Genomic DNA, 50903 nt, shown 5'->3' with positions numbered 1-50903 from the left:
TAACTGCCCGCACCATTGGCTCTCGACCTCGGGGCGTCAGCAAGGCATTCTTATGGCTGTTCATCTGGTCTCTCCGTGGAACACTGAAGCTTCGCAACCTCAGCTTCCCCGGTTCAGACCAGATGGACAACCTCCTGAAAGCTCACATCTAATCGTCACACGTGCCTTTTCTTGACCTGAACCAGATGCTTCAGCGGGCCGCGATGGCCCGGCGCTGTGGAGCGGGTTCCGCGTCCCGCTACCCGTGACGAGCCGTGACGCTGGTTGCGCGCGACGCCATGTCCAACGCGTGACTTTCCACGGCCGAAGCGCCGGGAACCAGCCGTATCGGCGAGTTTCGTGCGTGATTCATCCGCGCTCGATACAGCCGGTTCAACATGACGCGAGGATACCGCGACCCTTTGCAGGGCGGCGCGCAGTCCATCCGGCATTTCGAACAGGCTTTGTTCCGGCGCCGGCAGGGTGATGGCAGCATTCTCCAGCGGCAGCGTCGATAATTGAGGCCAGTGCGCGTCCCGCGGCACACCATGCCCAGGTCGCTTGGCATGATCGAACGGTTCGGCAAAGGCGAGCGGCTCGCCGCCGAGCCAGTTGAAATCCGCGAGCGCGGGAACCGGCAGCATATCGGCGCCGGCAAACGCGAAATTCGGGATTTTTGGCCAGTGTGAAATCGCGACGTCTTCGGTCGGCGGGTGCAACAGCCATTGCTGTGGCTCGGTCGGCGTGGCCGGCCGGTCCGGCGTTGCGGGCACCACATGGACGATGTGATAGCCGCGCGCCTTCAGCTCATTGAGGATTCTCGGCAAGGCGGCGACGGTGCGCGCCTGGATGTCGTGCAGCAGCAGGATGCCTTTTCCCTTGGCCTCGATCCGGTTGATCGCCAGATCGTATTCGCGCGCGGGGGAAATGTGCCGCCAGTCATCGGCGGGAAAATCCGCGCTCCATATCTGCAGACCCTGCGAGCGTGCATAGTCCTCGACAGCGTCGGCGCGCAGCAGGCCGGGAATGCGCAGGAACGGAGCAAGCGCCGCGTCATCGCCAAGGGCTGCTTTCACCGATGCGATGCCGTCGTCGATTTCCTTCTGGGCGCGCTCGATCGGCATCCGGTTCATGCTGAGCGGATGATTCTGGGTATGGGTGCCGATGGTGTGGCCGGCGTCGCGCAGCTTGCGCACACCTTCCGGTGAGGCCTGCGCCATCCGGCCGATGGTGAAGAAGGTCGCCTTCACGCATTGCGAGGCGAGGATTTCCAGAATCTGGTTGCTGTTGCGCGGCAGCGGGCCGTCATCGAACGTCAGCACCACTTCGTGATCGGCCAGCGGCAGCGTCTCCCGGTACTGCATGGTGCCGAGCAGGCGATGCTCGCGGGGATCGACCACCAGAGTGCGCGAGGTGCCGATCGCATCGGGATGGCCCGGACACTCCTCCGCCAGCGCCGCCGTTGGCGCGCTGATGCAGGCCAGCAGCCCCAAAGAAAACAAGGAAGAAAATAGCAGGGATAATCCGGATAATGCCGCCTGTTGCCGTGTCCGAAGACGAACAAAACCCCTGCCAATCATAGAACCCATACCGTCACGCATTTCCATAGGCCGATAATTACATAATGCGGCATGAACACCGCCTTAATTGTCGGATTTTTATATCATTTCGTCGTCAATGGACCCTGTCGGGTTCGACGGCCGGGGAGGCCGGCGGCGGTGCTGGTACCAGATGCACCACGTGATAGCCATTGTCCCTGAGATGGCGCAAAAACGCCGGCAGCATGGCTGCGGTTTGGGCCTTGGTGTCATGGAACAGGATGATGCCTTTGCGGGCCATTTCCAGCCTGTCGGTGATCAGCTTTAATTCCTGCTGCGGCGTCATACGATTCCAGTCGCTGGCCCAGAAATCCGCGCCGAACACCACGATGCCGCGCGATTGCAGGAGATCGAGGGTCGCGGGCGTCGATTCAAAACCGGGAAAACGAAAAAACGGCGTGCTCGGCGTGGTGGTCGCCACCCCGTGCAGCGCCTTTTCGTCCGCCGAGATGCCGCGATCGATTTCCCCGACCGCCTCATTCGGCTTGATGTGCTTGAGGTTGCGATGCGACCAGGTGTGATGACCGATGCTGTGGCCCTCGGCGGCAATCCTTCGCACCAATTCCGGGTGCTCCGAGGCCGACTTTCCGATCAGGAAGAAGGTCGCCTGGACACATTCATGGGCCAATGCGGCCAGCACCCGCGTGGTCGTGGGTGGCCAGGGACCATCATCGAAGGTCAGGACGACTTCGTGATCGGCCAGCGGCAGGGTCTGCGGAAAGCTTTTCAGTCCGACCCGGGGTGTGGTAGCGGCATCGACCTTGAGAAGGCGTGACGTGCCAAGCGCGTCCTTGCGCGGACAATCTGCGGCCTGCGCCGCCGCGATACCTACCATCATGATGGCGAGGCCCGTCGTCGGCCCCCAGTGCCTTCCGGTCCGCGCGCCGGTTCGCGTATTTCTCATCGCGTCAAGTTTTGTCGTTGCGCCAAGTGCTGCCTATTGGGTAATGCGTGACGCGACAACTCTGACGACTTCAGCAATCCTGTCAAATCGGCGAGGCGCGGCATGGCGGAAGATATTGATGTTGCCCAGCCCGTGGTTCTCGATCCCGTGCCGATGCGCGATGACGAGGGCGTCATCCGTGATGAATTCGTTGCCGAGATCACGCGTGCCATCCATGCCGCCAACGCGCCGTTGCTGGGCGCGATTGTCGGAGAGCTCCATGAAGCCGATCTCGGCGATCTGATCGCGGCACTCGAGGCGGACGACCGCGTCAGGCTGGTGGAACTGACCGGCGCGGATTTCGACTTTGCCGCGCTGAACGAGGTCGATGACAGCGTCCGCGAGGAAATCCTCGAAGAGCTTGAACCCGAGACCGTCGCCGAGGGCGTTCGCGAACTGGAATCCGACGACGCCGTCGAATTGCTCGAGGGACTGGACGAGGAGGATCAGGAAGAGATTCTCGACAGGCTGCCGCCCTCCGAGCGCGATGCGCTGGAGCGCGGCCTGGATTATCCTGAAAATTCCGCCGGCCGGCGGATGCAAACCGAATTCATCGCGGTGCCGCCGGAATGGAACGCCGGTCAGGTGATCGATTACATGAACGACACCCCGGACTTGCCGGAGCGGTTCTACGAAATCTACGCCGTTGACAAAGCGCAGCATCTACAAGGTGCAGTGCCGCTGGATGCGCTGCTGCGCGCGCGCCGCCAAGTGCCGCTGGCCGATCTGATCGACGAAGATCGCCGCCGCGTTTCCGTGACCGACGATCAGGAAGAGGTGGCGCGGCTGTTCGGCAAGTACAATCTGGTCGCCGCTCCCGTGGTGGATAACACCAACCGATTGGTCGGCGTCATCACCATCGACGACGTCGTCGACGTGATCGAGGAGGAGGCGGACGAGGACCTCAAGGCGCTCGGCGGTGTCACCAGCGACGAAGAACTGTCCGACAATGTCTGGACCATCGCCCGGGCCCGCTTCAACTGGCTCTTGGTCAATCTGGCCACCGCCTTTCTGGCATCCTCGGTGCTGGGGCTGTTCGAGGGACAGCTCGAAAAAATGGTGGCGCTGGCGGTGCTGGCGCCGATCGTCGCGAGCCAGGGCGGCAACGCCGCGACACAGACCATGACGGTCGCGGTGCGGGCGCTCGCGACCCGCGAGCTCGGTTCGAACAACGCGTTTCGCGTGGTCCTGCGCGAGGCTCTCGTTGGCCTCGTCAACGGGCTCGCCTTCGCCGTGATCACCGGCATCGCTGCGGTGGCCTGGTTCAAGATTCCCGGGCTCGGCGTCGTGATCGGGCTTGCGATCGTGGTCAATCTGTTCGCCGGTGCGCTCGGCGGCATTCTGATTCCGATGGTGCTGGAGCGGGCGCACGCCGATCCCGCGGTGGCTTCCGGCACCTTTGTCACGACGGTGACCGACGTGGTCGGCTTCTTCTCGTTTCTCGGGATCGCAACGATGTGGTTCGGGTTGCAATAAGAACCGCCATTTTTATCGTTAATCGGACCTTAACGTGCGTCGCCGATAATTTGTCCGCGTGATTCTGGAATCGCGCTCTGGAATTGCGCTCTGGAATTGGGTCGGACATGCAGCGCCTTCGGCTGAAAGCGGACGGACGGATCGTCGAATTGCGGGATGGGGCGGAGTTTCCGCTCGCGCCCGAGATGCCTGTAGACGCACCCGTCACTCCGCCCGTGGAAGCAACGGCCGCGCCGGCGGTGCGCGATCTTCGCCGTCGTGCCCGCCTGACACAGCTCGAATTCGCCGCCCGGCTTGGCGTTCCGGTCGAGACCATCCGAAACTGGGAGCAGGGCAAGCGGATGCCGCGCGGGCCTGCGCGCGCGCTGCTGGCCGTGATCGCCCATGCGCCGGAGACCGTGTTCTCCGCTCTGGCCAAAGCCTGATTCCGCAGACCTGATCGCGCGTGTCCGTTGTTGGCAGCGTCACACCGGCGGGACATAATAAGCCTCATCCGCTTGAGTTCCCGCGATGCAATTCGTCGAGGCCAATGGCGCTAAAATTCCCGCGATCGGGTTAGGTACCTGGGAGCTGCGCGGGCGCACTTGTGCGCGTCTGGTCGAGCAGGCGCTGCGGCTCGGCTATCGCCACATCGACACCGCGCAAATCTATGAAAACGAGCGCGAGGTCGGCGACGGCCTGCGTGCCTCCAAGGTCAAGCGCGACGAGATATTCGTGACCACCAAAGTCTGGACCACGCATTTCGCGCCCAACGATCTCGAGCGATCCACCAGGGAGAGCCTGACGAAGCTGCGGCTCACCGAGGTCGATCTGCTGCTGCTGCACTGGCCCAATCCGCAGGTGCCGCTGGCCGAGACGCTGGGTGCGCTGGCGCATGTCAGGAAGCTCGGCATGGCCAGGCACATCGGCGTTTCGAATTTCACCGTGGCGCTGATTGAAGAAGCCGTCGCGGCCTGCCCGGAGCCGTTGGCGTGCGATCAGGTCGAATATCATCCCTATCTCGACCAGACCAAGGTGCGAGAGGCCTGCGCGCGCCAGGGGATGGCTGTTGTCGCCTATAGTCCGATCGCCAAGGGTCGTATCAAGAACGACCAGACGCTGGCGCGGATCGGACAAGGGCACGGCAAGAGCGCCGCGCAGGTGTGCCTGCGCTGGCTGATCCAGCAGAACGTTTCGGCGATCCCGCGGACCTCGCGGATCGAACGGTTGTCGGAAAATATCGACATCTTCGACTTCGTGCTGTCGGACGAGGAGATGATCGAGATTTCAGGAATGGCGAATGCCAAGGGCCGGCTCACCGATTTTGGCTTCGCGCCGAAATGGGATTGAGATAGCGCCGGTTCGCGTCAAATCTCTCCCATCGCCCGCCAGGCACTCGAGACAAATTGCCGGCGCCAGGTGACGATCACCACAGCAGCCGTGGTTGCGAACAGAACCCAGGGACTGACGAACCAGCCGAGATAGCCGAGCGCAAAGAAAAACCCGCGCTGGCCGCGATTGAAATGCCGGCCCGCGGCTTCGAACAGTCTCGTCGTGCGGATCACATGCTGTTCGGCTTCCGGCGTATCACGCTTGGTGGCCGGCGGCATCGAACCCATCAGGATCGCGACATAGTTGAACAGCCGGTAGGCCCAGGCGAATTTGAAGAACGCGTAGATGAAGATCAGGATCAGCCCGACGCATTTGAGCTCCCAGAGGGCGGGCGAGGGGCTGAGATCGATCGGCAGCGCGGCAAGCACGCCAAGCGCCTCGCTGGTCGATCGCAGCAGCGCCAGCCCGCCGCCGACCGCGAGCAGGCTGGTGGATGCGAAGAATGCGGTGCCGTTTTGCAGCGACGCCATGATCTGCATGTCGACCATGCGGGCCTCGCGGTCGAGCATGCGCCTGATCCATACTTCGCGGTAGATGTGCATGCGGGCGGAGAGGCTGTCGCGCCCATAGGCCGAATGCTCCAGCGTGACGGCATACACCGTCCATTCCAGAATGAAGAATCCGACCGCCAGAATATCGGTCCAATAGCCGCTCATGCTTTATCCCCGCTGCTATCAGATGCTGCCATGCATGGACCATGGCGGCAACCAGTGCCGCGCGCTGATAGTGCCGCATAGCCGAAGTTCGTGATATCTTGCGATAGCACCTCACGCATTTTGGCGACACCGGTTCACCAAGAGGCATACCAAGGCAGGATCACAACCCAATGATGGATTTTCGTGCATGACATTGACGCTCGTGATCGGCAACAAGAACTATTCGTCCTGGTCGATGCGGCCGTGGCTGGCGTTGCGTGCCAACGACATCGCCTTCGACGAGGTTTTCATTCCGCTTTACACTGGTGACGCCGACAAGCAGCGCATTTTGGGTTTCACGCGCTCCGGCAAGGTGCCGGCGCTGATCGACGGTGACATCACGGTATGGGATTCGCTGGCCATTATCGAATACCTCGCCGAACGATTTCCGGAGAAGCGGCTGTGGCCGCAGGATCGCGCTGAGCGGGCGCATGCACGTTCGATTTCGGCGGAGATGCATTCGGGCTTTATGGCGCTTCGCAATGAATGCGGCATGAACCTGCATCGGCCGGTGGGCGCGATCCAATTGTCAGCGGATGCGCGCGCCAATATCGCGCGCATTCAGCAGATCTGGATCGAGTGTCGCCAGCGCTACGGCGCGTCCGGGCCGTTCCTGTTTGGGGCCTTTGGCGGCGCGGATGCGATGTTCGCGCCGGTCGTGCATCGCTTCCGGACCTATGCGATCGAGGTCGAGCCGGGCGCGCGGGACTACATGGCGACGATGATGTCACTGCCGGCTTTTGCGGAATGGACTAAAGCGGGCCTGGCTGAGACCATCGTCATTGACAGATTTGAGACGACCTAAGTGCCGGTAGCCGGGCTTTGCGTGCAATCGCGGCTTGACGGAGGCGGGCGAAAGCGGTCTGAATCTGGAACCGGCATTGCGAATTGGCAAAAAGGGTTTGGCTATGGGCATTCTTGATTCACTGGAAAATTCACCCGAGTTCAAGAGCGCGCTTGGCCAGCTTGGCAGCGCTGTACTGCCGGCGGTGCTGAGCGAACTGTTCGGCAATGGAGGCCAGGGTGGGCTGACCGCGATCGTGGCCAAGCTGCAGCAGGCTGGCCTCGGCGACCAGGTTAAATCCTGGATCGGAAGCGGCGCGAATTTGCCGATCACGGCCGACCAATTGCATCAGGTGCTCGGCAACGACACCGTCAGGCAATTAGCTGCGAAGTACAATATCCCGGTCGATCAGATCTCCGAAATTCTGGCCAAGCAGATTCCCACCGCGGTGGATCACGCCAGCCCGGACGGCAAGCTGCCGCATACCGCCTGAAATCTGCTTCGTTCAGTTCCGCATGACCGGCGGCCTCCATTGGAAGGGGCCGGACGGCCGGGAAACCCTCCTGCCAGCGTCCGCCGCAGGCGAGGGGGATTTTCGCATTTGGGCCCATATTCGGGTCTGAAATGATCCCGTTTTGAGCTCGTTCGGGACGGTTCCACGGGACGGCCGATCGGTCGGCTTCAAAGCTCCCGAAACAACCATTTATCGTACTGAAAAACCTGCAAATTCCTCGTATTTGCCATGTGCTTATGGCGTGGCTCGAAGGCGCCGCTTTGTGCTAGGAAATAGCATGTTTTCCAGCCGGTCGTTGCAGCGGGACATGCGGGCGCGGCCGGCGCTTGTTGCGTGATGGAGAAGGGCGTTGAAGCACAAATACAACGTTGGAGCGTCGGTCTATTTTACGGCCAGCAATGTCGCACGTCCGGGTGCAAGCGGGACCTATGAAGTGATCCGGCAACTGCCGACCGATGGTGACGACTGTCAGTACCGGATCAAGCATTCGGCCGAAGCTTTCGAGCGGGTGGCCAAGGAAAGTCAGCTCGCAATTTCTTAAAACTTGTTCGGGTCTCCGAATAGGAGCGGCTTGCATTGCGCCTGCCGTGAAAAGGCCCCGTTCGCGGAAGCATTCTGCGTCGAGTTGCGAAAGAGTCGGCATCCACTTTCGCCGAATGCGCTGTATGCTGCGCCAGAGCGTTTTTCGAGCGAAGTCGGTACCGTTTCGCGTCAAGAAAACGCGTCAAAACAAAAATTAGAGCCCCGTTCTGATTCGATCAGAACCGATCAGGCTCTAAGGGACAATGCGCATGAACTGGGCCTGGGCACCATCGCTGGATCAAATCTGGCGTTCACCGACCTTTCCGATGTGGCTGACCTTGGCCGCGGCAGGATTCTTCGGGATTATCGTCCTCATCACGCTGTTGCGCGCGGAGAAGTCCGTCGCCAACGGCGCGCTGACGGTGATCACGTTGCTGGCTATTGCTGTCGCCGTCGCCGCCACCATTCGCGGATTTGGACCGGGCGGGCAGGTCGGCTCCGCAGAGTCTTCTTCGCCGCAGGCGATGAACGTGACGCTGCCGGCGCTGGCCTGTGTCGACGATCTGGCCGGCGACGCCGTTCTGGCCGCCTGCGAGAAGGCGCTGTTCGGTTCTGCGGAATCCTCGGCGGCGGCCGTGTCCTATGCAGCCTCCCAGATCAGCCGGCTGACCGCCTTGGGCGACGTCGCCACGGCCAACAAAAACCTGACGCCGGAATTGCAGGCGTTGCGCCACGCGGTCGAGCACGACCGATATGGCTTGATGGCGTACGCGCTGGTGGCGCGGGATCATTGCACGCCGTCGGATTGCGCCGCTTTCCGCGCGCTGACAGACAGCCACCAGATCGCGGCCAACATGGACGAGCGGGTCTATGACGGCCTGATCTCGCGTTATGCATCGACGTGGAATGCGCCGCCCGTCCCGGCACCGGTCGCAGCACTTATTCCGGGGGTGCCCACGGGTAGACCGACCAATGCCGAGTTTCCGACCGCGGCCTCGACCCCGCCGGTCAGTATCATGACGCCGGAGCCGGTAGCGCCGGCGGCGAGACCGTCAGCGCCGAAACAACCGGTCGCGACGGCCGCAGCGCCGGTGCCGTTATCGCCGCCGCCGGGCGCGCCGACACCCACGCTCGCCGCGGCCAAGAAGCCGCCGGCGCCTAAGCCGCCACGCGCCGCAGCACCGGCGTCTGCGCCGGTTTCAATTGCTCCTCCACAGGCTCCCGCCGCGTCGAATGATTGATCCTTCCAAAAGCCGGCGCTGATCGCTAAACCTCCGACCATGTCGCTTCATCTCATCAAGCTTGCCGTCGGCTGCGAGTCCGTCAAGGAACTCAAAGGCTGGGTCGCCGAGCGTATGCAGACCGCCAAGAAAAAGGGCCTGCCGCGCCATCACATTCACATCACCCGGATGACGCCCAAACGCGTCGACGAGTTGCTCGGCGGAGGTTCGCTGTACTGGGTTATCAAGGGCGAAATCGCGGCCCGCGAAAAACTCATCGCGATCGAGCCGTTTCGCGATAGCGACGGTATCGGGCGCTGTCGGCTGGTGATGCAGCCCAAGGTCATCGCGGTTTCGCCACGGCCGATGCGGGCCTTCCAGGGCTGGCGCTATTTCACGGAAGATTCAGTGCCACCGGATCTCGGCAAGGCGGCGGCAGCGAGTGTCGCGGCGATGCCTGAGCCAATGCGCCGCGAGCTACGCGATCTTGGACTGCTCTAAACTTACAGCGACGTCACCGTGACAATCCGCAGCCGGCTCCATTCGGAAGCCGGCAGGTCGGTGGTGCGCCCGGATTCTGCATTGCGATCGACGATGTCGAGCAGCCCCGGTTCGACGCCCATTTCGCGCAGATAAATCCGGAACAACTCGCCAAATCGCGCCGTCAGCCCTTCGCGGCGTTCGTCGGACACGTTGGGCGCCAGGCGGTTGCGGATCGACATGCCGCTCAGGACCATCTGCGTGCCGGCGGGCAGGCTTCGGTGCACACCGCCGGCCAGCATCAATACGCAGGCCGTTTCGCAGCGCGCATCCAGCACATCCACCTTCGCGTCGAGCGGGCCGCCCGGACGCTTGAGCGCGAAGCATTCCGCTTCCGTTTTTCCCTTGCAGGTTTCGACCTTGGTCGATCCCGCCGTGGTGTCGAAGCCGCGGTCGCGCAGGATGCGACCCAGGCTGGTGGCGACATTGAGATTGGACTCTCCCCACGCGTGGATGACGACCGGAAGCTTGCGTCCGGCCTGCCGGTCGAGGATCGCGATCAGCCGCTTATGCGTGTCCCACTGGATGACGCCTTCGGCGGCAATCCATTCCGAGCATCCGGGCCCGCATGAGCCGGATGAGCCATGCGCGACATAAAAGATCATCGCATCGGGCAACTGACCGAAACCGCCGACGGGCGGCCGCTGCGCCGTCTGCGCGGCGGCAAATCCGCTGGCGAAGAGGCCCATCAGCCCGGTGAAGATAATGGCGCGGACGCCCAACAGGCCCATGCTGAAAGCTCCCGGAAAATCCTTGAGCGATATCTATCCGCAGTTGTGCGACAGGAAAACTACGCTGGCCGGTCAGCCAAGCGAGGAGGCCGCGCTAAACCCCGATATTATCGATCAGCCGGGTCTTTCCGATTTTGGCCGCGACCAGGATCCGCATCGGCCCGTCCTTGAACGAGGCGATCGGCGCCAGCGTCTCGGCGTGCCGGACCTCAAAATAATCCAGTGCAAAACCAGCGCTCACGATCATCTCGGCGCCGCCGGCCATCGCCGCTTCGGCGTCGTCGCCGGCCCGCAGGCGTGCGGCGCTTTGCTTCATCGCGCGGTAGAGGACGGTCGCAGAACTGCGCTCCTCGGGCGTCAAATAGACGTTGCGCGAGGACATTGCGAGGCCATCGCGCTCGCGCACGGTTCGAGATCCCACCACCTTGACGCCGAGGTCGAGATCGCCGGCCATCTGCGTCACCACGCGCAGTTGCTGAAAATCCTTTTCGCCGAAGATCGCGAAATCCGGCCGGCACTGCGTAAACAGCTTGCCGACGACGGTAGCAACGCCGCCGAAGAAGTGCGGGCGGAAGCGATCCTCCAGATTGGCGGTGGCGGGTCCTTCGGTCAGAATCCGGGTCGCAAAGCCCACCGGATACATCGTCTTGACGTCGGGATTCCAGATCAGGTCGACGTCCTCCGCCGCCAGTTTGGCGACATCGGCCTTCCACGTTCGCGGATAGGAGCCGAAATCCTCCGTCGGCGCGAACTGGGTCGGATTAACGAAGATCGAGACGATGACCCTTTTGGCGCGACGTTTCGCCAGCCGAACCAACGACACATGGCCGTCATGGAGTGCACCCATGGTTGGCACCAAAGCGGTGGTGGCTTTTCGAGCGCGAAGGCCCTCGATAGCGCGGCGTAACGCGGGGACCGTGCGGACGATCATGGGGCTTGGCGACATCGGGGCTCGATCTGTGAGGTCAGGAAATCGGCGGCAACTTGCTTCGCAGCCAATTCGACGGCGGAGAAATCGACCTTATCAAAGCCGGTGGCCTGCCGCCAAGTTAGGCAACAGCCGGATAAGACAGGGCAGCCCTGCTGGTCGTCCACGCCGAGCGGCCAAACTCAAACACACGCGCATGCACGCCGCATCACGCCTGCGATTCATGATTAAGGCAGACGGTTCGTGATTTGCGCGCGGTGTTGCGCATTTAACTTGACCGCGGTCGCACGTAATTTGAAGATATCAACAGGGGTTAAAAATGTTGGTGCAGGCTAGTCAAGGCCAATCAGGCTCGGCTCATGTCGTTGTGCTGGGCAATGAGAAGGGCGGTTCGGGTAAATCCACTACCGCTCTGCACATCGCCGTCGCCCTGATGAAAGCCGGCCAGCGCGTCGCCACCATCGATCTCGATTGCCGCCAGCAAAGCTTCACGCATTACATCGACAACCGCCGTGCCTGGGCGCGCCGCACCGGGCTCGATCTCGAGCTTCCCGTGCATTCCTGCATCAAGCTCGGCGACACCATGCAGATCGCCGACAACGAGACGTCCGAATTCCAGCAATTCATGTCCGCCGTGACCGCGGTCGAACGGACGTTCGATTTTATCGTGATCGATACTCCCGGTTCCGACAGCTACCTGATGCGGCTGGCGCATTCGATGGCCGATACGCTGGTGACGCCGATCAACGACAGCTTCCTCGATTTCGATGTGCTCGGAACCGTCGATCCCGCGACCTATTCGGTCACCGGCGAGAGCCACTATGCCGAGATGGTGCGCGACACCAGGCGCAAGCGCCGCCAGGTCGACGGCGTCTCTACCGACTGGATCGTGGTGCGCAACCGGTTGTCGATGCTGGGATCGCGCAACAAGCAATTGGTCGCCGATGGCCTTAAAGAATTGTCGTTCCGGCTCGGCTTCCGTTCGATCGACGGCTTTGCCGAGCGCGTGGTGTACCGTGAATTCTTCCCCCGCGGTCTCACCGCGCTTGACGATCTCGACGAAGCGACACTCGGCACCCGGCCCAGCATGGGCCATGTGACGGCCCGCGAGGAAGTCACGAGCCTGCTACGCCAGCTCAAGCTGCCGCTCGACGAACGCGGCCGCCGCCGCGCGGCCAACCGCGCCGAATGGTTCAGCCAGGTCGACAAGCCGCTTGAAGTCCACGACATCCTGGGGGCCTGAAGCTGGCGCGGGATTGACCCGCTTGTCGGCGTCGATCGCCCGGGGGAAGGTTTCCTTCATATTAGCAACCGAGCAGCGGAACGATGGCGCCGGTAGGCCGTTTTTTACCAGCCTGTTCTTTTACCGGGCCTTTACCTAGGTTTTGAACCGCTTCTTGAGACGCGGCGTCCCAGTTTGGACGCCGCCCGGATCATTGTGCACCTGCACAATATCTGGGTGCATCGCACAACGATCAGGCGGCGAAGTCACAATATTTGGTCTTCCCGTCACGACGCTGTGTATTAAGATATCATGACTGCCAGAGTCTCGATGAAGCCGGACGGCGCACGCCGTTAAGCCGAGGACAAAAATGAAACGTGGAATTGCTGTTCTGCTTTCGCTTTCCGCACTTGTTACCGTCGCCTATTTCACGGCGAGCAAGTGGGCTATCCGGCACGAGATGATCACGTTCAATGATCCGGCGCGCGGTAATCGCGAAGTCGCTGTCGATCTGGCCGTGCGGCGCGACAAGGAATTCCAGGCGAACGCCGGCATGCTCAAGCTGCCGGTGGTGATCCTCAACCACGGCAACACCGTCAAATTCACCGAGTACTCTTTCCTCGCCAACGTCTTTGCCGCGCGCGGTTATATTGTGGTCAGCATTCAGCATGATCTGGCGACTGACGCGCCGATGGTGACAAAAGTCGGTGAGCTCTATGTCGGCCGCCAGCCGCAGTACGAGCGTGACATCGCCAACATCCGCTTTGCGGTTGATGAAATGCGGCAGGTCCAGCCGAATGCGGACTACGAACATCTGACCATGGTGGGACACTCCATGGGCGCCGACGTCTCGCTGTACTTTGCCAAAATGTACCCCGATCAAGTCAAGAAGATCGTGACGCTCGACAATCTGCGCGTGCCCTTCATGACCGACGGCAAGTTCAAGATTCTTTCGTTCCGCTCGAAGGATCCCGTCTTCAAGGCTGATCCCGGCGTCGTTCCCGACGACGCGACTTGCGAGAAGGCTGGCATTACTGTTGTACAGACCTCTTTCCAGCACAACGACATGCGCGATACCGGACCCGACGAGGCCAAGGCATCGATCCAGCAAATGGTCGATAAATTCCTTGATGACGAGAGTCCGCTGCGGCCAGTCGATACAAAGGTGCTGCCGCCGATCATGACGGACGCCGGACCGGTCGCGCCCTATGCGCCGGTCGCTCAGAACTGACCCTGCGCACGCATTGACCCCTCGGGGATCGCAGCCCACATAAGGCTCGCAGTCATTTGCGAGCTTTCATGTCCGGCGAGCCGACCAAACCGAAATCATCCGTCGAAACATCCGCAGGCCGCAACGCGGCGGCCGGCAAAGCTGGCTCATTGCCGCAGGAGATGCCGTCGGCCGCGGAGGACATCGCTGCCTTCGTCGCAAAAGCTCGCGCGATGTCGCCGCATGCCGCGGGCGCCAAGGGGCGGCTGGTGTTCGCGCTCGACGCCACCATGAGCCGGCAACCGACATGGGACATGGCCTGCGCGCTGCAGGCCGACATGTTTCGCGAGGCCGCGGCATTGGGCAGCCTCGATATCCGCCTTGTCTATTATCGCGGCCTCAGTGAGTGCCGTGCCACCGGCTGGATATCAGACAGCGCGGAACTGGCTAGGCTGATGGGCAAGATCACGTGCCAGGGCGGCAATACCCAGATCGGCAAGGTGCTGTCGGAAGCGCGGCGCGAGGCGGTGGCTTCCGCGGTGCGCGCGGTGGTGTTCGTCGGCGATGCCATGGAAGAAAATGTCGACGCACTCTGCGCCAAGGCAGGCGAACTTGGTCTTCTCAAGGTGCCGGTGTTCATGTTTCAGGAAGGCCATGACGTCGCGGCCGAGCAGGCGTTCCGGGAAATCGCGCGCCTGACCGGGGGTGCATGGTGCAGGTTCGATCCCGGCGCCGCAGCGCAATTGCGCGAGCTGTTGCGTGCCGCGGCAGCCTATGCGGCCGGTGGCCGCGCGGCGTTGCAGCAACTGTCGAAAACCGCAAGCGGTGCAGCCAAATTGCTTGGCCAGATGAAGTGATCCAAAGCCGATGACAAGCGTGGACGGCGGCTTGCCGTCGCGGCGAGGCTTTGGCGTGACGTTGATTTTTGGGGCAGGGAGGATCGGCATGTTTTTTACCGCCGACATCGCTATATTGCGACCATGGCTACCTTGATCGCCGGCGTCGTCGCCGTTTTCGTACTTTATTCGCTGTTGCAGATGTTTCGTGCGGCCAATCCGGCGGTGCTGGCGCGCGCGGTCAAGATTGTCGGCGGCGTTGTCGCGCTCGCGGTTGCGGCCTTTACCGGCATCAGGGGCGAATTGGCCGTTGCGGTTCCGCTCGGCATTTTCGGCGCCGGCCTGTTGGGCTGGTCGCCGTTCGGGACGACGGCTTTCAGCAATATCTCGGGGATGTTCGGAGGCCTGGGCGGAGCGCGCTCGTCAGGACAAAAGTCGCGGGTCCGCTCCCAGTTTTTCGACATGAGCCTCGATCACGATAGCGGCGAGCTCACAGGCCAGATCGTGGCCGGGCCGCATGCCGGGCACTCCCTCGGCGAGTTCGAACTGCCGCAGTTGCTGGCGATGATTCCAGAACTCGATGCCGAAAGCGTGCCGCTACTTGAAAGCTATCTGGACCGCAGGTTTCCCGCCTGGCGTCAGAACGCGCAGAGCGATGCGACAGGGGGGCAGAGCCGCGCGGCGTCGAGCGGCAAAATGACGAACGAGGAGGCCTATCAGATCCTTGGCCTGCAACCGGGCGCGGGGCGCGCCGAGATCGGCCGGGCGCATCGCGCCCTGATGAAGAAATTGCATCCCGACCAAGGGGGGTCGACGTACCTCGCCGCCCGTGTAAACGAGGCCAAGGATACTTTGCTTCGTACGCATCACAGCTAACTCCGGAAACGCTATCAAACGCTACAAATCCGAGAGTTGCTTCTGCTTCATTCTCCGATTGACGCCCGTTGCCGCCCGCCGTTGTCCGGCGTGGTCGATCTTTCACTTCATAGTTTGTAGCGGGTAAATCTTGACGAGAAGTTTGCAAATCGCGTGAGGCTTGCGCGCAGGCGGCAACATGACGCGGCTAAAGCAGGTTCCATGGGGCCGCAACCCCGGGCGCGAGGAGGCGCGGGGGGTGGTCGTCAGGCTGCGTTATGCGGCGCTGGTAATGCTGCCGGTCAGTTGCGGACGGTGATGCAGGAGATGTCGCTGTGCTTCAACGTCCGGCACACCGCTTCGGCCTGATCGCGATCGAGGCCGGCGAAGCGGGCCCGGAACAGCTTTCTTTCGCCCTTGGCGACGACGGGCTCGGTGAACGGGTCGGCTTTGTTGAGCAGGCCGTGGGCCTGACTGCGTGCGGCCTCGATGCGCTGACGGGCTTCGCTTTCGCTTTCCAGCGCGCCGACCTGAATGATCCATCCGGTGTGGGTGGCTTCGGGCTTGATGGCGCCGTTCTGCTGAATGGTCTGGGGCTGCTGCGAAGCGCGCGGAGCCGGGTCGGCGTAGGCCATCGCCTGGGTGGGGGGCGCGGACGGAACGCTAGAAGCCGGCAGTACGCCGAGCACGCCGTTTCCGGTGCCGTGGTTCGCCGGTTGCGGCGGCATGCTGGATTCAGGCTTGCTGATCTCGGCCTTGTTGATTTCAGCCTTGTTGATCTCAGCCTTGGCCATCACCGCGCTCGAGGTCTCCGGTACGTCCTGGCGCGCCGAGATCGTATTGGTGACGGGGGTTGAGGGCTGTGCGGAGCCTGCCGACGCCAGCTTGACCTGTCCGGCCTTGATCTGGACGGTCTTTACTTTAACGGGCTTCATCGGTTCGGACGAACCGGGGATCGCCGCGATCGACTGGGTTTGAATGACGCCATTGGTCAGCGGCGCGGGTTCGGACCTGGCATCGGATTTGGCGTCAAATCGGGTGTCGGATTTGGCCGGTGGCGGCATTGCCGCGGTGGCGGCTGCCACGACGTTTCGCAGGGTGGGAGTGGTCGAGCGGACCGGCGGCGGTGCGGCGGGTTCGACCGGCACGGCCTGGACAGCGCCCTGAACCTGAACCGTCGCCGGCTGGGTCGCGGCTTCAACTTCCGCCACATCGGCGTTGGCTTCGGAAGGATTGCGCTCGGTGATCGCGGCAACGGTCCGCTTGGTCGAGGCCTTTTCGAGGTTTTCCGCAAGCAGGCCACGCATGATGGCGTCGCGCGAACCGCCGCTGCGGCCGCCCATCACCACGCCGACCAGATGGCGGTTACCCCGGCGCATCGAGGTCACGAGATTGAAGCCGGACGCGCGGGTGTAGCCGGTCTTGATGCCGTCCACGCCCTCGACGGTGCCGAGCAGGTGATTGTGGTTGGCGATCGAATGGCCGTGATAGTTGAATGCGGTGGTCGAGAAATAGCGGTAATAGCGCGGGAAGCGGTCCTGGATGGCGCGGCCGAGGGTCGATTGATCGCGCGCCGTGGTCACCTGATCGTCGTCGGGCAGGCCGGAGGCGTTGCGGTAGGTCGTCCGGCTCATGCCGAGGGCGCGGGCCTTGCGGGTCATCAGCTTGGCGAAATCATCTTCATCGCCGGCAATGGCTTCGGCGATTACGACGGCGGCGTCGTTGGCGGAACGCGTCACCAGTCCCTTGATGGCGTCTTCGACGCGGATGGTCTGGCCGGGGCGCAGTCCGAGTTTGGTCGGAGCCTGCTCGGAGGCGTGTTCGGACACGTCCATTTCGGTGTCGAGCTTCATCTTGCCGGAGTCGAGGCGCTCGAACAGCAGATAAAGCGTCATGATCTTGGTCAACGACGCCGGATGGCGGCTTCCGTCGGGATTGTTGGAAGTCAGCGTTGCGCCGGAATTGCCGTCGACGATGATGGAGGAGAATTGCGGGCTGTAGCTTTCCTGCGCTTCGCTGTGATGGCGCGCATGATGCCGGTAATGCCGGTAGTGGCGCGCGTCGGCGGCATCGGTGGTGAAGGCGAGCGCGGTAGTGACCGTTACGAACCCGAACGCGCAAACCCGCAAGCGCGAGGAAGCCAAGGTTGTGCGAAGCATGAACTTCCCCGTCCCAATTTCTGTCTTGATCACCGGTTCGTGAGGCCAAATTATGCCCAACGGTCGCTGATGTTTGCCTGCTCAGACGCCTGGTCGCCGCATAAGTTACTGCCCGACCGGCCGATCAGTCCGCTATTCTAGCTAAGACGCTGTACACAAACAGTTTTCGGATAGCCGCCCGGAACCGGGCAGGCCAGGAATCAGGTTAGGTGGCCGGAGTTTCCAAAAGATTAAGAAAGGCTTGCGTAACACCCCGGGATTCGATGCAAAAAGTGGCAGGAATTTGTGCGTCGCACAAAATAATTGACTTTATTGTGCATTGCACTATATTGGGGAAGGTCAGGGGGCCGGGACCTCCCGGCAGATCAACGAGACATCAGTCTGGGAAAGGACTCCTTTACATGGTCAAAATTGAAGACATTCAGCAGTACGGCAAAGAGCATTTCGACACGGTCGTTGCTTCCGCGACGACCCTGCAGACCGGCTTTCAGGCGATCGCCAGCGCCTATGGCGACTACACCAAGAAATCCTTTGAAGACACCAAGTCCTTCGCCGAGAAGCTGTCGGGCGTGAAGTCGCTGGACAAGGCGATCGAAGTGCAGACCGAATACGCGAAGTCCGCTTATGAGACTTTCGTGGCCGAGTCGCAGAAGATCGCCGGCCTTTACAGCGATCTCGCCAAGCAGACCTTCAAGCCGATCGAAGGCATCGTCGCGAAGTTCACCCCGGCCGCGCACTAAGCTGTTTTGACGCGTTTTCCTTACCCGACCGGGAAAACGCTCTGACGGGAACCTGCTATTCCGAAATTCAAAGCCCGGCGCTCATCCGCCGGGCTTTTTCTTGTTCTAAGAGCGCCCGGCTATCAGCGCTTTGTCAAATCCACCGGGATTGACTAACCTCCTGGGGTCGCCGGGCCGGGAATCGGGTCCGTCGCAAGTGCTTTTGACCGGTATCTGCGCGCTTGCGGCGAACCGAAGCTAGACCCATATTCCTGTCATCGATCCAGTCGATGGGTCAGGCCGTTCGGGCGCGGCGATCTGGAAGGTCTGCGGGATGCTTCGATGGCGACGTCGGAGAAAGACACCCGGCGGCAGCTCCAGTTTCAAGTCCAGTTTCAAGTCCAGTTTTCCTGGGGATTCCGAACGCCTGTGCCATGTTGCCATTAACTTTCAAACCTGATCCGTCCGTGCCATCAGCCGCCGCATCTGCCCCGCGAATGGGCAACGAAGAGAATCCTGCCGGCGGGACCGGCGGTCCGGCCACATCCGTCATCGCCAAGGTCAAACCCAAGACCAAGAAACCGAATCTCTATCGTGTGCTGATATTGAATGACGACTACACCCCGATGGAATTCGTCGTTCACGTTCTAGAGAAATTCTTTCAGAAGGACGTCGAAGCCGCGACCAAAATCATGCTTCATGTCCATCATCATGGCATCGGGGAGTGCGGCGTATTCACCTACGAAATCGCCGAGACCAAGGTGACGCAGGTGATGGATTTTGCACGCAAGCACCAGCATCCCCTGCAATGCGTGATGGAAAAGAAGTGACGTCGCGCGCGACCCACCAGAATCGGAACGGGTTTTGCATCGATCCAGTGTGGATGACGGCTGCCCGCCGGCAGAACTTAACGAGTTGCGGGAACCGGTCTTTCACCACGATCGGACGTACCTATATGACAGACGAAATGACAAAGGTTGTTGTTGCCTGACCGGCCAACGGCGATCATGATGGCCGGGGGCCACAGAGGACGCGAATGCCTACTTTTTCCCAGAGCCTTGAACAATCCCTGCACCGAGCGCTGGCGATTGCAAACGAGCGTCACCACCAATATGCGACGCTTGAACATCTGCTGTTGTCGCTGATCGACGACTCCGATGCAGCCGCTGTCATGCGCGCCTGCAGCGTCGATCTCGACAAGCTGCGCACCAGTCTCGTCAACTATCTCGAGACCGAGTTCGAAAACCTGGTGACGGATGGCGCCGATGACGCCAAGCCGACCGCGGGCTTTCAGCGCGTGATCCAGCGTGCCGTGATTCACGTCCAGTCATCCGGCCGTGAGGAAGTCACGGGCGCCAATGTGCTGATCGCGATTTTCGCTGAGCGCGAAAGCCACGCCGCCTATTTCCTGCAGGAGCAGGACATGACCCGTTACGACGCGGTCAACTACATCAGCCATGGCATTGCCAAGCGGCCCGGGGTGTCGGAAGCGCGCCCGGTGCGCGGTGTCGACGAAGAAACCGAGACCAAGGGCAATGAGGATTCCAAGAAGAAGGGCGAGGCGCTCGATACTTACTGCGTCAACCTCAACAAGAAGGCGCGTGACGGCAAGATCGATCCGGTGATCGGACGGAACGCAGAGATCAATCGCGCCATCCAGGTGCTGTGCCGCCGCCAGAAGAACAACCCGTTGTTTGTTGGCGAGGCCGGCGTCGGCAAGACCGCAATTGCGGAAGGACTCGCCAAGCGCATCGTCGACAGCGAAGTGCCGGAAGTGCTGGCCGCGGCGACCGTGTTCTCGCTGGACATGGGTACGCTGCTCGCCGGAACGCGCTATCGCGGCGACTTCGAGGAGCGGCTGAAGCAGGTGCTCAAGGAGCTGGAGGCGCATCCGAACGCCATCCTGTTCATCGACGAAATCCACACCGTGATCGGCGCCGGCGCCACCTCCGGCGGCGCGATGGATGCATCCAATCTGCTCAAGCCGGCGCTCGCATCGGGCACCATCCGCTGCATGGGCTCGACCACCTACAAGGAATACCGCCAGCACTTCGAGAAGGACCGCGCACTGGTGCGCCGGTTCCAGAAGATCGATGTCAACGAGCCGACGGTGGAGGATGCGATTGCGATCCTCAAGGGCCTCAAGCCGTATTTCGAGGACTATCACCGGCTGAAATACACCAACGAGGCCATCGAGGCCGCGGTGCAATTGTCGTCGCGCTACATCCATGACCGCAAGCTGCCGGACAAGGCGATCGACGTGATCGACGAGTCCGGTGCTGCGCAGATGCTGGTGGCCGAGAACAAGCGCAAGAAGACCATCGGCATCAAGGAAATCGAAACCACCATCGCGACCATGGCGCGGATTCCGCCCAAGAGCGTCTCGAAGGACGATGCCGAGGTGTTGAAGCATCTTGAACAAACCTTGAAACGTGTTGTGTTCGGTCAGGACAAGGCGATCGACGCGCTCTCGGCCTCGATCAAGCTGGCGCGTGCCGGCTTGCGCGAACCGGAGAAGCCGATCGGCTCATATCTGTTCTCGGGTCCGACCGGCGTCGGTAAGACCGAAGTCGCCAAGCAGCTTGCGGCGTCGTTGGGCGTCGAACTGATCCGTTTCGACATGTCCGAATATATGGAGCGGCATACCGTGTCGCGCCTGATCGGCGCGCCTCCAGGCTATGTCGGCTTCGACCAGGGCGGCCTGCTCACCGATGGCGTTGATCAGCATCCGCATTGCGTGGTGTTGCTCGACGAAATCGAGAAGGCGCATCCGGACCTGTACAATGTGTTGCTGCAGATCATGGATCACGGCCGGCTGACCGACCATAATGGCAAGCAGGTCAACTTCCGCAACGTGATCCTGATCATGACCACGAATGCGGGCGCGGCAGATCTGGCGCGCCAGGCCTTCGGCTTCACGCGCAACAAGCGGGAAGGCGATGACCATGAGGCGATCAATCGCCAGTTCGCACCGGAGTTCCGCAACCGGCTCGACGCGATCGTTTCGTTCGCGCATCTCAATGCCGATGTGATCGGCATGGTGGTCGAGAAGTTCGTGCTTCAGCTCGAGGCGCAGCTCGCCGACCGTGACGTCACCATCGAACTGTCGGAGCCGGCCAAGGCGTGGCTGGTCCAGCATGGCTATGATGAGCAGATGGGTGCGCGGCCGATGGCCCGGGTGATCCAGGAGCACATCAAGAAGCCGCTGGCGGATGAAGTGCTGTTCGGCAAGCTCAAGGGTGGCGGCCATGTCCGCGTCGTGCTGGTCAAGGATGAAGCCAGTGCCGACGCCGAAGCCGAGAAGATCGGTTTCGAATTTGTCGAAGGGCCGGTGACGCCGAAGCCGGAAAAACTTCCCGGCGCGCGCAAGCGCACGGTGCCGCGCAAGCCGAAGCCGAATGGTCCCAATGGCGGCGGTGGCTCAAAGGGCCCGGCCTCGAAAGGGCCTCTGGTCAAGGCGTGAGCCGCTGATCGCAGCAATAAGCCAATAAGAAAGCCGGCGTGTCGCAAGACCGCCGGCTTTTTTGTTGGCAGCGGCCCATCCTGCGGTATCAATGCATAAATTGGCACGGGGAGGGTGACGGACATGATCATCGAAAATCAGGCCATGGTGACCGATGCGGTCCTTGAAGCGGTCGCCCGTACCGAGGATCCGCGCCTGCGTGAGATATTGCAGGCGCTGGTGCGGCATCTGCATGGATTTGCGCGCGAGGTTCGCCTCACTGAGCGCGAGTTCCAGCAGGCGGCCGGGCTCATCGTGGCGATGGGCCAGAAGACGACGGCCTCACACAATGAGGTGGTGTTGATGGCGGGATCGCTGGGTATCTCCCCGCTGGTTTGCCTGCTCAACAACGGCAATAACGGCCAGACCGAAACCCAGGCCAACATGCTCGGTCCGTTCTGGCGCGACGATCAGCCCTTGAGCGCCAATGGCGATACGCTGGTGCGCTCGCCGACGCCGGGGCCGGAGCTTGTCGTTTACGGTTTTCTCAGGGATCGCGACGGGCGTCCGGTCGCGGGGGCTGAAATCGATGTCTGGCATTCGTCGCCGGAAGGGCTCTATGAGAACCAGGATCCGACCCAGGCCGAGATGAATTTGCGCGGGCGTTTTATTTCCGATGATTCCGGGCGCTTTCATTTTCGCAGTGTGAAGCCCGCGGGGTATCCCATTCCGATTGATGGCCCAGTCGGCGAACTGGTGCGGGCCACCCGCCGCCATAACTACCGGCCCGCGCATCTGCACTTCATGGTCTTCAAGCCCGGCTTCAAGACCCTGGTCTCGCAGATTTATTCGCCGGATGATCCGCACATCGATTCCGACGTGCAATTCGGCGTCACGCGCGCGCTGATCGGCGGTTACGTGCGCCATGACGAACCGTCGTCCGAATTGGGTTTTGCCGCGCCGTGGTATTCACTCGATCAGCATCTCACGTTGGAGCCTGGCGAGGCGCAGCGTCCGGTGGCGCCGATCCGCGGCAAGGTGACATCAGCTTGAACCGGACGTTCCGTCGGATCGACAAACGCCAGAACGTTCCATCGTCCAGGTGAAAGCTGACATGTTACCCAGGTTCTCCGGTGCTGCTTCCATCGCAGCCGCTTGCTTCGTTGCAATGCTTTCCAGCTCCTTTGCTGCACCGCTCAAACCCACGCCGGAGGAGCGCTACATCGCGACCCGTGACGCCGCGATCAAGAAGCTTCAGCCGATATTCGACGGCAACAACTACGAAGCCGCCAGCAAGGCAGAGGCTGTCGTCGTCGCCGATCTGACGACTCAGATGACGGCTATCCTGGGGGAACGCACTTACAAGGGATTTGGTCCAGCCAAACTCAACCTCGATACGCTATCCAAGGGCGACGAGGGATTCGGCATGCTCGATGGGCTCCGCTTCGAGGCCGAGACCGGCAAGAACGGCGAGAAGCCCGGCACCAAGGATGCCGCCGGCGAATACGTCCAGCCCAAGGCCTATATCATCGTTACGACGCCGACGATGTTTGAGCGCTGGCTGCACGGCCACAAGGATTGGTACGACAAGGGCGTCAAGAATGTGCCGCAACAGATCGGCGTGGCGCTCAAGGATGGCAGCTTCTATACCCAGGCGATTTCGACCGGCGCCGCGGTGGTCAATTTCGGCAATTTGCCGATCGCCACACCGCAGGATGCGGTGCTGGCCTACGCGATGCTGGCGGGACGAACCCAGGACGCAACGCCCGAGGCGGCGGATGAAGCGTTCGTTTCCGCTGTCACCGCGGACAGGGTTTATATCGTTTATGGATCGATAGAACCTCCGGTCAAGATCGACGCCTGTCTCGCCATCCTGGCCGATTACAATAAACGGTCGGAGCAGGCCTACGCTGATTTTCAATCCAAGAAAATCGACAAGAAGGCTTACGACAGGCTCGGCGATCTTCGTCAGCGCGGCGACGATGAATATATGCGCTGCTTCACACAGCGCGCGCCACAGCAGCCATCCTTTATCGAAGCGACAAAGCAAGCGCAGGCTTTGCTGGCTGCGGCGATGGAAAAATAGCGCCTAGTCGAACGGCGAAACTGCGGGCCGTCCGGTCTTGGTCTGCCTGACTCGTCTCACCTCCATCGGTGAGCCATCGGACTCATATTGCAGATCGTACTTCTGGCCGTTTTTATCGGTCGCGCTGCAGGAGACGCTGGACACCAGCCTCGTTGCGAAATTTCCGACCTGTTTGCACATCCCGGCGGAGAGTTCGATCTCCGCCACCGGCAGCCCATCCACCTTCGGCCGGTCCTTGGATTTCAGCAGCATGCGATCGATCGGCAGTTCGTAGAGATTGTCCTGGGGTCTGCGGCCGTTATCGCCTGAGAAGGTGATGATGTGGCTGTTGTCGGCGGGGTCGTCGAGCGCGATGACAAAATTGGCGCGGCCCTCCTCGGTTTGAAAGAAGGCCATCGCCCGGCATCCGAAATCGCGGCCCGCGACTTTCAGGATCGTGCATTTCCCCGACATCACGGCGAGAACGATGGTGACCGGTTCCGGAGGTTTCGACTCCTCGGCGCGCGCAACAAATGAAGCCGCAAGAATGGCAATAGTACAGGCCGACCCTAACAGGCGCATCTTCATGCTCGATCGAAAAGACATAAAAGCGTACCCGTAATATCAACGGTTGGAATGCCCGAAACCACCTGCTTCCTTAAATCAGTACCTGACTCCCCGAAAGCAGTGAAGCGCAATAGAGGGGTAAAAATGGCGGGGTCCCGGGGGTTTCAAAAAGCATGCCAGCGCCAAGATTGCGCCGGCTTTTGCGGGACGCTACGATTTGGTCTGACGATGGCGCGGCTGTGAGCCGGGAGAGCAATGCATCATGGCTGAAACCATCAATCTTGGTCCCCTCCAGCTCCGATTTTTCTACAGCAAGGACGAGACGGCCGGCAGTCTCGACATGTTCGAGATGACCGTGCAGCCCAACGGGCGGATGCCTATCCCGCATTATCATGAAAGCTGGGATGAGACCATTTACGGACTGACCGGCAAGACGACCTGGCGTGTTGACGGCCGGGATGTTGACCTCGACCCCGGCGAAACCGTGTTCATCAAGCGCGGTATTGTGCATGGCTTCAACAACCGGACGCAAGCGCCGGCGTCGTGCCTTTGCGTGTTGAGCCCCGGCGTATTGGGCCCGCAATATTTCAAGGATATGGCGGGGCTGCTGTCGGCCCCGACGCCTGACCCCGCGAAAATGAAAGAAACCATGCTGCGCTACGGGCTGATACCGGTGCCACCTTCGCAGGCCTGAATGGCACAGGCTTATTCTACTTAAAGGCGCGCACTATCGCATCAAGCCCGCCAGCCGCGGCAATGTCAGGCTGATAGCAGGGATGCAGATGATCAGCAGCAGTCCGGCAAACAGCGCCAGCATATACGGCACATAGGTGCGAAAGTGTTCTCCGACGCCGAGTTTGGCGAAGCGCAGCGCCATCAATAGCCCGACGCCCATCGGCGGCAGGAACAGGCCGATGCCGACGGCGGCGGTTTGCACGATGTTGAAATGGATCGGGTCGATCCCCATCGCCTCCGCGATCGGAAACACCACCGGGATCAGCACGACCGCGGCGGGCAGGCCTTCCAGCACCATGCCGAACAGGCAGCTCATCGCAGCCGTTCCGATCAGAAACAGCCAGGGATGGCCCTTCAGCGGTTCAAGCACCTGGCCCAGCAATTGCGGCACGCCGCTGACGCCCATCAGATATTGATAGACCGAGGCGACCGCGAGCAGGAACACCACGGCCGCGGTGAGGATCGCGCTGTCGTAGGCGATCTGGCCCATCTCGCGCCACGAGACGTTGCGGTAATAGAGCTTGGCGGCGAGGAAGGCATAGCCCGCGACCACCGCACCGGCTTCGGTCGCGGTGATGATGCCAAGGATGAAGCCGGCGAGGATCACAAACGGCACCACCATCGGCACCGCGGCGTGCAACAACGCATGGCCGAGGCGGTTGAGGCTCGGCCGGGAATCGACCGGCCAGTCGTTCTGGCGGGCGCGGACATACACCACGGCCATCAGGCACAGCATGATCACCACGGCCGGGACGAACCCCGCGACGAACAGCGTCACCGCCGAAGTGTTGGTAACCTGTGCGATCACGATCATGAAGATCGCCGGCGGCACCAGCATGCCCATCGCGGTGCCGGCCGCGATCAGCGAGGCGGAATCGCGCGGATCGTAGCCGGCTTTGGTCAGCGGCGGCATCAGCGCGGAGCCGAGCGCGGAGACCTCAGCCATTTTCGATCCGCAAATGTCCGAGAAGAAGTACGCCACCACGATCACGGACATGCCGAGTCCGCCCTTGACCCAGCCGATCAGGGCGCGCGCCAGCTCCACCAGCGCGTGGCTCATGCCGCAGCGTTCCATCAGATTGCCCGCAAACACAAAGGCGGGGATCGCGAGCAGCACCCAGCTTTGCGAGCCCGACACCAGCGCGGAGGAAAGCTGCTGCATCGGGTAACCGCCGATCCACAGGCCCGCGATCCCGGCCACGCCGAGCGCGAACACGATCGGCATCGAGAGCAAGATCAATACGGCAAAGACGATGGCGACTGTCGCAAGCAGCATGAAGGGTCCGTCTCAGTGCTGGGGATCGCCTTGCGGCAGCGGGGAGATCATCGTTGCGAAACCGTAGATGACGATCAAAATGCCGCCGACCACCGAGGACGCGTAGAGCCAGGCGAGATTGATCTCGAGCCCGGGCGTGGTGATGGTGCGGTTGAGCAGGCAGAGCTTGAAGCCGTACCACGCCGTGAGCGCGCCGACGCCCATGATCAGCGCGTGATTGAAGCGGTGGATCCAGAGCTGCGCGGTCTGCGGCAGGCGATGCACGAATACGGCGAGCGCGAAATGCGAACGCGACTGGATGCCGATCGCCGCACCGATCAGCGTCAGCCACGCCAGCGAGAACTCGCCGACTTCCTCGACCCAGGTAAAGGATATCGGGTCGACATCGAGCCAGTCGGTGATGGCGCCGACGAAATAGCGCAGGATCACGCCGACCAGCAAATTGACGATGGCAATGATGATCAGCGCCGTGACCGCAAATTTCGGGACGGCTGAGAGGGTACGCAGCATGCGCCAGGGAATTCCGGACAGGGATGGTTGGGGGTGGAGAAGTTAAAGAAACGGGGCCGAAGCTGTGAGCTTCGGCCTCGCTGTTGATTGTCAGGCCTTGAAGCCCTCGATCTCGTCCCACAATGCGCCGTACTGGCCCTTATAGGCCGGCCAGATCTTCTGCTGCGCCACCTTGCGGAAGGCATCGACATCGGATTCGACTACGGTCATGCCGAGCGGCTCCAGCAACAGCTTGGCCTCTTTGAAATTATCGACCGACTCCGTCGCCTGCCGGGTCTTTTCCTGCGCGGTGCGGGAGAGCTCCATCACCAGCTTCTGCTGATCGGATGTGAGCCCGTTCCAGATTTCGAGATTCATCACCGCGTTGGTCGGACCGTAATTGTGATAAGTGAGGGACGCGTATTTCGACACCTCGTAGATCTTCAGCGCTTTCATGTTGACCACCGGAAGATCGCCGCCGTCGATCACGCCCTGCTTGGCGGCGGTGACGACCTCGCCATACGCCATCGGCACCGCGTTGCCGCCGAGGCCATTGATGGTGTCGCCGAAGATCTTGGATTGCTGCACGCGGATTTTCAGGCCGCGCAGGTCCTTTGGCTCGACGATCGGCTTTTTCGCGGTCCAGAAATGGCGGAAGCCGTAATCGAAATAGCAGAGCACCTTGAGCTTGTACTTGTCCTCGATCTCGTGGCTGATCTTGTCGCCGATCCGTCCGTTGAGCATCGCGTAGGCCGACGTGTAATCCTTGACCAGATAGGGCACCAGCAACGCGCCCATTTCCGGAAATACGGTGGCGGCGGCGCCCGCCGGGCTGCCCATCGCGATGCTGCCGGACTTCACCGCGTTCATGATCTCCAGCTCTTGCGGGATCAGGGTCTTGCCGAAGAACTGCATTTCAAGCGCGCCATTGGATCGCGCGGTCAATTCCTTTGCCATCCAGTCGAACGCGACCGCAGCCGATTCCGGAACCGCGTTGATATGGGCGAACACCAGCTTCTTGGGTTGGGTCTGCGCGAAGGCCGGGGCGCGGCCGCTGGCGAGAATGCCGGCCATGCCGGCACCCGCTCGCAGAAGCGTGCGGCGACTGAAACGGACGCGGCTCGTCGGAGCTGCTCGCATCGGGAATCCTCCAAACTTTGTTTTTTTGTTTGCATTGCAGCAGCCGGACGGAAGAGACCGGCCAATCCGCTACAAAGCTTACAGCATAGCGGTCGCGTTGCCAGCGGCATGTTGACGCCTGCTGGCGGACTTGGAGGGCCCGCTCAAAAATGGAATTGCCGCGACGGGTGCGCCCGCGCCGGACTTACGGCGCTGTCTTCAGCCCGAGGTGCCGCACTTCCCAGGGCAGGATGACTTTCCTGAAAATCACCGGATCCGGCCATGCCGGCGTGCTGCGGCCCATGTGTCCGCCCACCGGGTTGATCCAGGCCTCGCGGGGTTCGCTGCCGCTATTGATGAGCAATTCGAGATCGTCGATCGGCACCTGCGTATCCTTGGTGCCGCCCACCACCAGCATCGGCGCCGCCGGCTTGCCGAGCAAATCCTGCGCCTGCAGTGACATCTTGGGCAGGAACGCGATCAACTCGTCCGCCGACTTCAGGCCGTACACAAACAGGTTCGCTGGCACCAGGTCGAACAGATATTCGCGGGTGTACATCCGGCTGCGGAAGAAATCTGGCTGGAAGGTACGATGGGTCGGCGGCGACTGCGTGACCGCGCCCAGCAGGCGCTTCGCTTCGGTACGCGCGAGCTTCGCCGCCCAATAGGCGCCAAAGCTCTGGCCGTGCACCAGGATGCGGTTCTTGTCGATCTCCGGCCGGGTCGCGAGATAATCGAGCACGCGCGAATACATCTGGTCGGCGGTCTCGTCCGCCTTGCGCGGCGCCTGTCCGGTGCCGGGACTGTCGACCGCGAAGAAGCCGATGCCTTCGGGCAACGCCGCGGTATAGGTTTCCGCGACGGTTTCCTTGCGGCTGTCGAGGCCTGAAATCGCCAGCACCAGCGGCACCGGGCGAGGGGCGTTAGCCGGCAGCCGTAAATAGCCGACGATTTCCTTGCCCTCATAGGGAATGTGCACGACCTCAAGCGGCGGATCGAAATATTTGGCGTGCAACAAATATGCATCGACGGCGCGCTGGTACGCCGCCTGTTTCCCCGCCGAGGTCGGCGAGGGCCATTGCCCGAAATAATACAGCCGCCAGGCCCGGAGGTAATTGGCGTCAGCTTCTTTCGGGTCGCTCGCGGCGCGCGCCTTGGCCATGTAGCCATCGGCGACCGCGCTCCAGGCGGCGGCCCATTCGTCGGGATCGCGGGTTTTGAGGCGGCCAAGCGCATCGCTGGCGTCGCCGGGCTGGATGCCCAGCGCGGGGTAAGCCCCAGTCTGCGCCCGGGCGAGGGTTTCGGTCTTGATTTCGTCGATGGTGCGATCGGCGGTTTGGGCCGATGCGGTTTGGCTGATGCAGCAAATAGCGGCCGAGACTAAAATCAATGAGAGTGCGCGCATGACTTCCCGAGCTTCTTCCCTGAGGCTTCTTGTTCGAAGCCTAAGGAAGACAGCCCTCGGTCCGGCGCGTCAACCCTCTAAAGACCTCAGCCCTCTAAAAGTTGTTTGATGCGGCGCTGCAACTGGCGCTTTTTTATTTCGCTTTGGCGCAGCCGTTCCTCGATATCGGAGACGGGGGCGGAGGGGGCTTCCCCATGGAAGGCAACGCCGACGAAATTATCGCGCCACCAGACGATCTTGGCCAGGAAGGAGCGACCCTTGCGCGCGATGGTCAGCATCATCTGCTCTTTGGGAAGCCGAAAGTCGCTGCTGAATTCGAGGTTGGCGCCGGTTTCGGAGATGTTGCGGACGACACAATCCCGGGACGCGCTGCTGTCGTCGGTCTTGGCGACCCCGCCAAAGATAACCTTGTCGCGCGCGCTCTGGCGTCGATCCAACATCGAATAAAACTCCCGGCAATCCACTAAAGATATTGCACTTTTACGCGGCTTTACCGCCGGTGGAACCCCGCCACCGGTAAAATGCGGCGTTAACGTAAACCGATGTCGGCTCGAGAAATCGCGATTTCCGGGAGTTTTGGGCGTTTTTGGCGGGATTTACGCCGCGGTGTCGCGCAATCCGCGCGCGATTTCCTTCTGGGCGTCGAACTCGCGCCGCCGCCGGGCCAGTTCCTCGGCGCTGAGGAGTGCGATGTTGTTGTAGTCGCGCTTCCAGGCGGCATCGGCACGCCAGCGCAGCGGGGACTGCACCGTGGTTTGCGGGCCGGGCGCGGTCTCGAGCACCCGCAGCGCCAGCTCGATCGTCCGGGCTTGCGAAACGGGGTCCTGCGGCTTGCCCGCGGAATTGCCGAGCGGAAAATCGCTGAACAGAAAGCGCGGCACCGCGGCGTGCTCGACGATGTCTTTTGCGCAGCCCATCACGACCGTGGAAATCCCGTTGGCCTCGAGATGCCGGGCGACCAGGCTGATGGTCTGGTGGCAGACCGGGCAGTTCGGCACCAGCACCGCGGCATCGACGCCGTCGGCACGGCAGCGGGCGAGAATTTCCGGTGCGTCGGTTTCGATCGTGACGCGCTGGCTGCGGTTGGTCGGTGCGCCGAAGAAACGCGGCGCGACTTCGCGGATTTTTCCCTCGCGCGCCAGCCGCAGCATTTGGGGGAGCGGAAACCAGGTGCCGCTGTCATCGGCGGTGGTGTGCACGCGGTCATAAGCGATGTGGGAAATCCGCACATCATGCGGCTTCGAAGTATCGCCGTCATAGACCGTATAGAATTTGGCGCCGCCATTGTATTTGGCGCCCGGACCCTGATCGCCCTTGGCGGCATCGAACGGGGCCGCTGTGGTGACGAGGGCAACGCGGGATTGGCTGAGCGGTTTTCGCAGCGGCTGGAACGGCGCGTCGGTATAATGCGCCCAGCGGTAGGGTGTGGTGTAACCGATCGCCGCATAATATTCGCGGGTCCGCGCCATATAGGGGATCGGCGTGTCGTCGTCGGGGGCAAAGCCGAGCAAGTCGTCTGAAGCTGCGGTCATATCCTTGCGCTCCCAAAGTCTTGCGTTCCCATAGACGCGCCATGTTTCCTAGATAGCTAGACTGCCGTGTTTCCCTGTCAAGCTTGGTCTTCCGGAAAACAGGACTGCAATGCGAATGGGTATCGCCTGGCGCACGGCGATTGGCGCTGTTGTCATGATGCTGATGTGGCCGGCTGCGCAGACGATTGCGGAGGAGGCGACGCCGGAGAGAACCGGCGGCGGGATCGCGCGTCCGAGTGTGGAAGAGCTTGCCGTTCCAAGCGAGCCGCAGAAAGTCGTCGAAGGTGCGCGCGAGAGCGACACAAGGGAGGCGATGTGCCTGATGATCGAATCGGCGGCGAAAGCCAATGATTTGCCGCTGGAGTTTTTCGCGCGCGTGATCTGGCAGGAAAGCCGCTTTCAATCCGACGCGATCGGACCGATGACGCGCCGTGGCGAGCGCGCCCAGGGGATCGCGCAATTCATGCCGGGCACCGCGAGCGAGCGCCGGCTGCTCGATCCCTTTGATCCCGTACAGGCGCTGCCGAAATCCGCCGAATTCCTCAACGAATTGCGCACGCAATTCGGCAATCTCGGGCTGGCCGCCGCGGCCTATAATGCCGGCCCGCGCCGGGTGCAGGAATGGCTCGCGGGTACCGGCTCGATGCCGCAGGAGACGCGCAATTACGTCGCCGCGATCACCGGCAATACGGTCGATGCCTGGGCTGCCGCCGGCAAGAACGGCAAGATGCCGGACAGTGCACCGAACACGAGTTGCCGCGAGTTGATGGCGCTGCTCAAGCGCGCACCCAATCCGTTCGTCACCGAACTCGAACAGCATGTGATGCTCGGCGCAGCGCGGCTGTGGGGCGTGCAGCTCGCGGCCGGCTTCGATCGTAACAAGGCGCTGGCGATGTATTCACGCGCGATGACGAAATTGCGCGGAGTGATTGGCGATCAGGATCCAAGCCTTTTGGGTTCGGTGTTCCGCAGCCGGGGCACCCGCACATTCTATCAGGTGCGCATTGGCGCCGATACGCGCCCCGCCGCTGACGATCTCTGCAACCGTATCCGCCGCGCCGGCGGCGCCTGCCTCGTGCTGCGTAACATGAACGTCAGGGGCTGACTCACATCCAGAGCCTTATCGGTTCTGATTGAATCAGAACCGGGCTCTAATTTTTGTTTTGACGCGTTTTCTTCACGCGAACCGGTATCCACTTCGCTCGAAAACGCTTCAGGCACTCGCGCTTGCATGACAGCCTTGAAGCGCCGTTCCTTGACCGCAGCCTGTTTCATCAGCGTTATGCGGGCCACGACTCAACTGTCTGGTAATCCGTGTCGCTCCCCGCCCTAGACTCCCCCCAATGGCATAGTTCCCTGCGTGCGTTCGCATGGGGCGCGCGCTCGGTCGGCTCCACGGTGCTGACGCTGGTGCTGTTCGCGACCTATATCGGTATCGGCGCGCTCGCGCATGACACGCATTTCAGCCTGGCGTGGGCGATGGCCAGCACGGCCTTTGTCTGGGCGGGGCCTGCGCAGATCATCCTGATCACGACGCTCGGCTCCGGCGCGACCGTGATCCAATCCGCGCTTGCCGTCACCGTCAGCGCCATCCGGCTGTTTCCGATGGTGGTGTCGGTATTGCCGATGATGCGCACGCCGCAAACCAAGCGGCGGCATCTCATTCTGGTGGCTCATCTGACCGCCGTCACGCTGTGGGTCGAATGCTTTCGCTTCCTGCCTCAGGTGCCGCGCGACCGGCGGATCGCCTTTATCCACGGGCTTGGCTGCGGGCTCATTTCCGTCAGCCTGATTTCGACAACGATCGGCTACAACCTCGCGGCCAATCTGTCGCAAATGTTCGGCGCCGCGATCCTGATGCTGACGCCGCTGGCGTTTCTGTTCTCCACCGCGCGTAACTGCCGCGACATATCCGATGTCGTGGCGCTGGTGCTGGGATTGGTGCTGTTTCCGGTCGCGGCACTGTTGAACAGCGGCGTCGACATTCTCGTCAGCGGCGTCACCGCGGGCACGATCGCCTATGGCGTTCATCGATGGCGGGTGCGCGCATGAGTTATGTGAGTGAGTTTTTCGGCGATTGGCATGCTCTGGCGATTCTGCTGGTCGCGGGCGTGTTCCCCAACCAGATATGGCGCATGCTCGGGCTCTGGTTCGGTAGCGGCATCGACGAAGGCTCGGAACTGCTGGTGTGGGTGAGGGCGGTCGCGACCGCCGTGCTCGCCGGCGTCATCGCGCAGATTATAGTGCAGCCGCCAGGCGCGCTGGCCAGCGTGCCCGGCGTGGTGCGTTACGCCGCGCTGGCGGCGGGCTGTGCCGCTTTCTTCGCGACGCAGCGATCGATCTTCGCCGGTGTGGTCTGCGGCGAGATTGTGATGCTGGCCGGCAAATGGTGGCTTGGCTGATCTGCACCTCGCCGCTCGCTTCGCAATTGCGGCCGATCCACAATCCGTTACTCTGCCGGAAAATGATACGGTTGAGGAAACGCCATGAATTGGCCGGCACGGTCGATCCTGATCGCGTGTCTTGTCGCTTGCGTTGCGGCGTCAGCGCAGACTCGTGCCGCTGGCGCGGCGGACTATCCGACACGCCCGATCAAGTTCGTCGTGCCCTATCCGCCGGGCGGACCCACCGACATTCTCACCCGGGTGATCGGCGATTTCATCGGCAAGGATCTCAAGCAGGCCACGGTGATCGAAAACAGACCGGGCGCGCAGGGCTCGATCGGCGCCGAATTCGTGGCGCGCGCCGATCCCGATGGCTACACGCTGCTGGTCCCGGCCGGCTCGATGATCGTGCTCAATCCGCTATTATACAAGAAGCTGTCTTACGATCCGGTCAGAGATTTCCGGATGCTGGCGCTGGTGACGGATTTTCCGGTCTTGATGGAGGTCCATCCGTCGGTGCCGGCCAAGACGATCGCGGAATTCGTTGCCTATGCAAGGCAAAATCCGGGAAAACTCAATTTCGGCTCGGCCGGGACCGGCGGCACCATTCATCTCGCGGGCGAGATGTTCAAGCGGATGGCCGGCATCGAGATGACCCACGTGCCCTACAAGGGCGCCGCGCCGGCATTGACGGACCTTTTGGCCGGCAACATCCAGGTGATGTTCGATTCCGTGAGTACCGGACTTCCGCCGGTACGATCCGGGATGTTGCGCCCGCTCGGCGTCAGTTCGGCAGAGCGGTTTCGCGAACTGCCAGACGTGCCGACCATCGCCGAGAGCGGTTATCCTGATTACCTCGTCAGCGTCTGGTATGGCGTGGTGGCGCCGGCAAACCTGCCCGAGGACGTCGCCCGGAAGCTGACGGACAGCCTCAATCGTGCGATGAACGATGAGGCCTTCCGCGCGACACTGGAAAAGATCGGCTATACTGTGTTTCGTCCGCGCAGCGCTGCGGAGGTCAAGCAGTTCATCGATGCCGATCGGGCGAGATGGTCGGCGGTGATCAAGGCACAGAATATTTCACTGGATTGAGAAACATGGTTCGAGAGAGCGAAATTAGGGAAGGCGAACAGGCGGTCGAGATGCCCGGGACTGATGATGCCGGTCTGGTTTTCATCGGCCGCATCCGCACGCCCTGGACCTCGCGGCTCGAAGCGCCGCGGCAGGGACGCCCTGACGGTCCGGTATGCCGGTTGGAGATTTTCGAGCCATGGGTGCCGGCACTTAAGGGCATCGATCTCTACGAAAAGCTCGAAGTGATCTACTGGCTGCATCTGTCGCGCCGGGACCTCGTGCTGCAGTCGCCGAAGAACAACAAATCAACCCGCGGCACCTTCTCGCTGCGCTCACCGGTGCGGCCGAACCCGCTCGGCACCTCCATCGTCAGACTGGTGGGAATCGAAGGCGCGACGGTTCTGGTGCGCGGCCTTGATTGCCTCGACGGAACGCCGCTGGTGGATCTAAAACCCGACCGCTGCGATTTCACCCCGCTGGCCCCGCCGCAAGCGGGGGATTTCGAGACGGGGTAGGGCTACTCTCGTCATTGCGAGCGAAGCGAAGCAATCCATTCTTTCTTTGCGCAGCAAGATGGATTGCTTCGTCGCTTCACTCCTCGCAATGACGACGAGGGAGCCGCTTATTCCTTCAACGCCGCCACCAGCTTCGCGGCGTTTTCCTCCAGCACCTTGCCGTCTTCCTTGCGGCTGGCCGGGGGCAGCAGGGCAACGCCGTCATGACGCGGCATTACATGCATGTGGAGATGAAACACCACCTGTCCGCCGGCGGGTTCGCTGAATTGCTGCACGGTGATGCCGTCGGCCTTGAAGGCCGTCATCGCGGCGCGCGCGATCTTCTGGCCGGCGCGGGCGACATGGGCGAAATCATCCGGCGCGATATCGAGGATGTTGCGGGCAGGGGCCTTCGGGATCACCAGCGTGTGCCCAGGACAACGCGGCATGATGTCGAGAAAGGCGAGGACGTGTTCGTCCTCATAGACTTTGTAGCAGGGAAACTCGCCGCGCAGGATTTTGGCGAAGGGGTTGTTGGGGTCATAGGCGGGCATGGCGTCTCCCAAAATCTGTTTTTATGTCACAACTTTTTTGATCAGGATGGCTCGTCGGCGGCCTTGCGAAACGGTCCGGCCTCGGTGAGTTCGCGGCCAGCCTCCGCCACATAGGCGCGTTCGCGCTTGAGATATTCGTCGATCGCGCGGCGCAGGCCAGTATCGGCGATGTAATGCGCCGAAAAAGTGGTTTGGGGAAGATAGCCGCGCGCGATCTTGTGCTCGCCTTGCGCCCCGGCCTCGACGGTTTTCAGGCCGCGCGCAATCGCAAAATCGATCGCCTGATAATAGCAGACCTCGAAATGCAGGAACGGATGATGCTCGATCGCACCCCAGTTGCGGCCGAACAACGTATCGCCGCCGATGAAATTGATCGCGCCGGCGATCCAGCGGCCATCGCGTTTGGCCATCACCAGCAGCACGTCCTTGGCCATGGTTTCGCCGATCAGCGAGAAGAACGTGCGGGTGAGATAGGGCCGGCCCCATTTGCGTGAACCGGTCTCCATGTAGAATTCAAAGAAGGCGTCCCACGCGTCTTCGGTGATGTCGCTGCCGGTGAGCGCATGAATCGTGAGGCCGCTGGCCAGCGCATCGCGCCGCTCGCGCTTGATCGCCTTGCGGTGGCGCGAATTGAGGGTGGCGAGAAAATCGTCGAAATTGCCGTAGCCCTGGTTGTGCCAGTGGAATTGCTGGTCGGTCCGCTGCAGGAAGCCGTATTCGGCGAGAAATTTCCATTCGGCTTCGCGCGCAAACGTCACATGGACCGAGGAGGCCTCGGTGGCGTCGCACAGGCCGACGAGGCCGCCCGCCAGAGCGGTGGCGATGCGTTCTCTGTCGGTACCGTCTGCGATCAGCAGCCGCGGCCCGGTGGCCGGCGTGAAGGGAACCGAGGCCTGCAGCTTCGGATAATATTGTCCCCCGGCGCGCTCATAGGCATCGGCCCAGCCGCGGTCGAAGACATATTCGCCCTGTGAGTGCGATTTCAGATAGCAGGGCACGAGGCCGGCGATCTTACCGTCGCGCTTGGCCAGAAGATGGCGCGGTCCCCAGCCGGTCCGGGCACAGGCCGATTTCGAAGCCTCCAAGGCGGAGAAAAATGCATGAGAAACGAAGGGGTTATAGGGATGTCTTGAGCCAACAGGGGGCGTTTCGGGCAGGCCGGATGGCGCCAGCGTATCGAGGCTCTCAAGGCTATCCGGATCGGGAACCGGATTGGCGCAGGCGTCCCATTCACGGGCCCCGATCTGGCTGATGGACGAGACTGCTTCGAGGGTAATTTCGGATGAGGCCATCGACAATATTGGACCGGTCACGTTTGCGATCAGCCATCAGCATGTGGTGACCGCCCTCAAGATCGTGCATTGCGGCATAGAGTTCAAGGGTTGCCGTGCAGAGCGTTTTCGAGCGAAGTGGGCATCGGTTCGCGTAAAGAAAACGCGTCAAAACAAAAGGCTAAAGCCCGGTTCTGATTCAATCAAAACCGATAAGGCTTTAGCTCAAGTTCCCGGTTGAAAGCCCTCAAAAATCATCTGATCGGCATAGCGGGCAGCGCGATCGCGCTGCTCGGGAGTCCGCACCGTCCAGGTCAACAGCGGCAGCCCGAAAACATGGCGCGCGATCCGGGGCGCAAATGAGGGCAGTTCGTTGACCCAGTAAGCCACGAATTGCGGCCGGGTGCGCCACGCATGACGTAGATGCAGCATGCCGCGGCGCTGCGCCGGCGATGCATCGGGCCAGCCGGATTCGGAATATTGACGCTCGGCTACGATGCCGCGCAGAAGCCCGGGCATGATCTTGCGCAACGCCACCACCTGATCCGGGTCGAACGACATCCCCGCCACCGGCCCGGTATAGGTTTGGAGCACCTGCGCCATCCGCGTCACCAGTTTGCGGTCGCCGTCAAAATGGCTCTTGACCTCGATGATGATCGGGACGCGGCCGTTGACCAACGCGCAGAGGTCACTGAGCGTCATCATCCGCTCGGCTGTGTCCTTGAATTTAACGGCCTTGAGTTCGCGGCAGGTCAGGCCGAGCAGGTCGCCCTTGCCTTCGGTGAGGCGGCCCAGCGCATCGTCATGATGCACCATCGCCTCGCCGTCGGCGCTGAGCTGGATATCGCACTCGATGCCGAAATTACCTGCTATCGCCGCTTGTGCTGCGCCCGGCATATTTTCGACGATGCCGCTGATACGGTCGTGCAGGCCCCGATGGGCCACCGGCCGCGCCGTCAGCCAGTCCGGTGCGCGCACCTGACGCGCGGCTCAGGAGACTTCAAACACGCCTTCGACCTCGACCGCCGCATCGGCCGGCAGCGAGGAAACGCCGACGGTGGTGCGGGCATGGCGGCCCTTGTCACCGAAGGCGGCGACCATCAGGTCGGAAGCACCATTCAGCACCTTCGGTCCGTCGAGGAAATCCGGTGTGGAATTGACAAAACCGCCGAGCCGGACCACGCGCACGACCTTGTCGAGATCGCCGAGCGCGGCCTTGATCTGCGCCAGCAAATTGATGGCGCAACCGCGCGCTGCCGCACTGCCTTGCTCGATCGTGACCCCGGCGCCGAGCTTGCCCTTGGCGACCATCTTGCCGTCCGGCGTGACACAGACCTGGCCCGACACGAACAGCAGGTTGCCGGTACGCACGAAGCCGACATAATTCGCCACCGGGTTCGGGGGCGCATGCAGAGTGATGCCCTGTGCCGCAAGCTTCTGTTCGACCGTACCCGCCATGTTTCGTCCCCGTTTTGATGTGATCCGCGCTCCTGGGAACGCCGACCGTGTCGCTTTGTTTCGCGCATCGTACCGTGACATGCAAGCGAGGGTAGATCGGGGGGCAAATGCCGAAAAACATGGCAATGGCAGGGGTAAATACACCTTTTCCGTGACGCGCCCTAGTTGCGGCACAATATCGCGGTGAATACTGTCACAGAATCCATACCGAGGAAAAAACATGGCCCGCGCATTTGCCGACATTTCTTGCCTGATTTCGCCTCGCAATGTCAGATCGTTGGCGCTGACGATCGCCACCGTCGCCATCGGGGCGGCCTTCGCTCCAGTGCCGGCCGACGCCGCGGCGAGTGGCGCGTTTCTCCCCCATCAGGCGCTTTATGAGCTTAGCCTGTTGAAATCGCGTGGCTCCAACGCGATCAACAGCGCGCGGGGACGCATTCTCTATAATTTTTCCGGCAGTTCCTGCGAGGGCTACACCTCGGAATTTCGGCAGGTCTCCGAGCTCGACAGCGGCGAGGGCAAGGTGACGCTGAGCGATCTGCGCTCGACCTCCTGGGAGGACGGCGCCGGCAAGAGCTACCGCTTCAAGATCGATTCGCGCATGAACGAGACCGACACCAGCCCGGTCGACGGGGTCGCGGAGCGCACCGGCGATCACATCACCGTCAAGTTGAAGCAGCCGGAAACCAAGACATTCACGCTCGATGGCACAACCGTATTCCCGACCGAGCAGATCCAGCGCATCGTTGCGGCCGCGCGCGAAGGTAAATCGGTTCTTGAACTGACGGTCTATGACGGCTCCGACAATGGCGAGAAGGTCTACAACACCCTGTCCGTGATCGGGCAGCCGATCCCCGGCGACAAGGCCATCGATTCACCTGATCCCTCCACGCAAAACGACGTCATGAAAACGATGAAGCGGTGGCCGGTCACGGTGAGCTATTACGACCACGACACCAAGCCCAATGAGGGCGAGCAGACCCCGGTCTATGCAATGTCGTTCGAACTCTATGAGAACGGCGTCTCGCGGGCGCTGGTGCTCGACTATAATGATTTCGTCATTTCCGGCGCGCTGGGAAAATTCGACGTCAAGGATTCCAAGCCGTGCCAGACGGCGGAAGCGCCGAAGTAGGCGCCGTCCCCCGATCGTCATTGCGAGGAGCGCAGCGACGAAGCAATCCATCTTTCTTTCGTCGCAAGAATGGATTGCTTCGCTACGCTCGCAATGACGGAGCTAATCTCACTCCGCCTTTTCCGGCCCGTCATACGCAATGCCCCGGATCACAGCAGCATTGCCGAACTTCTTGCGCAGATCGTCGATCGCGCGCTCGGCATGGGCGGAGCGGCGGTCCAGCATATCGGTGTCGTCGGCCTGCGATCCCGGGCGCAGCGCGCTGACGCCGGCGCCCATCAGGCGAAACGCCGTGCCGTCGATTTCTTTCGTCAGCATTTCCCTCGACACCGCGAAGATCTTTGCCGCCAGTTGCGTCGGGGCGTGAATCGATTGCGAGCGGGTGCGCTGCCGAAAATCGGCGGTCTTGAGTTTCAGCGTAATGGTCGATCCAGCAAGTTCGCTGTTCTTGAGCCGCGACGATACTTTCTCCGACAGCCGCCACAGCGTCTTTTCGAGGCTGGTGAAATCGCGAATATCGGTCTCGAATGTGGTCTCGCTGGAAATCGTCTTGGCGCCGCGATCGGCGACCACCAAGCGGTCGTCGATGCCGCGCGCCAGCCGCCACAACCTGCGGCCTTCGGTCGAGAATTGCTTCATCAGCTCGATTTCATCGGCGCGTTGTAAATCGGCGATGATGCGAAAGCCGCGCTGTAACAGCTTTTCCTGGGTTGCGGGTCCCACGCCGAAAATGAAACCGACCGGCTTGTCCGCCAGCATCGCGCGCGCCTCGGCCTGATCGAGCGCGGCAAAGCCCCGCGGCTTGTCCATGTCGGAAGCGATCTTGGCCAGGAATTTGTTGCAGGACAGCCCGACCGAAACCGTGATGCCGATGTCGCGCTCGACCATCTGGGCGAACCGCGCCAGCACTTTCGCGGGAATCATGCCGTGCACGCGCTGCGTGCCTGCGAGATCCAGGAACGCTTCATCGATCGACAGCGGCTCGACCAGCGGTGTCAGCGCCTGCATGGCGCGGCGCACTTCGCGGCCAACCCGGACGTATTTGGCCATGTCGGGCGGGATCACCGCCGCCTGCGGGCACAGCGCCAGCGCCTTGAACATCGGCATTGCCGAGCGCACGCCGTAGGTGCGCGAGATGTAGCACGCGGCCGAGACCACGCCGCGCTTGCCGCCGCCGATAATGACGGGCTTGTCGGCGAGTTCGGGATTATCGCGTTTCTCGACCGTGGCGTAGAACGCGTCGCAATCGATGTGGGCGAGGGTGAGGGAGGGCAGCGAAGGATGCCGAACCAGACGCGGCGAGCCGCATATGCCGCACCGTTTCGCCGCGCTGTCGAGATCACCGAGGCAGTCCCGGCAAAAGCAGGTTGGACCGTTAAGCGCTGGCGCGAGGCCGCTCACGGCACATCGCGCTCTTCGGCCGGATCGCTCAGCGCCTGCCGGGCGGCGGCGATATTGGTGGGATGAAGTTCCGAGGCGGCCGCGAAGGCCTTCACAGTGGCGTCGTCCCGCATCACGAAATCGAGCACGCTGACCAGAAAATGCGGGTTGGCGGCGGCGGTGCGCAAGGTCTCCGGACCGATCCCGCTTTCGGCCAGGAACAAGCCCAAACGCTCCGGGTCGCCGGCGACAAAGGAAAGCGCTTGAATCGCAACGATTTCAGCCACTTCCCGGGGCTTGTGAATGGGCTTCTTCAACGGAATTATTTGCCTTTCCGTAACTTATGGTCTCTATTTTTAAAAGCATCATGCCCGAGTCTGCGTAACCTGTTCAAGCAAGTGAAAACCACTTCTCGCAAAGTTGGCGGTCGGGCTTAACGGGTTAGAGCGAATCTGGCGCTAGTTTGAATTCAGTTTTTGACACGCTTGGCGGCGGCGCCTGATGCGCCGCATGTTTGGGCCGTATTGCGGGGATTGGAGGGCGGGATGGCAAAAACCGTCCTGATCGTGGAGGACAATGAGCTCAATATGAAGCTCTTTCGCGATCTGCTGGAGGCGCATGGCTATCAGACGTCGGGTACCAGCAACGGTTTCGAGGCGCTCGACCTCGTGCGCAAGCTGCGCCCCGATCTGGTTTTAATGGATATTCAGCTTCCGCAGGTATCGGGTCTCGAAGTGACGCGCTGGATCAAGGACGATCCGGAACTGCGTTCGATACCGGTCGTCGCGGTGACAGCCTTCGCGATGAAGGGCGACGAGGAACGCATCCGCGAGGGCGGCTGCGAGGCGTATCTGTCCAAGCCGATCTCGGTCGGCAAATTTATAGAAACCGTCCGACGGTTCATCGGATAGGAGTGAGTTAGATGTCCGCGCGTATCCTGGTCGTCGACGACGTCCCCGCCAACGTCAAACTGCTGGAAGCCCGGCTGTCGGCCGAATATTTCGACGTCATGACCGCGTCCAACGGCACCGAGGCGCTGGCGATCTGCGCGCGCGCCGAATGCGACATCATCCTGCTCGACGTCATGATGCCCGATATGGACGGCTTCGAGGTTTGCCGCCGCCTGAAGTCCAATCCGGCGACGCATTTCATTCCCGTCGTGATGGTGACGGCGCTGGATAGCCCGGCCGACCGCGTGCGCGGACTTGAGGCCGGCGCCGATGACTTCCTGACCAAGCCGGTGTCGGATGTTGTGCTGATCGCGCGGGTTCGCTCGCTGACCCGCCTGAAGATGATGACCGATGAGCTGCGCATGCGCGCCATCACCTCGCTCGAGATCGGCGTGCAGGCGCCTGAACGCAGTGCCGTGGCCGATGCCGGGAAGGGCGGGCGCATTCTCCTGGTCGACGACCGGCCGTCATCCTATGAGCGGCTGGCGCCGGTGTTGAGCGCCGAGCACACGGTTGACGTCGAAACCAATCCGTCCGAAGCGCTGTTTCACGCCGCCGACGGCAATTACGACCTTCTGATCGTCTCGCTCGGCCTCGATAATTTCGATGGGTTGCGGCTGTGCAGCCAGGCGCGCTCGCTGGAGCGCACGCGGGCGGTGCCGATCCTTGCGATTGCCGATGCCGACAACAATGCGCGGTTGCTGCGGGGCCTTGAGATCGGCGTCAATGATTACCTGCTGCGCCCGGTCGACAAGAACGAGCTATTGGCGCGTGCGCGCACCCAGATTCGCAAGCGCCGTTACACCGACCATCTGCGCGACAATGTGCAGAATTCGATCGAAATGGCGATCACCGACGCGCTGACCGGCCTGCATAACCGCCGCTACATGGAGAGCCATCTGGGCACGCTGGCCGAGCAGGCCTCGACCCGCGGCAAGCCGCTGGCCTTGATGATGCTCGATATCGATTTCTTCAAATCGATCAACGACAATTACGGCCACGACGCCGGCGACGACGTATTGCGCGAATTCGCGGTGCGGATTCGCAAGTCGATCCGCGGCATCGATCTCGCCTGCCGCTATGGCGGCGAGGAGTTCGTCATCGTGATGCCCGAGACCGATCTGCACGTCGCGGGCATGGTGGCCGAACGGTTGCGGCGTTCGATCGCCGGCGAGACCTTCGCGGTCAACAAGGGCACCAAGCGCATCGAGGTCACGATCTCGATCGGGCTGTCGACCTTGGAGCGCAAGGGCGAGGCGGTCGCCGATGTGCTCAAGCGCGCCGACACCGCGCTCTACCGCGCCAAGCACGACGGCCGCAACCGCGTGGTCTCAGCCGCAGCCTGAGCGTCGTTTCAATCTTCGGGATTTGGAGCCTTATCGGTTCTGATTGAATCAGAACCGGGCTCCAGTCTTTTGTTTGACGCGTTTTCTACCGCAGATAAGTCTACGCAATCTGCGTAAACTCGATTGCTATACGAACCGGTATCCGCCGAGCCTGTGATCGGGCGCGCTTTCGCGCGACCCGTTGGTTCGAAAACGCTCCAGCACGAGCGGGACGCCGGCGCGGAAATCACCGCGTCCGATCAGGCGGCGCGAACCGTGTCGAGGAATTTCCCGACTTCCAGCTTGAGGCGATTGCTTTCGCTTGAGAGCGATTGCGCCGAAGAGAGCACCTGCGACGATGCCGTGCCGGTATCGCTGGCCCCGCGGCTTACCTCGCTGATGTTGGTCGCGACCTTGGCGGTTCCGCCCGCGACTTCCTGAACGTTGCGCGAGATTTCCCTGGTCGCGGCGTTCTGTTCTTCAACCGCCGCGGCGATGGTCGCGCCGATTTCGGAAATCCGTCTGATCGTGCCGCTGATCTGCTTGATGGCGGCCACCGAGGCCTGCGTTGCCGTCTGAATGCCCACGATCTGCAGGCCGATATCGTCGGTGGCCTTGGCCGTCTGGGCGGCGAGCGCCTTGACTTCCGAGGCGACTACGGCGAAGCCGCGGCCGGCATCGCCTGCGCGTGCGGCCTCGATGGTCGCGTTCAAGGCCAGAAGGTTGGTCTGCTCGGCGATCGAGGTGATGAGCTTGAGGACGTCGCCGATGCGCTCGGCGGCACGCGAAAGCTCGCTGATGCTTGCATCGGTCCGTTCAGCCTCGTGCACCGCTTCATCGGCGATCGCAGCCGACTCTGACACCTGGCGGCCAATTTCGTTGACGGACGATGTCATCTCTTCGGTCGCGGATGCAACGGACTGAACGTTGGCCGAGGCTTGAACCGACGCGGACGCGACGTCTGCCGAAAGCCGTTCGGTCATCTCGGCCGTTTTGGTCAGGCTGCTGGCGGATGCTTCCAGTTCCGTCGAAGCGGACGAAACCGTATTGATGATTTCACCGACCGCGGCCTCGAAATCATGAGCCAGTTTCTGCATCGCCGTGCGCTGATCCTGCTTGGCCGCATCGAGATAGACTGCGATCGCAAAATCCATGTCGAGCATCGAGGCGCGGGTCATGGCATTTTGCAGCACGACCCTTTTTTCCAGCGCCGCGCCGCCCCCAAACCAGCCTTGCGCATTCTTCACCTCGATTTCCCGCAGCAGGCCGGTCACGATCATGCTGTAGCCCGCGATGTACCAGCGCGGCTCAAGACCCAGCCGATTATGTACCTGGCCGATCCGCGTCACCGATTGCACGTAGGTGTCGTCGAAAGAGGCGGCCGCGATCGTCATCCAGTGCTTGAGCTGGGCTTCCTTGGCATGGCGAATGATCGCCTCGTTCGGAAACAATTTGGCGACCTGGGGATACTTCATGAGATGGGCATAGAACCGATCGAGAATTGCCGGCAACGCGCCTGCGATCAGCGGCCGCAATTCGCGCAATGCCTCTCGCGTGGCGCCGTCGATACCGATGAAATCGAGACGCGACTGGATTGATTGTTCGTTGTTCATCGAACTTTTCCTGACTGATCAAAAGAGCGGATCGACTCGGTGAGTCGATCTGCTTAACCTTGCGCTTGAAAAGATGGATAATTCAAAAACTTTGATTGCATTCTTTTTTGCGGGATTGTCCGCCAGCGGACATACGCGCGCTCTTTTTTGTTTTCAATTTTTTTGCGGTTTTCAATCTGAAATATCGAACACGTTCAGATACGATTGGCGCGCAGCGCATCAACGGTTACGGCAAGTTCTCTTGCCTGTTTTTTTCTTGCCTATTTTTTTACCCAAATTTTTGAGATCGATATCGATGGAGAATTTGCGCGACATCAATGTCGGGCAGCCATTTGGGAATTATGATGTGAAGTTTGTGTCTGGTCCGGGCGGTGATTGCGTCGCCGCGACTGGCCGCCTTAAGCTTCGAGGCGCGCGTTGCCCGTCATGAGGCGCGTTGCCCGGCGTGAGTCGTGGCCAATAAAAAACGGGGCCGCGAGGCCCCGTTCGAATCCGCCGGCGATGAGGCCGGGAATTACTTGATCTTGGATTCCTTGAACTCGACGTGCTTGCGCGCCACCGGGTCGTACTTCTTCTTGACTAGCTTGTCGGTCATCGTGCGCGAGTTCTTCTTGGCGACGTAGTAGAAGCCGGTATCCGCCGAGGAAACGAGCTTGACCTTGATGGTGACCGCTTTGGCCATGTTCAGTACCTCTGGATGTCTGGAATCGGGCGCCGGCCCATCAGGCCCGCATTTGCCGCGCAACCTAGCTTCTGATCCTCCAAAGTCAAGGTTTTCAGAGCCAAAACGTGCCTGATTCCGAGCCGTTTTGCGCATATTCTGATCGCAAAACCGGTGCCCACTTTTGCGGAATACGCGTTAACCCTCAAAGAAGCGGTTTTTCGGCCGCGGCAGGCCCAGATTCTCCCGCAACGTCGTGCCCTCATATTCCCGGCGGAAAATCCCGCGTTTCTGCAGTTCCGGCACCACCTTGTCGACGAAATCGTCGAGCCCGGCGGGCAGGAACGGGAACATGATGTTGAATCCGTCGCTGCCGAAGCCGGTCAGCCATTCCTCCATCTGATCGGCGATGGTTTGCGGTGTCCCAACGAATGCTAGGCCGCCATAGCCGCCGGCACGCTGCGCGAGCTGGCGTACCGTGAGCTTCTCGCGTTCGGCGAGATCGACGATGCGTTGGCGGCCGCTCTTGCTGGCATTGGTTTCCGGGATCGGCGGTAACTGGCCGTCGGGATCGAAGCCGGAGGCATCGGTCCCCAGCATCACCGAGAGCGAAGAGATCGCGCTGTCGTAATGCACCTTGCTGTCGAGCAGCGCGCGTTTCTCTTTCGCTTCCTCGACACTGTCGCCGACCACGACAAAGGCGCCGGGGAGGATCTTCAGGCTGTCCCGGTCGCGCCCGAGCTTGTCCATGCGGCCCTTGATGTCGGCATAGAGCTTTTGCCCGTCGCTGAGGCTGCCGCCACCCGTGAACACGGCCTCGGCGGTCTCGGCGGCCAATTGCCGACCGTCATCGGACGCGCCGGCCTGGACGATCACGGGCCAGCCCTGGACGGGGCGGGCGATGTTGAGCGGGCCGCGCACCGACAGATATTTGCCCTTGTGATTGAGCACATGCATCTTCGCCGGGTCGAAAAACAGCCCGGACTCGACATCGCGCACGAATGCGTCATCGGCAAAGGAATCCCACAGGCCCGTCACCACATCGTAGAATTCGCGCGCCCGCTTGTAGCGCTCGGCGTGCTCCATGTGGTCTTCAAGCCCGAAGTTCAGCGCGGCGTCCGGATTTGACGTGGTGACGATATTCCATCCGGCGCGGCCGCCCGAGATGTGATCGAGCGAGGCGAAGCGGCGGGCGACATGATAGGGCTCGTCAAAGGTGGTCGAACCTGTCGCGACCAGTCCGATCCGCTCGGTAACGCTGGCCAGCGCCGACAACAGCGTGAACGGTTCGAACGAGGTGACGGTATGGCTGCGCTTCAGCGCATCGATCGGCATGTTCAGCACGGCGAGGTGATCCGCCATGAAGAAGGCGTCGAATTTGCCGGCCTCGAGTTTCTGGATCAGGCGCTTGATATGGGCAAAATTGAAATTCGCATCCGGCCACGCCCCGGGATAGCGCCACGCGCCGGTATGGATGCTGACCGGCCGCATGAATGCGCCGAGCTTGAGTTGACGTTGTGCCATGGCCCCATTCCCGTGTTGGTTTTCTCGTGAGGTAGGAGATAGGGATGGCTTGCCGAAAAGGCAGCGGTAGGTCTGAGAAGAATTTTGCGTTTTGAAAGTCTGATCAGCGGGATTTGTCTACCGGTCGTCATTCCGGGATGGTCCGAAGGACCAGACCCGGAATCTCGAGATTCCGGGCCCACGCCTATCGGCGTGTCCCGGAATGACAGAATCTCTTAAGCAGTCCCCAGCACGTCCTTGTGCCATTGGCCGGCCTGGAAATGCCAAAACGGCACCTCGGCGCCATGGTCGAGCGGGCCGTTGGCGAGGCGTCGTTCGAGTTCGGTCAGGACTCTCTTGGTCATGGGATGAAGGTCGGCCAGCGGCTTCGAGCCGAGTTCGACCCAGACCAGCTCCACCAACTCGGCATCGGCATGGACCACGCCCTCGACGCGGTGGGCGATGGTCGAGGCGTCGGCGGTAAAGAACCTGGTGTCGAAGCGCCGCACACGGCCCGGCGGCGTGATCGCGCGCGCAATCAGGAAAAGTCCGGATGGGTCGGGCAACAGGCCGGCGTCAGTAAAAGGTTTCCACGCGCCGTCGAGCGCCGGGGCCGCGCCGTCCGTCTTGCGTCCGAGACAAAGGCCGGTTTCCTCGCAGGCCTCGCGGATCGCGGCGACCGCAAGTGCGCGCGCCCGCGATGGCGCGATCTTCGGCTTACCCTTTAGCAGGTTTGCTTCGAGCGGACCGGGGATCGGCGTAGCGATGGGGACGCGGCTGTCGGATGTATCGACGCGGCCGCCGGGAAATACGATCTTGCCGGGCTGGAACACCACCTTGTCGTGGCGTTTGCCGACCAGAACTTTTGGGCTGGTACCGGTGCGATCGATCAGGATCAATGTGGCGGCATCGACCGGGCGGCGATAGGGATAGTGATCGGCTTCTTTTTCCGGATTTGTTTCCGGCTTTGCCGCCTCGGTCTCACTCATCGCCCGCCGCCGCCCCGTTTTCTTTTCTTGTTGAAAGCCGGCGTTTAGGGCTCCGGATTGTTTTCGTCAAACCCGTGCATCCGCAGCGCCCATTGCATGCCGACAACCGCGCCTTTCACCGGCTGCAGCAACAGCAGCGACGCAACCAGCGTGAATGGCAAATAGATCGAGAGCTGCAGCCATACCGGCGGCGAGTAGTCGGTTTCGATCCACAGGATGATCGGCACCAGGAGATGGCCGACGATGACGATCACCAGATAGGCCGGCAGGTCATCGGCGCGATGCGGCGTGAAGTCGAGATTGCAGACCGAACAATTGCTGTCGACCTTGAGAAAGGCGCGGAACAGCTTGCCTTCGCCGCAGCGGGGGCAGCGGCCGCGAAAGCCGCGCTTCATCGAGGTCCACACGTCGCGCTTTTCGACGGCGCCGGACTCTCTGGTCCAGATTTTGGTGGTTGCGCTCAGGCTTTCCATGATTGGCCCTTTCTGGATTTGCCGGACTTGGTCTTGCCGGGCTTGCGAAGCTTTTTGCGGGGCGTGCGGCCGGGATGGGCCTTGGCCTTTGTCTTGGAAGAGTCTGCTTTAAACCTGTCTCGTCCGGGTTCGCGTTTGCGTCCGCGGGGAGCAACCTGGCCTTCCGACAGCAACTCAAACCGCAACGCGCCTGCGACTGGGGCAGCTTCTACCAGACGAACGTCGACAACGTCACCCAGCCGGTGCATGGCACCGCTGCGCGAGCCGACCAGCGCATGGCGCGTCTCGTCATAGTTGAAATATTCGGTGCCGAGCGTGCGGATCGGGATCAGGCCGTCGGCGCCCGTATCACTCAACTTGACGAACAATCCGGCGCGGGTGACGCCGGAAATACGGCCCTGAAAAGTCGCGCCGATGCGGTCGGCGAGAAAATGCGCGATCAGCCGGTCAGCGGTTTCGCGCTCCGCCTTCATGGCGCGGCGCTCGGTGACGGAAATCTGCGCGGCGACTTCGCTCAAGCTTTCCAGCGTTTCGGTCTCCGGCAACGCGCCTTCGCCAAGCCCCAGGCTGCGGATCAAGGCGCGATGCACGATCAGATCTGCGTATCGCCTGATAGGCGAAGTGAAATGGGCGTAGCGTCGCAGGTTCAGGCCGAAATGGCCGTAATTCTCGGCGGAATATTCTGCCTGGGCTTGCGAGCGCAATACCACTTCATTCACCAGCGGTTCGGAATCATGTCCCTTGACCTGCGCCAGCACGCGGTTGAACAGCGAGGGTCGCAACGCGCCGCTTTTGGCGAACGGCAGATCAAGCGTTTTCAGAAATTCCTGCAGGTTATGAACCTTCTCAAGCGTCGGTTCATCGTGCACCCGATAGATAAGCGGTAGCGCCTTTTTTTCAAGCATTTCGGCCGCCGCGACGTTGGCCAAAATCATGAATTCCTCGATCAGTTTGTGCGCGTCGAGACGCTCCGGCACGATCACGCGATCCACCGTGCCGTCAGGCTTGAGCAGGATCTTGCGCTCGGGAATGTCGAGATCGAGCGGGTCGCGCTCGTCGCGTGCGCGCTTCACCACGGCGTAGGCGTCGTAGAGCGGTTTCAGGATCGGATCGAGCAGGGGGCCGGTGGTGTCGTCGGGCCGCCCATCGATCGCGGCCTGCGCCTGCGCGTAATTGAGCTTGGCGGCCGAGCGCATCAGGATGCGGTGGAAAGTATGCGAGCGCTTGCGGCCGTCATTGCCGATCACCATCCGCACCGCCAGCGCGCCGCGCGGCTCGCCCGGCACCAATGAGCACAGATCGTTGGAGATGCGCTCCGGCAGCATCGGCACCACTCGGTCGGGAAAATATACCGAATTGCCGCGGGTCAGCGCGTCGCGGTCGAGCGCCGATCCCGGTCGCACATAGAACGCGACATCGGCGATCGCGACATGGACGATATAGCCGCCTTTGTTGTCCGGATCGGAGTCGGGTTCAGCGTGAACCGCGTCGTCGTGGTCCTTGGCATCAGGCGGATCGATCGTGACCAGCGGCAATTCGCGCCAGTCCTCGCGTCCCGCCAGCGTCGCGGGTTTTGCCGCTTCGGCCTCGCGCAAGGCGGCGGGCGAGAACGCCTGCGGAATCTCATGGGAAGCAATGGCGATCAGGCTGACCGCTTTCTCCGACGACAATGAGCCCAGCCGCTCTTTCACCTTGCCGGAAGCGAGTCCAAAACCGCGCGAGCGCACGAGATCGACGCTGACGAGATCGCCGTCCTCGGCGCCGCCGGTGTCGGCCTTGGCGATGTTCAACTCGCGGCCGGCCTGTTTCTTGTCGACGGGAATAAGACGTCCGCCGCCCCCGGGCAGGCTACGGAAGATTCCGAGCACGCGGGTCTTGGAGTGATCGATGACCTTGATGACCCGCGCGCGATAGGCCGCGCCCTCGCTGTCGTCGGCTTTCTCGACGCGCAGCAGCGCGCGGTCGCCGACACCCGCCGCTGTGCCCGGCTGCGGTCGGCGTGGAACGTGGATACGGATTTTCGGTGCGGCGCCGCTTTCCTCTTCGTCCCATTCGGTGGGGGTGGCGATCAGTTCGCCGTCGCTGTCGCGTCCGGTGATGTCGGCCATCACGGTCGGCGGCAGCGCCGCCGGCTGGTGAATCTTCTTGCCGCGTTTGGCGATGGTGCCGTCAGCCGCGAGTTCGCGCAGGATGCGTTTCAGCTCGACGCGGTCGGCATTCTTGAGGCCGAATTCCCGCGCGATCTCGCGGGTGCCGACATCGGTGGATTGCGCGCGAACGAAGGCGACGATGGCATCCCGGCTCGGAAAACCGCTGTCGCGTTGTTTTGCCACGCTATCCGTTTGCTTTCCCGGCGCTCTTCTTGGCGGCCGGCTTTGCGGCCTTGGAAGGCGAGGTCTTGGTCGGCGACGTCTTGGCCGTCACTGGCGCGCGCGCCTTGCTGGCGGCTTCCGATTTCGGCTTCGCTTTCTTGGCTGCGGGCTTCTTGGCGGGTTTTGCCGCCTTCGCATCCGCCCCGGCTGCCGCCGGTTTGGCCGCTTTGGCTTTCTTGGCGCCACGCTTGGGCTTGCCGCCGCCTTTCGCCACGCGCTCGTCGATCAGCGCGATGGCTTCGGGCAGGGTGATGGTGTCCTGCGTCTTGTCGCTGGGGATGGTGGCGTTGACGCCGCCTGCGGTGACGTAGGCGCCGTAGCGGCCGCTCTTGACCGCG

At 61.8% G+C, this 50903-nt stretch carries 52 protein-coding genes (1 of these 52 running past the window's edge); 26 read left to right on the top strand and 26 right to left on the bottom strand.

Annotation, left to right across the window (positions count from 1 at the left end; genetic code table 11):
- Positions 1-155: 155 nt before the first annotated feature.
- Together HB676_RS30140 and HB676_RS30135 are read right to left on the bottom strand one after the other, a co-directional pair.
- Positions 156-1559: a polysaccharide deacetylase family protein gene (locus tag HB676_RS30140; protein ID WP_213742134.1), complete on the bottom strand. Its 1404-nt coding sequence runs from the start codon at positions 1557-1559 to the stop codon at positions 156-158.
- A gap of 94 nt (positions 1560-1653) precedes the next feature.
- On the bottom strand, positions 1654-2415 hold the full coding sequence (locus tag HB676_RS30135; RefSeq protein ID WP_213742133.1) for a polysaccharide deacetylase family protein: 762 nt from the start codon (positions 2413-2415) through the stop codon (positions 1654-1656).
- 168 nt (positions 2416-2583) lie between these two features.
- Here HB676_RS30135 and mgtE point away from each other — a divergent pair, with 168 nt between their 5' ends.
- From mgtE to HB676_RS30120, 3 genes are all read left to right on the top strand, one after another.
- Complete coding sequence (mgtE, locus tag HB676_RS30130; protein ID WP_213742121.1) at positions 2584-3996, top strand: magnesium transporter; 1413 nt, start codon at positions 2584-2586, stop codon at positions 3994-3996.
- A gap of 107 nt (positions 3997-4103) precedes the next feature.
- Positions 4104-4421, top strand: a complete 318-nt coding sequence (locus HB676_RS30125; RefSeq protein WP_213742120.1) for a helix-turn-helix domain-containing protein — start codon at positions 4104-4106, stop codon at positions 4419-4421.
- Positions 4422-4506: 85 nt separating this feature from the next.
- On the top strand, positions 4507-5325 hold the full coding sequence (locus HB676_RS30120; RefSeq protein ID WP_213742119.1) for an aldo/keto reductase: 819 nt from the start codon (positions 4507-4509) through the stop codon (positions 5323-5325).
- Between the two features lie 17 nt (positions 5326-5342).
- Here HB676_RS30120 and HB676_RS30115 read toward each other — a convergent pair whose 3' ends face one another.
- Complete coding sequence (locus HB676_RS30115; protein ID WP_213742118.1) at positions 5343-6023, bottom strand: DUF599 domain-containing protein; 681 nt, start codon at positions 6021-6023, stop codon at positions 5343-5345.
- Positions 6024-6210: 187 nt separating this feature from the next.
- Here HB676_RS30115 and HB676_RS30110 point away from each other — a divergent pair, with 187 nt between their 5' ends.
- The 5 genes from HB676_RS30110 to HB676_RS30090 all read left to right on the top strand — a co-directional run bounded on the left by HB676_RS30110 (position 6211) and on the right by HB676_RS30090 (position 9603).
- Entirely contained in the window at positions 6211-6867 is a 657-nt protein-coding gene (locus HB676_RS30110; protein WP_213742117.1) for a glutathione S-transferase family protein, read from the top strand.
- 103 nt (positions 6868-6970) lie between these two features.
- A complete protein-coding gene (locus HB676_RS30105) occupies positions 6971-7339 on the top strand; it encodes a YidB family protein (RefSeq protein ID WP_213742116.1) in 369 nt (122 codons plus the stop codon).
- Between the two features lie 370 nt (positions 7340-7709).
- Positions 7710-7901 carry a hypothetical protein gene (locus HB676_RS30100; RefSeq protein WP_213742115.1) on the top strand — a complete coding sequence of 64 codons (192 nt, stop codon included), beginning with the start codon at positions 7710-7712 and terminating at the stop codon, positions 7899-7901.
- A gap of 250 nt (positions 7902-8151) precedes the next feature.
- On the top strand, positions 8152-9123 hold the full coding sequence (locus HB676_RS30095; protein ID WP_213742114.1) for a hypothetical protein: 972 nt from the start codon (positions 8152-8154) through the stop codon (positions 9121-9123).
- A gap of 39 nt (positions 9124-9162) precedes the next feature.
- Positions 9163-9603 carry a DUF1489 domain-containing protein gene (locus HB676_RS30090; RefSeq protein ID WP_213742113.1) on the top strand — a complete coding sequence of 147 codons (441 nt, stop codon included), beginning with the start codon at positions 9163-9165 and terminating at the stop codon, positions 9601-9603.
- A gap of 2 nt (positions 9604-9605) precedes the next feature.
- Here the strand turns inward: HB676_RS30090 and HB676_RS30085 are convergent, their stop codons facing one another.
- Positions 9606-10331 (bottom strand): hypothetical protein, encoded by a 726-nt coding sequence (locus HB676_RS30085; RefSeq protein WP_213742132.1) that lies wholly within the window; start codon positions 10329-10331, stop codon positions 9606-9608.
- Between the two features lie 136 nt (positions 10332-10467).
- Positions 10468-11319 carry a pantoate--beta-alanine ligase gene (panC, locus tag HB676_RS30080; protein ID WP_213742112.1) on the bottom strand — a complete coding sequence of 284 codons (852 nt, stop codon included), beginning with the start codon at positions 11317-11319 and terminating at the stop codon, positions 10468-10470.
- Positions 11320-11620: 301 nt separating this feature from the next.
- On the opposite strand from panC, the gene HB676_RS30075 reads away from it, so the two are divergent.
- The 4 genes from HB676_RS30075 (at position 11621) to HB676_RS30060 (ending at position 15445) form a co-directional block, all read left to right on the top strand.
- Positions 11621-12544 (top strand): division plane positioning ATPase MipZ, encoded by a 924-nt coding sequence (locus HB676_RS30075; RefSeq protein WP_213742111.1) that lies wholly within the window; start codon positions 11621-11623, stop codon positions 12542-12544.
- Positions 12545-12893: 349 nt separating this feature from the next.
- A complete protein-coding gene (locus tag HB676_RS30070; RefSeq protein WP_213742110.1) occupies positions 12894-13754 on the top strand; it encodes an alpha/beta fold hydrolase in 861 nt (286 codons plus the stop codon).
- A gap of 68 nt (positions 13755-13822) precedes the next feature.
- Entirely contained in the window at positions 13823-14590 is a 768-nt protein-coding gene (locus tag HB676_RS30065; protein ID WP_213742109.1) for a VWA domain-containing protein, read from the top strand.
- 123 nt (positions 14591-14713) lie between these two features.
- Positions 14714-15445 carry a DnaJ domain-containing protein gene (locus HB676_RS30060; RefSeq protein ID WP_213742108.1) on the top strand — a complete coding sequence of 244 codons (732 nt, stop codon included), beginning with the start codon at positions 14714-14716 and terminating at the stop codon, positions 15443-15445.
- A 281-nt stretch (positions 15446-15726) separates the two neighbouring features.
- Here HB676_RS30060 and HB676_RS30055 read toward each other — a convergent pair whose 3' ends face one another.
- Positions 15727-17583: a D-alanyl-D-alanine carboxypeptidase gene (locus tag HB676_RS30055; protein WP_213742107.1), complete on the bottom strand. Its 1857-nt coding sequence runs from the start codon at positions 17581-17583 to the stop codon at positions 15727-15729.
- A gap of 401 nt (positions 17584-17984) precedes the next feature.
- On the opposite strand from HB676_RS30055, the gene HB676_RS30050 reads away from it, so the two are divergent.
- From HB676_RS30050 to HB676_RS30030, 5 genes are all read left to right on the top strand, one after another.
- Positions 17985-18323, top strand: coding sequence for a phasin family protein (locus tag HB676_RS30050; protein ID WP_213742106.1), 339 nt, complete (start codon positions 17985-17987; stop codon positions 18321-18323).
- A gap of 476 nt (positions 18324-18799) precedes the next feature.
- Positions 18800-19132, top strand: a complete 333-nt coding sequence (gene clpS, locus HB676_RS30045; protein ID WP_213742131.1) for an ATP-dependent Clp protease adapter ClpS — start codon at positions 18800-18802, stop codon at positions 19130-19132.
- A gap of 206 nt (positions 19133-19338) precedes the next feature.
- Positions 19339-21765 (top strand): ATP-dependent Clp protease ATP-binding subunit ClpA, encoded by a 2427-nt coding sequence (gene clpA, locus HB676_RS30040; protein ID WP_213742105.1) that lies wholly within the window; start codon positions 19339-19341, stop codon positions 21763-21765.
- Positions 21766-21888: 123 nt separating this feature from the next.
- Positions 21889-22797 carry a dioxygenase gene (locus HB676_RS30035; protein WP_213742104.1) on the top strand — a complete coding sequence of 303 codons (909 nt, stop codon included), beginning with the start codon at positions 21889-21891 and terminating at the stop codon, positions 22795-22797.
- Between the two features lie 61 nt (positions 22798-22858).
- Positions 22859-23830: a hypothetical protein gene (locus HB676_RS30030; protein ID WP_213742103.1), complete on the top strand. Its 972-nt coding sequence runs from the start codon at positions 22859-22861 to the stop codon at positions 23828-23830.
- Positions 23831-23833: 3 nt separating this feature from the next.
- On the opposite strand, the gene HB676_RS30025 is transcribed toward HB676_RS30030, so the two are convergent.
- Positions 23834-24397 carry a hypothetical protein gene (locus HB676_RS30025; protein WP_346347456.1) on the bottom strand — a complete coding sequence of 188 codons (564 nt, stop codon included), beginning with the start codon at positions 24395-24397 and terminating at the stop codon, positions 23834-23836.
- 241 nt (positions 24398-24638) lie between these two features.
- On the opposite strand from HB676_RS30025, the gene HB676_RS30020 reads away from it, so the two are divergent.
- On the top strand, positions 24639-25070 hold the full coding sequence (locus tag HB676_RS30020) for a cupin domain-containing protein (protein ID WP_213742102.1): 432 nt from the start codon (positions 24639-24641) through the stop codon (positions 25068-25070).
- 33 nt (positions 25071-25103) lie between these two features.
- Here HB676_RS30020 and HB676_RS30015 read toward each other — a convergent pair whose 3' ends face one another.
- From HB676_RS30015 to HB676_RS29990, 6 genes are all read right to left on the bottom strand, one after another.
- Positions 25104-26387, bottom strand: a complete 1284-nt coding sequence (locus tag HB676_RS30015) for a TRAP transporter large permease (RefSeq protein WP_213742101.1) — start codon at positions 26385-26387, stop codon at positions 25104-25106.
- A 12-nt stretch (positions 26388-26399) separates the two neighbouring features.
- Positions 26400-26897 (bottom strand): TRAP transporter small permease, encoded by a 498-nt coding sequence (locus HB676_RS30010; protein WP_213742100.1) that lies wholly within the window; start codon positions 26895-26897, stop codon positions 26400-26402.
- 90 nt (positions 26898-26987) lie between these two features.
- The gene (locus HB676_RS30005) at positions 26988-28016 is read right to left on the bottom strand and encodes a TRAP transporter substrate-binding protein (RefSeq protein WP_213742099.1); all 1029 of its coding nucleotides are present in this window, start codon (positions 28014-28016) and stop codon (positions 26988-26990) included.
- Positions 28017-28200: 184 nt separating this feature from the next.
- Positions 28201-29400, bottom strand: coding sequence for an alpha/beta fold hydrolase (locus tag HB676_RS30000; RefSeq protein WP_213742098.1), 1200 nt, complete (start codon positions 29398-29400; stop codon positions 28201-28203).
- Between the two features lie 86 nt (positions 29401-29486).
- Entirely contained in the window at positions 29487-29840 is a 354-nt protein-coding gene (locus tag HB676_RS29995) for a PilZ domain-containing protein (protein WP_213742097.1), read from the bottom strand.
- Positions 29841-29996: 156 nt separating this feature from the next.
- On the bottom strand, positions 29997-30932 hold the full coding sequence (locus HB676_RS29990) for a glycine/sarcosine/betaine reductase selenoprotein B family protein (RefSeq protein ID WP_213742096.1): 936 nt from the start codon (positions 30930-30932) through the stop codon (positions 29997-29999).
- 115 nt (positions 30933-31047) lie between these two features.
- Here HB676_RS29990 and HB676_RS29985 point away from each other — a divergent pair, with 115 nt between their 5' ends.
- From HB676_RS29985 to tsaA, 5 genes are all read left to right on the top strand, one after another.
- Positions 31048-32037 carry a lytic transglycosylase domain-containing protein gene (locus HB676_RS29985; protein WP_249780533.1) on the top strand — a complete coding sequence of 330 codons (990 nt, stop codon included), beginning with the start codon at positions 31048-31050 and terminating at the stop codon, positions 32035-32037.
- A gap of 209 nt (positions 32038-32246) precedes the next feature.
- Entirely contained in the window at positions 32247-32984 is a 738-nt protein-coding gene (locus tag HB676_RS29980) for an AzlC family ABC transporter permease (RefSeq protein ID WP_213742095.1), read from the top strand.
- Positions 32981-33334, top strand: a complete 354-nt coding sequence (locus HB676_RS29975) for an AzlD domain-containing protein (RefSeq protein ID WP_213742094.1) — start codon at positions 32981-32983, stop codon at positions 33332-33334. Before HB676_RS29980 ends, HB676_RS29975 begins: the two co-directional genes overlap by 4 nt.
- An 84-nt stretch (positions 33335-33418) precedes the next feature.
- On the top strand, positions 33419-34408 hold the full coding sequence (locus HB676_RS29970; protein WP_213742093.1) for a tripartite tricarboxylate transporter substrate binding protein: 990 nt from the start codon (positions 33419-33421) through the stop codon (positions 34406-34408).
- A gap of 5 nt (positions 34409-34413) precedes the next feature.
- The gene (tsaA, locus tag HB676_RS29965) at positions 34414-34905 is read left to right on the top strand and encodes a tRNA (N6-threonylcarbamoyladenosine(37)-N6)-methyltransferase TrmO (RefSeq protein WP_213742092.1); all 492 of its coding nucleotides are present in this window, start codon (positions 34414-34416) and stop codon (positions 34903-34905) included.
- A 107-nt stretch (positions 34906-35012) separates the two neighbouring features.
- On the opposite strand, the gene HB676_RS29960 is transcribed toward tsaA, so the two are convergent.
- From HB676_RS29960 to HB676_RS29945, 4 genes are all read right to left on the bottom strand, one after another.
- Positions 35013-35438, bottom strand: coding sequence for an HIT family protein (locus HB676_RS29960; RefSeq protein ID WP_213742091.1), 426 nt, complete (start codon positions 35436-35438; stop codon positions 35013-35015).
- A 41-nt stretch (positions 35439-35479) separates the two neighbouring features.
- Positions 35480-36730 carry a GNAT family N-acetyltransferase gene (locus HB676_RS29955; protein WP_213742090.1) on the bottom strand — a complete coding sequence of 417 codons (1251 nt, stop codon included), beginning with the start codon at positions 36728-36730 and terminating at the stop codon, positions 35480-35482.
- Positions 36731-36934: 204 nt separating this feature from the next.
- Entirely contained in the window at positions 36935-37687 is a 753-nt protein-coding gene (locus HB676_RS29950; RefSeq protein WP_213742089.1) for a glycerophosphodiester phosphodiesterase, read from the bottom strand.
- Between the two features lie 12 nt (positions 37688-37699).
- Positions 37700-38167, bottom strand: coding sequence for a RidA family protein (locus tag HB676_RS29945; protein WP_213742088.1), 468 nt, complete (start codon positions 38165-38167; stop codon positions 37700-37702).
- Between the two features lie 220 nt (positions 38168-38387).
- Between HB676_RS29945 and HB676_RS29940 the strand changes: the two genes are divergently transcribed.
- Positions 38388-39299 carry a cell envelope integrity EipB family protein gene (locus HB676_RS29940; RefSeq protein WP_213742087.1) on the top strand — a complete coding sequence of 304 codons (912 nt, stop codon included), beginning with the start codon at positions 38388-38390 and terminating at the stop codon, positions 39297-39299.
- Between the two features lie 108 nt (positions 39300-39407).
- On the opposite strand, the gene HB676_RS29935 is transcribed toward HB676_RS29940, so the two are convergent.
- Both HB676_RS29935 and HB676_RS29930 read right to left on the bottom strand, forming a co-directional pair.
- Complete coding sequence (locus HB676_RS29935) at positions 39408-40700, bottom strand: DNA polymerase IV (protein ID WP_213742086.1); 1293 nt, start codon at positions 40698-40700, stop codon at positions 39408-39410.
- Entirely contained in the window at positions 40697-40996 is a 300-nt protein-coding gene (locus HB676_RS29930) for a DUF3572 domain-containing protein (protein ID WP_213742085.1), read from the bottom strand. The genes HB676_RS29935 and HB676_RS29930 overlap by 4 nt, the downstream gene beginning before the upstream one ends.
- Before the next feature lie 228 nt (positions 40997-41224).
- Between HB676_RS29930 and HB676_RS29925 the strand changes: the two genes are divergently transcribed.
- Both HB676_RS29925 and HB676_RS29920 read left to right on the top strand, forming a co-directional pair.
- A complete protein-coding gene (locus HB676_RS29925) occupies positions 41225-41590 on the top strand; it encodes a response regulator (RefSeq protein ID WP_213742084.1) in 366 nt (121 codons plus the stop codon).
- Positions 41591-41601: 11 nt separating this feature from the next.
- The gene (locus HB676_RS29920; protein ID WP_213742083.1) at positions 41602-42975 is read left to right on the top strand and encodes a PleD family two-component system response regulator; all 1374 of its coding nucleotides are present in this window, start codon (positions 41602-41604) and stop codon (positions 42973-42975) included.
- Positions 42976-43214: 239 nt separating this feature from the next.
- Here the strand turns inward: HB676_RS29920 and HB676_RS29915 are convergent, their stop codons facing one another.
- From HB676_RS29915 to topA, 7 genes are all read right to left on the bottom strand, one after another.
- Positions 43215-44567, bottom strand: a complete 1353-nt coding sequence (locus HB676_RS29915) for a globin-coupled sensor protein (RefSeq protein ID WP_213742082.1) — start codon at positions 44565-44567, stop codon at positions 43215-43217.
- Positions 44568-45081: 514 nt separating this feature from the next.
- Entirely contained in the window at positions 45082-45249 is a 168-nt protein-coding gene (gene rpmG, locus HB676_RS29910; RefSeq protein ID WP_159011529.1) for a 50S ribosomal protein L33, read from the bottom strand.
- A 177-nt stretch (positions 45250-45426) separates the two neighbouring features.
- On the bottom strand, positions 45427-46752 hold the full coding sequence (locus HB676_RS29905) for an LLM class flavin-dependent oxidoreductase (protein WP_213742081.1): 1326 nt from the start codon (positions 46750-46752) through the stop codon (positions 45427-45429).
- 215 nt (positions 46753-46967) lie between these two features.
- Positions 46968-47720, bottom strand: coding sequence for an NUDIX hydrolase (locus tag HB676_RS29900; RefSeq protein ID WP_213742080.1), 753 nt, complete (start codon positions 47718-47720; stop codon positions 46968-46970).
- A 44-nt stretch (positions 47721-47764) separates the two neighbouring features.
- A complete protein-coding gene (locus tag HB676_RS29895) occupies positions 47765-48193 on the bottom strand; it encodes a DUF983 domain-containing protein (protein WP_213742079.1) in 429 nt (142 codons plus the stop codon).
- A complete protein-coding gene (gene rnr, locus HB676_RS29890) occupies positions 48181-50526 on the bottom strand; it encodes a ribonuclease R (protein WP_213742078.1) in 2346 nt (781 codons plus the stop codon). The genes HB676_RS29895 and rnr overlap by 13 nt, the downstream gene beginning before the upstream one ends.
- A 1-nt stretch (position 50527) precedes the next feature.
- On the bottom strand, positions 50528-50903 hold the final stretch of the coding sequence (topA, locus tag HB676_RS29885; RefSeq protein WP_213742077.1) for a type I DNA topoisomerase. It continues 2375 nt past the right edge of the window; 376 of the gene's 2751 nt are visible here — the last part of the coding sequence; the start codon falls outside the window, past its right edge; the stop codon is at positions 50528-50530.

This window comes from Bradyrhizobium sp. dw_411, assembly GCF_018449695.1.
Lineage (GTDB): Bacteria > Pseudomonadota > Alphaproteobacteria > Rhizobiales > Xanthobacteraceae > Bradyrhizobium.
The sequence above is the reverse complement of the archived record's forward strand: the minus strand, read 5'-3'. Positions and strand labels throughout refer to the sequence as shown.

What these genes read in the sequence shown, in the direction of transcription:
- HB676_RS30140 (WP_213742134.1), bottom strand. Translation starts at nt 1,559, where the DNA reads ATGATTGGCAGGGGTTTTGTTCGTCTTCGGACACGGCAACAGGCGGCA.
- HB676_RS30135 (WP_213742133.1), bottom strand. Translation starts at nt 2,415, where the DNA reads ATGATGGTAGGTATCGCGGCGGCGCAGGCCGCAGATTGTCCGCGCAAG.
- mgtE (WP_213742121.1), top strand. Translation starts at nt 2,584, where the DNA reads ATGGCGGAAGATATTGATGTTGCCCAGCCCGTGGTTCTCGATCCCGTG.
- HB676_RS30125 (WP_213742120.1), top strand. Translation starts at nt 4,104, where the DNA reads ATGCAGCGCCTTCGGCTGAAAGCGGACGGACGGATCGTCGAATTGCGG.
- HB676_RS30120 (WP_213742119.1), top strand. Translation starts at nt 4,507, where the DNA reads ATGCAATTCGTCGAGGCCAATGGCGCTAAAATTCCCGCGATCGGGTTA.
- HB676_RS30115 (WP_213742118.1), bottom strand. Translation starts at nt 6,023, where the DNA reads ATGAGCGGCTATTGGACCGATATTCTGGCGGTCGGATTCTTCATTCTG.
- HB676_RS30110 (WP_213742117.1), top strand. Translation starts at nt 6,211, where the DNA reads ATGACATTGACGCTCGTGATCGGCAACAAGAACTATTCGTCCTGGTCG.
- HB676_RS30105 (WP_213742116.1), top strand. Translation starts at nt 6,971, where the DNA reads ATGGGCATTCTTGATTCACTGGAAAATTCACCCGAGTTCAAGAGCGCG.
- HB676_RS30095 (WP_213742114.1), top strand. Translation starts at nt 8,152, where the DNA reads ATGAACTGGGCCTGGGCACCATCGCTGGATCAAATCTGGCGTTCACCG.
- HB676_RS30090 (WP_213742113.1), top strand. Translation starts at nt 9,163, where the DNA reads ATGTCGCTTCATCTCATCAAGCTTGCCGTCGGCTGCGAGTCCGTCAAG.
- HB676_RS30085 (WP_213742132.1), bottom strand. Translation starts at nt 10,331, where the DNA reads ATGGGCCTCTTCGCCAGCGGATTTGCCGCCGCGCAGACGGCGCAGCGG.
- panC (WP_213742112.1), bottom strand. Translation starts at nt 11,319, where the DNA reads ATGTCGCCAAGCCCCATGATCGTCCGCACGGTCCCCGCGTTACGCCGC.
- HB676_RS30075 (WP_213742111.1), top strand. Translation starts at nt 11,621, where the DNA reads ATGTTGGTGCAGGCTAGTCAAGGCCAATCAGGCTCGGCTCATGTCGTT.
- HB676_RS30070 (WP_213742110.1), top strand. Translation starts at nt 12,894, where the DNA reads ATGAAACGTGGAATTGCTGTTCTGCTTTCGCTTTCCGCACTTGTTACC.
- HB676_RS30065 (WP_213742109.1), top strand. Translation starts at nt 13,823, where the DNA reads ATGTCCGGCGAGCCGACCAAACCGAAATCATCCGTCGAAACATCCGCA.
- HB676_RS30060 (WP_213742108.1), top strand. Translation starts at nt 14,714, where the DNA reads ATGGCTACCTTGATCGCCGGCGTCGTCGCCGTTTTCGTACTTTATTCG.
- HB676_RS30055 (WP_213742107.1), bottom strand. Translation starts at nt 17,583, where the DNA reads ATGCTTCGCACAACCTTGGCTTCCTCGCGCTTGCGGGTTTGCGCGTTC.
- HB676_RS30050 (WP_213742106.1), top strand. Translation starts at nt 17,985, where the DNA reads ATGGTCAAAATTGAAGACATTCAGCAGTACGGCAAAGAGCATTTCGAC.
- clpS (WP_213742131.1), top strand. Translation starts at nt 18,800, where the DNA reads ATGGGCAACGAAGAGAATCCTGCCGGCGGGACCGGCGGTCCGGCCACA.
- clpA (WP_213742105.1), top strand. Translation starts at nt 19,339, where the DNA reads ATGCCTACTTTTTCCCAGAGCCTTGAACAATCCCTGCACCGAGCGCTG.
- HB676_RS30035 (WP_213742104.1), top strand. Translation starts at nt 21,889, where the DNA reads ATGATCATCGAAAATCAGGCCATGGTGACCGATGCGGTCCTTGAAGCG.
- HB676_RS30030 (WP_213742103.1), top strand. Translation starts at nt 22,859, where the DNA reads ATGTTACCCAGGTTCTCCGGTGCTGCTTCCATCGCAGCCGCTTGCTTC.
- HB676_RS30025 (WP_346347456.1), bottom strand. Translation starts at nt 24,397, where the DNA reads ATGAAGATGCGCCTGTTAGGGTCGGCCTGTACTATTGCCATTCTTGCG.
- HB676_RS30020 (WP_213742102.1), top strand. Translation starts at nt 24,639, where the DNA reads ATGGCTGAAACCATCAATCTTGGTCCCCTCCAGCTCCGATTTTTCTAC.
- HB676_RS30015 (WP_213742101.1), bottom strand. Translation starts at nt 26,387, where the DNA reads ATGCTGCTTGCGACAGTCGCCATCGTCTTTGCCGTATTGATCTTGCTC.
- HB676_RS30010 (WP_213742100.1), bottom strand. Translation starts at nt 26,897, where the DNA reads ATGCTGCGTACCCTCTCAGCCGTCCCGAAATTTGCGGTCACGGCGCTG.
- HB676_RS30005 (WP_213742099.1), bottom strand. Translation starts at nt 28,016, where the DNA reads ATGCGAGCAGCTCCGACGAGCCGCGTCCGTTTCAGTCGCCGCACGCTT.
- HB676_RS30000 (WP_213742098.1), bottom strand. Translation starts at nt 29,400, where the DNA reads ATGCGCGCACTCTCATTGATTTTAGTCTCGGCCGCTATTTGCTGCATC.
- HB676_RS29995 (WP_213742097.1), bottom strand. Translation starts at nt 29,840, where the DNA reads ATGTTGGATCGACGCCAGAGCGCGCGCGACAAGGTTATCTTTGGCGGG.
- HB676_RS29990 (WP_213742096.1), bottom strand. Translation starts at nt 30,932, where the DNA reads ATGACCGCAGCTTCAGACGACTTGCTCGGCTTTGCCCCCGACGACGAC.
- HB676_RS29985 (WP_249780533.1), top strand. Translation starts at nt 31,048, where the DNA reads ATGGGTATCGCCTGGCGCACGGCGATTGGCGCTGTTGTCATGATGCTG.
- HB676_RS29975 (WP_213742094.1), top strand. Translation starts at nt 32,981, where the DNA reads ATGAGTTATGTGAGTGAGTTTTTCGGCGATTGGCATGCTCTGGCGATT.
- HB676_RS29970 (WP_213742093.1), top strand. Translation starts at nt 33,419, where the DNA reads ATGAATTGGCCGGCACGGTCGATCCTGATCGCGTGTCTTGTCGCTTGC.
- tsaA (WP_213742092.1), top strand. Translation starts at nt 34,414, where the DNA reads ATGGTTCGAGAGAGCGAAATTAGGGAAGGCGAACAGGCGGTCGAGATG.
- HB676_RS29960 (WP_213742091.1), bottom strand. Translation starts at nt 35,438, where the DNA reads ATGCCCGCCTATGACCCCAACAACCCCTTCGCCAAAATCCTGCGCGGC.
- HB676_RS29955 (WP_213742090.1), bottom strand. Translation starts at nt 36,730, where the DNA reads ATGGCCTCATCCGAAATTACCCTCGAAGCAGTCTCGTCCATCAGCCAG.
- HB676_RS29945 (WP_213742088.1), bottom strand. Translation starts at nt 38,167, where the DNA reads ATGGCGGGTACGGTCGAACAGAAGCTTGCGGCACAGGGCATCACTCTG.
- HB676_RS29940 (WP_213742087.1), top strand. Translation starts at nt 38,388, where the DNA reads ATGGCCCGCGCATTTGCCGACATTTCTTGCCTGATTTCGCCTCGCAAT.
- HB676_RS29925 (WP_213742084.1), top strand. Translation starts at nt 41,225, where the DNA reads ATGGCAAAAACCGTCCTGATCGTGGAGGACAATGAGCTCAATATGAAG.
- HB676_RS29920 (WP_213742083.1), top strand. Translation starts at nt 41,602, where the DNA reads ATGTCCGCGCGTATCCTGGTCGTCGACGACGTCCCCGCCAACGTCAAA.
- HB676_RS29915 (WP_213742082.1), bottom strand. Translation starts at nt 44,567, where the DNA reads ATGAACAACGAACAATCAATCCAGTCGCGTCTCGATTTCATCGGTATC.
- rpmG (WP_159011529.1), bottom strand. Translation starts at nt 45,249, where the DNA reads ATGGCCAAAGCGGTCACCATCAAGGTCAAGCTCGTTTCCTCGGCGGAT.
- HB676_RS29905 (WP_213742081.1), bottom strand. Translation starts at nt 46,752, where the DNA reads ATGGCACAACGTCAACTCAAGCTCGGCGCATTCATGCGGCCGGTCAGC.
- HB676_RS29900 (WP_213742080.1), bottom strand. Translation starts at nt 47,720, where the DNA reads ATGAGTGAGACCGAGGCGGCAAAGCCGGAAACAAATCCGGAAAAAGAA.
- HB676_RS29895 (WP_213742079.1), bottom strand. Translation starts at nt 48,193, where the DNA reads ATGGAAAGCCTGAGCGCAACCACCAAAATCTGGACCAGAGAGTCCGGC.